The following is a 57,671-nucleotide window of genomic DNA, read 5'->3' as shown; positions in this document are numbered from 1 at the left end:
CCGATGTTTCCCCTGCCAGTTCGAACAGCGCGTTTGCGGTGTCGAGTGCCGTTTCCCCGGCAAGGATCGCGGCCGCCGAAGCGGAGAAATGTGCATCCGCCATCACCGCCTCTACGGGATTGACCTGGGCAATGTCGAGTTTGCGGCCAGCCCGCTCCAAGGCTGCCGCCGTCGCTTCGATGCGGATGGCGCGTTCGCCGATCCGGGCAAGGACCGTTGTGCCGCGATCGCCAATGACCGTCATCAGGTCGCTCCATGCGGCCCGGGCGATACCCAGGCTGACACTTGCCTTGAGCAGCAGGCCGAGCGAGGTGCCGGTCGACACGCCGGAGGAGGGGGCCGGCGCAATCGCATCGGCATTGACGTGAAGCATGCCGACGATCGCTGTCGCCGCGCCATTGGTGCGCTGGCCGAAGCCGTCCCAATCGTCGACCACCTGCAGGCCTCCGTCATTGCGTGCGAGGTAGAGCGTCACAAGACGGCTGGGTGGAGCGGTGGCGGCAGCGGCGATCCAGTCGGCAAATAGAATGCCGGGCGCTTGCCGCGTTCGCCCGCTCAGGCGGCAGCCCGGGCCCTCGGCCGCAAGCTGGGCCCCGTCGACGAAGGTAGCGCCGGCAAAGCGGTCACCGAGCAGCACACGGGCAAACAGCGATGCCTGCAGATCCTCAGTCGCCTGGCTGCGCAGCGTTTCAAGCACGCAAAAATGGTTTTCCAGCGCCTCGCCGATCGAGGCATCGCCCTCGGCAATGATTGCGACGATTTCAGCGAGCAGCGCGTTCGACACGTCGAGCCCTTGATGGTCGGGCGGAACAGCGATTGCCGTCAGTCCCGAAACCGACAGCGCGTCGAGTTCGGCAAAGGGCAGCACGCGATTGATATCGCGTTCGCTCGCCTGATGCCGGAAGGCGGCAGCGAGGCTGCGGGCGGTGGATATCGCCTCCTCTTCACTTTCGATGCGATGCGCAGGAGGCCTCACTTTATCCTGAAATTGCGATACCGTTCCCATCGGTCACTCTTTCCTACAGCGCTCTGCGTCTTTTCGGAGGGGTAAAGAGCGCTGCAACAGGTTGACTCGGCGCCTCGCGCTTTCCGAAAATCGCTCTGATTGTCGCGCCGATGGCAGGGATACAGGAGTGAGGGATCGGCCCTCGATTGATAAGGCCGGTTTTTCTACAAAACCCCGAGGCTTTGAATTTTCTTACCAGCTTGATTGCCTTGTTTTCGCCTCTACTTACCGTCAAGTGGGGCTTCCTTGATTGAGAAACATGATGAGCGATACTCTTGCTCGCAACAGCGAGGTTTCGAAAATGGCACGCCAGTCGAGACCACGTCTGACGCTGGATATTGCCGCGATCCCGACCTATGCGATCGGCGACATTCATGGACGCTACGATCTGCTTGCGAAAGCCGAGGCGGCGATCCTGCGCGACGCCGCGCGGCTGCCGGGACGTAAACTGATCGTGACGCTTGGCGACTATATCGACCGTGGGCCGGAATCGGCCCAGGTCATTACTCACCTCATGGCGCCGCCGCCGGATGATTTCGACCGTATCTGTCTTGCCGGCAATCATGAAATCGCCATGCTCGACTATATCGACGGCTGGATCTCCTATGACGAGTGGATGGGGATGGGTTCGGCAGAGTCGCTCAAATCCTATGGTCTCGATCCGGAGCACCTGCCGCTGGTCTTTCCCACCGGCGCAAAGCTCGATTCCTTCCTCCGCCAGTCGCTGCCGCGCACGCATATCGATTTCATGCGGGCGATGCCTGTCATGCTGGAGACGCCAAGCGTGATTTTCGTGCATGCCGGCATCAATCCGAAGCTGCCGCTTGGCGAGCAGACCGACGAGGATCTGGTCATGATCCGCCAGCGGTTTCTCGAAAGCCGGGTGCCGTTGCCGAAGCTCGTCGTTCATGGTCACACGCCGAACGACGAGCCCGACATACGGCCGAGACGGCTCAATCTCGATACGCGCGCCTATCGCAGCGGCAAGCTCACCGTCGCCCGCCTGTGGCAAGGTAAGGTGCATCTGTTTTCCACCTGACTTCCTGCCTTATTGGCCGCCTGCCGAAGCGGATCAGACCGTCTCGCTCTCAACCGCAACGGTCTCGACCGGTTTCTCCACCGGCCGGCGGCGGCGCCAGCCGCGCAGCACGACGTAGAAGACCGGCGTCAGGAACAGGCCGAAGATCGTCACGCCAAGCATGCCCGAAAACACGGCGGTGCCGAGCGACTGGCGCATCTCGGCGCCGGGGCCGGTGGCGATGGCAAGTGGCAGAACGCCGAAGATGAAGGCGAATGCCGTCATCAGGATCGGGCGCAGGCGAAGATGGCTGGCCTCGATGGCCGCTTCCACCGGCGATTTGCCCTCGTCTTCCGCCTGCCTGGCAAACTCGACGATCAGAATGGCGTTCTTGGCCGCAAGGCCGATCAACACGATCAGGCCGATCTGTGTCAGGACGTTGTTGTCCATTCCCCGCAGCGAGACCCCGATCAGCGCTGCGAGCACCGCAAGCGGCACGATGAGAATGATCGCCAGCGGCAGAACCCAGCTTTCATATTGTGCCGCCAGCGCCAGGAAGACGAAGACGACGGACAGGGCGAAGATGTAGACGGCGGTGTTGCCGGTGTGGGTCTCCTGATAGGCGAGTTCCGTCCATTCGAAGGTGGTCCCTTGCGGCAGGATCTTCGCCGCCAGCGCTTCCATCTTGGCGATGGCATCACCCGTCGATGTGCCTGGCGTCGGATTGCCCTGAAGCGGCACCGAGACGTACATGTTGTAGCGTTGGACAAGCGCCGGGCCGCTGGCATCCTGGATATCCATCAATGTTCCAAGCGGAACCAGAGCGCCGGTCGCCGAGCGAACCTTCAGGGCGAGGATATCTTCCCTGTCCATGCGATATTGCCGGTCGGCCTGCGCGCGCACCTGGTAGACACGGCCGAACGCATTGAAATCGTTGACGTAGGCTACGCCGAGATTGATGGAAAGCGCGTTGAAGATGTTGGGGATCGGCACATTCAGGAAGCGCGCCTTGTCGCGGTCGATCGACAGGAAATATTGCGGGCTTGCATCCGAGAATGTCGTAAAGACCCCCGTCAGCCCTTCCGTCGTGGCCGCCGCGCCCATCATCTGGCGGGCGAGGCCGAGCACGCGCGTCATGTCGGCGTTTTCAAGATCGGAAATCTGCATCTTGAAGCCGCCGGAATTGCCGACGCCGCGCACGGATGGCGGCGGGATGGCGATGATGAAGGCTTCCTGGATGCTCTGCAGTTTGCCGTAAAGCTCGCCGATGATCTTGTTGGCGTTTTCTCCGCCTTCTTCGCGTTCGGCAAAGGATTTGAACGGCACGAAGACGACGCCTGCATTCGAGGCATTGGTGAATGTCGCCCCGCTGAAGCCGGCAAATTGCACGGCGTTGCCGACGCCGGGCACGGTGCGGGCGATGTCGCCTACCTGTTTGACGACGGCGTCGGTGCGCGCGAGCGAGGCGCCGTCCGGAAGCTGTATGACGACGATCGCGTAACCCTGGTCCATGGTCGGGATGAAGCCCGCGGGAACGCGCGTGCTCATGTACCAGGTTGCTCCGAGCAGGCAGACGAAGGCGATCATCGCCGCTGTCAAACCGACCCAGCTGCGGACAAGATGCCGGACGATCCATGAATAGCCGGAACTCATCCTGTCGAAGCCGCGATTGAAACCGTCCGCGAGACCTCGGCCAAACCGTGTGGCGATATTCGCGCGCCTGGTTTCGTGGTCGTGGGGTCTCAGCAATATGCCCGCAAGGGCGGGCGACAGTGTCAGCGAATTCAAGGCCGATATCGCGGTGGTGACCGAGATCGTCACGGCGAATTGCCGGTAGAACTGGCCCGATATGCCCGGGATGAAGGCTGTCGGCACGAACACGGCGATCAGCACCAGCGAGATGGCGACGACGGCGGTTCCGACTTCGTCCATCGTCACGTGGGAAGCCTGTTTCGGCGTCATCCCGCGCGCCAGATTGCGCTCGACGTTTTCCACCACGACGATCGCGTCGTCGACGACAATGCCGATAGCGAGCACAAGCCCGAACAGGGTGAGCATGTTGAGCGAAAAGCCGAAGGCCAGCAGGACGGCGAAGGTGCCGATCAGCGAGACCGGGATGGCGACGATCGGTATGATCGCGGTTCGCCAGGACTGCAGGAAGACGAGAACGACGATCGCCACCAGGATGGCCGCCTCGGCGATGGTTCTATAGACCTCGCTGATCGAATCCGAGATGAATTCCGTGGTGTCGTAGACGATGCGATATTCCAGGCCCTCCGGGAAATTCTGGGAGATGTCCTTCATCAGAGTCTGAACCTGATGGGCCGTGTCCAGCGCATTGGTTCCCGGCCGGGCGAAAATGCCAAGGGCGACCGCCGGGTCGTTGTTGAGATAGCTGTTGGTGACGTAGTCCTGGGCGCCGAGTTCAATGCGGGCGACATCCTGCAACTGCACGAGCCGGCCGGCTCCCGTCGATTTGACGATGACGTAGCGGAATTCGCGCACATCGGAAAAACGTCCGTCCGTTCGCACCGTATATTCGAAGGCGTTCTTGCCGGTCACCGGCGGCGCGCCGATCTTGCCGCCGGAGACCTGGACGTTCTGGTCCCTCAGGGCGGAGACGACGTCGTCGGAGGTCATGCCGTAGGCGGAGAGCTTTTCCGGATCCAGCCAGATGCGCATCGAATACTGGCGTTCGCCGAAGATCTGCACGTCGCCGACGCCGTCGAGGCGGACGAGAACGTCGCGGATGCGGTTGCGGGCGTAGTTCGAAACGTAAAGCTGGTCATAGCGATGCGAGGGCGACAGCAGGTGCACCACCATCATCAGGTCGGGTGAACTCTTGTCGGTGGTGACACCGAGCCGCTGGACTTCCTCGGGAAGGCGAGGCAGCGCGATCGAAACGCGGTTCTGAACCAGCACCTGCACCTTGTCGAGATCGGTGCCGAGCTTGAAGGTGATCGTCAGCGACATGGCGCCGTCGGCGCTGGAATAGGACGACATGTAAAGCATGTCTTCGACGCCGTTGATCTGCTGTTCGAGCGGGGTCGAAACGGTATCGGCGATCGTCTGCGGGTCGGCGCCGGGATAGGAGGTGCGCACGACGATGGTCGGGGGCGCGATCTCCGGATATTGGGAGACCGGCAATTGTGTGTAGGCGATGCCGCCGACGACAAGAAAGAGAATTGAGATGACGGCCGCAAAGATCGGCCGGTCGACGAAGAAGTGCGCGAATCTCATTGTCCGCTCTCCGCATTGGCGGCTTCAGGCGGGGTGTCCTGCCGCTCCTGCGGCAGTTCGCTCATCTGAGGCGTGATCGTCGAACCCGGCCGGGCGCGCATCAGGCCGTTGACGATGATCGTCTCGGTGCCGTCGAGGCCTTCGCGGATCACCCGATAGCCGTAGAGCCGCGGGCCGGGTCTCACGGGTTTGGTCGAAACCTTTCCTTGCGGGTCAACCACATAGACGACGCGCTCGTTCTGATCCGAGCCGATTGCCTCGTCCGGGACGAGAATGGCCTTATAGGTATTGGAGGCTGCGACCTGGACGCGGCCGAAGAGGCCTGGCTGAAGGATAAGATCGGGATTGGGCAGGCGTGCACGGATGCGGATGGTGCCGCTTTCGTTGTCGACCCGGTTTTCGGCGAAATCGAGTTTTCCCTTGAAGGGTTTGGCCGTGGGATCCGAGATCGCAACGGACACGTCGACGCCGCCGCCACCCAATTGAAGATCCTTGCCCTGCTTGCGCGCGGTATCGGCAAAATTCAGCAGGCGGCGTTCGTCGACGTCGAAATAGAAATCGATCGGATCGAGCGAAACGATGGTGGTGAGCACCGTTTGGTCGGCCTGCACCAGATTGCCGGTCGAGATCAGGCGGCGGTCGATGCGGCCGCTGAGCGGCGCTTTGATCTCGGTATATTCCATGTCGAGAGCAGCGCGATCGGCTGCGGCCTGGGCGCCGCGGACATTGGCCTCGGCGGAATCGAATTCGCGGCGGCGATCGTCCAGCGTCTGCGCTGACTGGCTGCCGCTCGATGCGAGCGACTGGGCGCGTTTATACTGCGCGTCGGCAAAGACGAGCGCGGATTGCGAGGCTTCTAGCGCCGCCTTTGCCTGGTTGAGCGCTGTTATGAACGGCCGCTGGTCGATGACGAAGAGCAGGTCGCCCTGCTTCACCAAAGCGCCATCCTCGAAATGGACTTCCTGCAGATAGCCGCCGACGCGCGAGCGGATGGAGACTTCGTCGACCGGCTGGAAACGGCCGATGAACTCGTCATTGTCGATGACATCGCGCACCACCGGCTTTGCGACGGTGACGGGAGGAGGGGCGGACGGAGCGCCTTGCGCCATCGCAGCCAGCGGCATGAACGTGGCGATGCAGCCAAGCACCAACATCTGTCGAAGTGCGTAAGTCATACCGGTCCCTCCAATCTCGACAGCCGATCGACTGCCGCCGAAGCTAAGATGAAGTGATGCTATTCGTATCTTGCTGCTGTGAACGAAGGCCTCGGCCCCCGCGATTTCCTCCGGCGTCCAATCTTGGAAAGGAAGGCCGGCACGCAATGCACATGGGAAAAATCGTAACGCTATGGAACCGGATATAAACGGCAGCGGCGAAAAATAGCAAACGCCAATTGGCTGCGGTTGCAAAATCCATCAAACGTCAGGGATGGCGTCAGCTCTCGACGATCTCGTCGCGGCCAGGCGGCAGGACGGCGAGTTCGGCCCAATCGAGCTCCTGTTCCAGCGTGTGGAAGACATCGTCGTCGATTTCGTCGGCACGGCGCATCGCTGCCAGTTTGCGGCGTTTGGCGGCAATGACGCTGCGGCGCTGCTTGTCGAGCCTGCTGACCTCGCGCGGGTGTTTGCCATCGGCGGCGATCTCGCGCTCGGAGGTGTAGACGTCCCGCAGGATGCGGGTGGCGTTGTCCTCGCCGCCTGCAAGTTCGGCCAGTGCCGCATCGATCAACGCGACCCGGGCTCTGGTGAGGTCACGATCCAAAGAGGTGTCCGGCTCGAATTTCAGGAAGCGGATCAGCGGTCCGAGCGTCAGGCCCTGGACGATGAGCGTGCCGAGAACGACTGCAAGCGCGCTGAGTAGGATGATGTCGCGATCGGGGAAGTCGATCGGCAGAGCAAGCGCGGTCGCCAGCGTGACGAGGCCGCGCATGCCGCACCAGCCGGCGAGCAGACTGGTCGCGAACGTGGGAACGGCTTGTCTGGTATAACCGCGCTCGGCGAGGAAGGTGATCGCGCGGTTATAGCAGAGCACCCAGGCCAGACGGACGAAGATGACGGTGATGAAGACCGCGGCGGCCAGGATGAGCGCGAAATTCAGCCGGCCGGGATCGAGATCGAGGACGATCTGACGGACCTGCAAGCCCATCAGCAGGAAGGCCAGCACGTTGAGCAGGAAGACCGCTGCTTCCCAGACCGAATAGGAATGAATGCGGTGGCGGGCCGTCTGGCGCTCGGGCATGTAGCGGGCGATCACCATCGCATAGACGACGATGGCGAGGATCGCCGAAAGGTGCAGCCGCTCGGCGATGATCCAGGTGCCGAAGGTGGCGACGAATTCGAGCAGGGTGCCGCCGAGCGTGCCGGCGAGCTTCAACCCGACGATCATGTAGAGGCGACCGAGGAGATAACCGAGGATGAGGCCGCCCGGCACCGCCAGCGCAAGTTCCGCCAAGGCGCCGGTGAAGAAGGCGGGGCTTGCGGCGGCGGCCACCGCGGCGCTGAAGATCAGGAGCGCCACGGCATCGTTGAGAAGGCTTTCGCCCTTCAGGATCACGTAGGTCTGACGCGGCAGGTCGAAGCGGTCGAGCATGGCGGTCGCCGCCGCCGCATCCGGCGGCGCGACGATGGCGCCGAGTGCGATGGCGGCGGCAAGCGGCAGGCCGGCCATGGTCACGCCGACGGCGGCAACGGCTGCGGCCGTGACGATCACGGCGATGGCGGCGAGCGAGAAGAGCGGCAGCCAGTTGCGCCTCAACGTCCGCGGCGGCAGATCATAGGCGGCATCGAAAAGCACCGGTGCGATCAGCAGCGCCAGTGCCAGTTCGGGATCGATCGCAACCTCGGGCGCCCAGGGCACGGCCGCGACGATGATGCCGGCGATCGCCAGCATGGTGGGATAAGGGATGCGGAATTTCCTGGAGAATTGCAGGAAGACGATTGCTACCAGCAGCAGCGTCAGCATGCTTTCGAAGAATGCCATCGCGCTCCCCAATGCGTGCCTCCGACGGAGGCTGTTCCTGCCGCGGAAAATTAGGGCGGCGCTGCGCCATGGCTACTGTCTCATGCCTCGAAAGGACCGCAGGAGGGAAGCGCGGACGGGCTCGACCGGCCTGCGGCATTTTCGTCGAGGTGGCGATTCTGCCGTCCATGCCCTTGTGCATTGCACAAGCTCAATATATCTACCGATATTATAAGTATGCTTATAAATTAACGATCGCAGGTTTTCATGAGCGCCACGCCCACACTCGGCTTCCTTCTCCACGACGTCGCACGGCTGCTGCGCAAGCGGTTCGAGCAGCGCGCGAAGTGCCTTGGGCTGACCCGGTCGCAGTGGCAGACGCTGGCCTACCTCTCGAACAACGAAGGCATCCATCAGAGCGGCCTTGCCGAAATCCTCGAGGTCGAACCGATCACCCTGGTGCGCATTCTCGACAAGCTCGCCGAACGCGGGCTGATCGAGCGGCGCCAGCACCCGACCGACCGGCGGATCTGGCTGCTCTACATGCGCGACGAGGCGCATCCGCTGCTCGCCGAAATGCGCGAGCTTGGCGACACCACCCGCGCAGAAGCGTTGCAAAGCATTACGCCCGAGCAGCGCGAGCAGCTTTTCCACATCCTATCCGTAATGAAGACGAACCTGGTTCAGGCATGCCGGAGCCCGGTCGACGAGAATGAGACGAACGATGGCTGATCAATCCCCCCTCCGCGTCGTTGCCGACGCCAATGCCAAGACACCTTTCGAAGAAAATCAAGCCAAACAGCAGGAAACGGTAGCCGAAGCGCCTTCATCCAATTCAGCGCCGGCTGTCGCCGTGGCTGCGCCTGGCGGCAACAAGGTCCGCCGCCGGCGCAGTCTCACGCGGCCGATCCTGTTCGCCCTGCTGCCGGTGGCCCTCGTCGTCGGCGGTTATTATTACGTCAATGGCGGCCAGGTGATGTCGACCGACAATGCCTACCTCCAGGCCGATATGGTCGGGCTCACCACCGATGTCTCGGGTATCGTCGAGCAGATCGACGTGCATGAGAACGAGGCTGTTAAAGCTGGGCAGGTGCTCTTCAGCCTGAGAGCCGATTCCTTCAAGATCGCGCTCGATGGCGCCAAGGCGCAGCTCGGCGTGCAGCGCAACCAGATCATGAACCTCAAGGCCAGCTATCAGCAGTCGCTGGCCGAGATCACCCAGGCGCAAGCCGATCTGCCTTATTACCAGGATCAGTTCGACCGCCAGCAGAATCTCGTCAACAACGGCAGCGCCACACAATCGGCCTATGACGAGGCCAAGCACAATCTCGAAGCCGCCCGGCAGAAGGTGACTGTCGCCAAGGCCGAAGCCGCAACCACGCTTGCCCAGCTCGGTGGTTCTGCCGACCAGCCGATCGAGGAAAATCCGCTCTACCTGCAGGCCAAGTCGAATGTCGACAATGCCCAGCGCGAACTCGATCACAGCGTCGTCAAGGCGCCGTTCGACGGCATCGTCACCAATGTCAACGCGCTGCAGGTCGGCTCCTACCTGCAGGCCTCGCAGCAAGCATTCTCGCTCGTTGCCACCGATCACCTGTGGATCGCTGCCAGCCCGAAGGAAACCGAGCTCACCTATGTCAAACCCGGCCAGACAGCCGAGATCTATGTCGACACCTATCCCGGTGTGATGTGGAAGGGCAAGGTCGAGAGCATCAGCCCGGCCTCCGGCTCCAGCTTCTCGCTGCTGCCGGCGCAGAACACCACCGGCAACTGGGTAAAGGTCGTCCAGCGCATTCCGATGCGCGTCAGCATCGAAGACACCGAGGGCAAGCCGCCGCTTCGCGTCGGCATGAGCACGGTCGTCGATGTCGAGACCGGCCATGCCCGCGGCCTGCCCGATTTCGTCAACAAGCTTCTGGGCCGGACCCAGGGCGGGGATCATGAGTAACGTTTCCGCTTCCCCGGCGACCCCGGTTGCCAATCGCGGCGCGATCACGGCCTGCGTCATTCTCGCCGTCATCATGCAGGCGCTGGACACGACGATCGCCAATGTGGCGCTGCCCTATATTCAGGGCAGCGTGTCGGCTTCCGCCGACCAGATCAACTGGGTGCTGACCTCCTATATCGTCGCGGCGGCGATCATGACGCCGCCGTCCGGATTCCTTGCCGCCAAGTTCGGCCGGAAGCGCGTGCTGCTCGTCGCCATCGCCGGCTTCGTGGCTGCCTCGGTTCTTTGCGGCCTGGCGCAATCGCTGAACCAGATCGTCGCCTTCCGTCTGCTGCAGGGCCTGTTCGGCGCATCATTGGTGCCGCTTTCCCAGGGCATTCTCCTCGACATCTATACTGTGGAGGAACGCGGCTCGGCCATGGCCCTTTTCGGCGTCTCGGTCATGGTCGGACCGGTGCTCGGACCGGTCATCGGCGGCTGGCTGACCGACAATATCAGCTGGCGCTGGGTGTTCTACATCAACGTGCCGATCGGCGCGCTTGCCTTTGCCGGCATCGTCGTCTTCGTTTCGGAAACGAGGCGGGATGCGCTCGCCAAGCTGGACTGGTTCGGCTTCGGGATGATGAGCCTGTTCATCGCCTCGCTGCAGCTCTTCCTCGATCGGGGCGAGCAGCTCGACTGGTTCTCCTCCGGCGAGATCATGCTCGAAGCGATCATCTGCGCCGCCGCCTTCTATCTGCTTCTGGTGCATACGCTGACGGCGGAGAAATCCTTCGTCAATCCGAAGCTGTTCCTCGACCAGAATTTTTCGATCAGCATGATCTTCATCTTCGTGATCGGCATCACCTATCTCGCCTCACTGGCGCTGATGACGCCCTATCTGCAGACGCTGATGGGCTATCCCGTCATCACCGCCGGCATCGTCATGGGGCCGCGCGGGCTCGGCACCATGCTGTGCATGTTCATCGTCGGGCGGCTGGTCGGCAAAGTCGATACGCGCGCGTTGCTGGCGCTGGGCCTCGGGCTGACCGCATGGGCGATGTACGACATGACCGGCTGGACACCCGACGTCTCGCAATGGACGATCGTCTCGGTCGGCTTCATCCAGGGCGCCGGCCTCGGCTTCCTGTTCGTGCCGCTGACGACGATCGCGTTTTCCACGCTGCCCGCCCATATGCGTGGCGACGGCACCGGTCTCTACAACCTGTCGCGCAACATCGGCTCGGCGGTGGGCATCTCGATCGTCTCGGCGCTGATCGTCGAGAACACGCAGAGCAATCATGAGTCGATCGCATCCTATGTGACGCCGTTCAATCATGCCTTCAACGCGGTGGCGGCGCAGGGGCTCAGCCCGGTGACGGCGGCCGGGCGCGCCTCGCTCAACGAAATCATCACCCTGCAATCGACGATCATCGCCTATATGGACGATTTCAAGCTCCTGATGCTGATGTCACTCGCGGTCATTCCGCTGGTGCTCTTGCTGCGCAAGCCGAAGGCGGCGCCCGCCGTCGATCATAGCGCCGTCATGGAATAGGCTCTGGACTTTCACGCAATTTGGGACGCAAACCGCTGCACAGTTTTGCTGGAATTGCTTAACGGAACGGCTTGCTGAGATAACGCGACCCCTGAATGCCGAAGCGCCATGGTGCCTCGGCATTTTTGGTGATGCCGATACGTTTTCCCGAGACGACAGGCACCGCAGCGGAGGGCGTCAGCGCATAGGGTTGGCGGTCGAGCAGCCTGTCGTTGATCTCAATATCGATGCCGAGCGCCTGGCAGAGTTTGCCGGGGCCGCTGCAGAGCGCGGTCAGCCTGTCGGTGCCGCGCTGCTCCATCATTAGAGGGATTCCCGTTTCCGGCTCAAGGGCGCGGATGAGCACGGCCGAGCCCGGATGGCAGACGAAGTTCAGGCACCAATACATGCCGTAAATGCGGTAGATGTAGACATTGCCGGGCCGGCCATACATGGCGCCGTTGCGCTTGGTCGGGCCGCGGAAGCTGTGCGAGGCCTCATCATCGGGAAAATAGGCTTCCGTCTCGGTGATCCGGCCGCCGGCGCCATCGACCGTGAGATGGCAGCCGAGCAGATCACGGGCAACGGCGATCGCGTCGCGCTCGAAAAACGCCCTGAGGCTTTCGCCGGTGAGCGCGCCGGCGCCGATCGCGCCCGATATCATTCCACTCTCGGTCATGGCCGATGCAGATAACATCCGGCGTACTCGCCGTCATCCCGAAACCGCTTCATGCGTTGGGCCCACCCGCCTCAGCGGCCGGCATTCGGATCGCGCATCGGGATCGAGGATGATGTGACCGAGACCGGGTCGCTCGCCGGGAAGGAATCCTCCAGACCTTCCTCCAGCTCTTCTTCGAGCAAAGCGGGATCCTTGCCGCGCGCGCCGTCGCCATGGACAGGTTCGATGGCCGCCGCAAGCAGGGTTTTGGCCCGCGAGACCGCGTTATCCGAGTTCAGTTCAGGCGTGCTTCGCAGCGTCACGGCAATGCTGTCTTCGCCTTCGCCGCCGAATTCGACAACGAAGCCGTCTTCCGTCTGGTAGACGGTGATATCGTTGAGTGCCATGGCCGCTCCCCCAAACGCTCATATTAGCAAAGCGCGTTTTCCGCGTTTTGTCGAGCGAAGACCTTCACCAGCCAGTCGATGAAAACGCGTACGCGCGGCGAAAGCTGGCGGTTGCGGGGGTAGAGCAGGGAGACCGGTGTCGGGGTCGGCGGAAAATCCTTGAGCACATGGATCAGCGTTCCCTCGGCAATATCTTTTTCGGCGTGATAACGCGGGATCTGGATCAGGCCGAGGCCCATCCTCGCCGCCGAAACATAACTTTCGGCGGCGTTGACGGTGATGGTGGCGGGAACGGTGATTTCGTGCACGGCGCCGTCGACGGTGAATTCGAGCGGCAACTGGCTGCCGGTGGCGCTGGAGCGGAAGCCGACCATGCGGTGGCCGGTTAGCCGGTCGGGATGCTGCGGCAGGCCATGGGCGGCGATGTAATCAGGCGAGGCGAGGGTGATTTCGTCGAGCATGGCGACACGCCTGATGATCATGTCGCTATCGCCGGGCGTGCCGGCGCGCAGCACGCAGTCGATACCTTCGCGAACCAGATCGACCAGCCGGTCGCCCTCGCTCATGTAGAATTCGATCTCGGGGTAAGTGTCGAGAAAGGACGGCAGGCTCGGCAGCACGAAGTGGCGCGCGAGCGTGCCGTGCACATCGACGCGCAGCAGGCCCTTCGGCCTAGCGCCGGCAAAAGCCCCTTCGGCATCCTCGATGTCGGCGAGGATCGACAGGCAGCGCTGGTAATAGGCCTCGCCGTCCAGCGTCGGGCTGACATGGCGTGTCGTGCGCTGGAGCAGGCGCACGCCGAGACGCGCCTCGAGCTGCTTCACCGCATCGGTGACGGTCGAGCGCGGCAGGCCGGTGTCTTCGGCGGCAAGGGTGAAGCTGCGACGCTCCACGACGCGGCAAAACACCCGCATGGCATCGAATTTGTCCATCTATTTGTTCGTTGTTCCCGGATAGTGATGTCGAATAATGCCTGATTATCCGTGATAGGAAAAGGAGCATCTTTTCCTCATCGAAACGCGATGAAGGAGAAAGACAATGGCTTCCAACGAAAACGGCAAGGTCGCACTGGTCACCGGCGCTTCCCGCGGCATCGGCGCGGCGGTCGCCAAACGCCTCGCCAAGGACGGTTTCACCGTTGTCATCAATTACTCCGGCAATGCGGCTCCGGCAGAGGAACTCGCCCGGGAGATCGAGCAGGCCGGCGGCAAGGCGCTGACCGAGAAAGCCGATGTCAGCGATGCGCAAGCCGTCCGCCGCATGTTCGATGCCGGTGAAACCGCCTTCGGCGGTATCGACGTGCTCGTCAACAATGCCGGCATCATGATGCTCTCCTCGATCGCCGAGACTGACGATGCCAATTTCGACCGCCAGATCGCCGTCAATCTCAAGGGCACCTTCAATACACTGAGGGAAGCGGCCAAGCGTCTGCGCGACGGCGGCCGGGTCATCAACCTCTCGACCTCCGTTGTCGGGCTGAAGCTTGAAACCTACGGCGTCTATGCCGCCACCAAGGCTGCCGTGGAAATGTTGACGGCGATCATGGCCAAGGAGATGCGCGGCCGCAACATCACCGTCAACGCCATCGCGCCCGGTCCTGTCGCCACCGATCTTTTCCTCAACGGCAAATCGGAGGAACTCGTTGCCCGCATGGCGAAGATGAACCCGCTGGAGCGCCTGGGCACAGCTGAAGACATCGCCGCCGCGGTGGCCTTCCTCGCCGGCCCGGACGGCGGCTGGATCAATGGTCAGACGCTGCGCGCTAATGGCGGCATGATCTAACGGGCTCCGTGCTCGCAATTATGTGAACGGGCTTGCGGAATTTTCCCTTACAATCCTGCGGGGAGTGCGTATATCTATTTTATCGCGAAAGAGTGGAATTCCCTGCCGCTCTTTTCCGAACCTCCACAGCCTGCCGCGCCCTTCCTGCGGTGCGACAGGCTTGATGTTCAAAGTTGCACATTGCGGTCCGTTGAAGGTTTCCCCGCCTTCCGGGCCGTATTCTTTTGGCGCTCAGAAGTCGTTCAGTCTCGCCTCCACCAGAAGCTTTACCAGCCAGTCGACAAAGACACGGACCTTGTTGCTGAGGTGGCGGTTCGGAGGGTAGACGACGTAGAGCGGCAGCGGATCGCGGCGCCAGTCCGGGAGCACGCGGACGAGGTCACCCTTTGCAATTGGCTCGCGCGCCATGAAGATCGGCACCTGCGCGATGCCGAGACCGGTCAGTGCAGCCGTCAGATAGGTGCGGCTATCGTTGACCGAGGCGATGTAACGCGGATTGGTCTCGATCACCTCGTTGTGCCGTCGAAATTCGAAGGGCAGCGTTCGGTTGTTTTGGGCGCGGAAATAGTTGACGGAATAATGATCGGCCTCCAGATCCTCCGGCCGCTCGGGCATGCCGAATTTCTCGATATAACCAGGCGAAGCACAGGTGATCATCTCGACTTCGGAAACACGTCGCGCGATTAGCGACTGATCGGCCGGGGTGCCGCCCCGCAACGCGCAGTCGACATTTTCCGCAAGGTAATCGACCGTGCGGTCGCCGACACCGAGGTCGATGCGGATATCGGGATACCGCTGATAAAAATCGCAGAGCGCGGGAACGACGATCCAGTCGGCGAAAGCGCCGGCCATTTCGACGCGCAGCCGCCCGCTCGGCAGGCTCTGCGAATTGGAGAGGCTGCCGTCGAGTTCCTCCAATTCAGAAATGATCTGGGCGGCCCGCTCGTAATAGAGAGCGCCGTCCGTGGTCACCATAACCCGGCGCGTCGTACGATTCAAAAGCTTGGTGCGCAGATGCGCCTCAAGGCCCTGGATGAGATTGGTTACCGTCGCCTTGGGCATGGCGAGCATGTCGGCGGCGCGGGTGAAATTGCCCGTCTCCACCACGCGGATGAAGACGCGCATTGCCGAGAGCTGATCCATCGGTTTGAAGTCCGCAGTTTGCGTTGCACCATTATTCGAGATATGGAACAGTGTAATCGCGATATCGCTTCTTATTCCCTGGATGGAATAACAATATCTTTTTTGTGCAAAATGCAAGCGGCAGGCGTTGTCTGCTTGTCGCTGACGCAAAAGAGACCGAAGCATGACGGTGGAATGGAAAGATATGATGCTGGATAAGGTGGCCGTCGGCCCCGTTTCCGCACGCATCTACCAGGGCGCCGATTACGGCAAGGGTCCGCCGATCGTGCTTTACCTGCATGGCGGCGCGTTTCTTGACAGCGAGACGAATGTCGACAGGCCGGTGGCGATGAGCCTCGCCAAATCAGGCGCCATCGTCGCCGCCGTCGATTACAGCACCCTGTCCGGCAACCTGTTTCCGCAGGCGCTGGAAGTTTCCTTCTCCGTTTTCACATATCTCGCCAACAAGCGCGCTGCCGGTCTTGGTGACCGCAAGTCGCTGCTCTTCGTCGCCGGCGAAGAGGCGGGCGGCAATGTCGCCGCCGGCGTGGCTCTGAAGGCCCGCGATCAGATGCCGGATGCCCTCGATGGCCAGGTCTTGATTTCGCCGCTGCTCGATCCCTTCATGGGCACGTCCTCGATCCGCAAGGCCGAAGCGATCGGCATGCGTCAGCGCTGGACGGAGGGCTGGAGCCATTACTTAAGCGGCGGCGGCTGCCACCCTTATGCGGCGCCTTGTCTCTGTTCGCGTCTTTCCGGCGTCGCGCCGGCGCTGATCTTCACCGCCGAGGACGATCCTCTGCACGACGAAACACTCGGTTACGGTGCCCGCCTGAAAAAGGCCGGCGTCGGTGTGCGCCAGCATGTTCTTCCCGCCGGGACGGGCTGGCCCTCGATTTATGGTGGGAAATCCGCAGGAGTGCCCGACTGGCAGGAGCATGTCAGCCGCCATTTCGGAAGCTTCCTTCGGGATGTAAGCGTCCAACCGCAATTGCATTGAAGATGATCTGATATTTCGGCGGCTTGGGGCCGCAAGGAGAGTACTGATGACGTCCAGAAGTAAGCGCTGGGCCCTTGTGGGCGCCGGCATGGGCCTTATTGCGTCGGTTTCAGGCGCCGCATTGTTTTTCGAACTGCCGATGAGCACGACCGCCACGGCCGCGTCCGCCCCGGCGCAGCCGCCTGCCGTGCCGGTGACGGTTGCCGTCGTCGCGGCGCGTGACGTGACAGCCTGGGAGAGTTTCTCCGGCCGGCTCGAAGCTGTCGACCGTGTGCAGGTTCGCTCCCGCGTCGCCGGCGCCATCCTGTCGGTGGCCTTCCGCGAGGGGGCGCTGGTCAAGCAGGGCGACCTGCTCTTCACCATCGACCCGGCTCCCTACCAGGCGAGCGTGGCGCAGGCGCAGGGCCAGGTCGCTTCGGCCGAAGCCAAGGTCAGCCTGGCGCAGACCGAGCTCGATCGCGGCCGCAGGCTTTCCGACAACCGCACCATCTCCCAGAGCGATCTCGATCAGCGCCAGAGCGCGCTGGCCGAGGCGCAGGCAGGGCTGCGTTCGGCGCAGGCCGCACTGCAGTCGGCCCAGCTCGATCTCGATTACACCCAGGTGCGTGCGCCGGTTTCCGGCCGCATCGGCAAGATCGAGGTGACCGCCGGCAACCTGGTTGCGGCCGGCTCGGCTTCGCCTGAACTGACGACGCTCGTTTCGGTCGATCCGATCTATGCGAGCTTCAACGCCAGCGAAGAGATGGTGACGCGCGCGCTTGCCGAGCTTCCGCAGACCGACAGCGCCCTGCCGCCGGTCGAGCAGATCCCGGTCGAGGTCGGTACGCTTGCCGACAGCGGCACGCCGATCAAGGGCAAGCTGCAGTTGATCGACAACGAGGTTGATGCCTCCAGCGGCACCATCGGCGTGCGCGCTGTCTTCGACAATCCGGGTGGTCGTCTCATCCCCGGCCAGTTCGTACGGGTGCGCATGGGCCAGCCGAAGGCCGAGAACAAGATCGTCATCAGCGACCGCGCCGTCGGCACAGACCAGGACAAGAAGTTCGTCTTCGTCGTCGATGCCGAAAACAAGGTCGCCTATCGGCAGATCCAGCTCGGCACGCTGTCCGACGGTCAGCGTGTGGTCGAAAGCGGTCTGGACGCCGGCGAAAAGATCGTCGTCAACGGTCTGCAGCGCATCCGTCCGGGTGCCGTCGTCGTACCGCAGATGGAAGAGAAGGTCGCGACCGCGCAGTAAGACTTCGCCTTTCCCTCCCGGGCGAAGGCGATGCCTTCGCCCCAGGGGAATGCCAATACCCGAATTGATATGACCCGCCGGCGGCTCCCAAACCGCCGGAGAGGGACGTTGCATCCATGTTCACCCCGGAGAGGGCTTTGAAATGAACATCTCCAGATTCTTTGTCGACCGCCCGGTCTTTGCCGGCGTTCTCTCAGTCCTCATCGTGGTTGCCGGCTTGATCGGCCTGCGCGCGCTGCCGATTTCCGAATATCCCGAGGTCGTGCCGCCGTCGATCGTCGTGCGCGCCACCTATCCCGGCGCCAACCCGTCGGTCATCGCCGAAACGGTGGCCACACCGCTCGAAGAGCAGATCAACGGTGTCGAGGGCATGCTATACATGTCCAGCCAGGCGACGTCGGACGGCGTGCTCAACGTGACCGTCACCTTCAAACTCGGCACCGACCCCGACAAGGCGCAGCAGCTGGTGCAGAACCGCGTTTCGCAGGCCGAACCACGGCTGCCGGCGGAAGTCCGCTCGCTGGGGATCACGACGGTCAAGAGTTCGCCCAACTTCATCATGGTCGTCAACCTTGTCTCCGATGGCGACAATCACGACATTACCTATCTCCGCAACTATGCGACGCTGAATATCAAGGATCGACTTGCCCGCATCGCAGGCGTCGGTCAGGTGCAGGTCTTTGGCGCCGGCGATTATTCGATGCGTGTCTGGATCGATCCGCAGAAGGCTGCCGAGCATGATCTCGCCGCCAGCGATATCAGCAACGCCATCAGCTCCCAGAACGTCCAGGCCGCGGCCGGCATCATCGGTGCATCGCCGAGCCAGCCGGGTGTGGACCTGCAGCTCAATGTCAATGCCCAGGGCCGCCTGCGCACACCCGAGGAGTTCGGCAATATCATCGTCAAGACGGGCGCCAGTGGCGAGATCACCCGCCTTCGCGACGTTGCCCGCATCGAGCTCGGCGCCGCAGACTATACGTTGCGCTCGCTGCTCGACGGCAAGCCGGCCGTCGCCGTTGCCGTGCTTCAGGCGCCCGGTTCGAATGCGATCGAAATCGCCGATAATGTGCACGCCACCATGGATCAGCTGCAGCTCGCCATGCCGGAGGGGGTTAAATACGAGATTGTCTACGATACGACGAAATTCGTGCGCGCCTCGATCGAGAAGGTCATCGACACGCTGCTCGAAGCCATCGCGCTTGTTGTTCTCGTCGTCATCCTGTTCCTGCAGACATGGCGCGCCTCGATCATTCCGCTGATCGCGGTTCCGGTATCGATCATCGGCACCTTCGCGGTCATGTATGTCTTCGGCTTCTCGATCAACGCGCTCAGCCTGTTCGGGCTGGTGCTGGCGATCGGTATCGTCGTCGACGACGCGATCGTGGTGGTCGAAAACGTCGAGCGCAATATCGAACAGGGGCTGTCGCCGCGGGCCGCCACCTACAAGGCGATGAAGGAAGTCTCCGGTCCGATCATCGCGATCGCGCTGGTCCTCGTCGCGGTCTTCGTGCCGCTCGCCTTCATCTCCGGCCTGTCCGGTCAGTTCTATCGCCAGTTCGCGCTGACGATCGCGATCTCGACCGTCATCTCGGCATTCAACTCGCTCACCCTCTCTCCGGCGCTTGCAGCCCTTCTCTTGAAGGGGCATCACGCGCCGAAGGACTGGCTGACACGATTCATGGATGCCATCTTCGGCTGGTTTTTCCGCGGCTTCAACCGGGTCTTTGGCGCCGGCTCGAATGCCTACGGCAAGGGTGTGGGCGGATTGCTGTCGCGCAAGAGCATAGTCATGGTGGTCTACCTGGCGCTGGTCGGTGCGACCTACAGTCTGTTCAGCACGGTCCCCGGCGGCTTCGTGCCGTCGCAGGACAAGCAGTATCTGATCGGTTTTGCCCAGCTGCCGGATGCCGCAAGCCTTGACCGCACGGAAGACGTAATCAAGCGCATGACCGATATCGCGCTGGCGCAGCCGGGCGTTGCCAATGCGATCGCCTTCCCGGGCCTTTCGATCAACGGCTTCACCAACTCCTCGAATGCCGGCATCGTCTTCGTGACGCTGAAGGATTTCGAGGAGCGCAAGACACCGGATCTTTCGGGTGGTGCCATCGCCATGGCGCTGAACCAGAAATTCGGCGCCATCCAGGATGCCTTCATCGCCATGTTCCCGCCGCCGCCGGTCAACGGTCTCGGCACGACGGGCGGTTTCAAGCTGCAGATCGAGGATCGTGCCGGCCTCGGTAACCAGGCGCTCGACGAAGCGACCAAGGCCGTGCTTGCCAAGGCCTATCAGACGCCTGAGCTTGCCGGGCTGTTCTCCAGCTTCCAGATCAACGTGCCGCAGCTCTATGCCGATCTCGACCGCGCCAAGGCCGAGCAGCTCGGGGTTTCCGTCACCGACGTCTTCCAGACGCTGCAGATCTATCTCGGTTCGCTCTATGTGAACGACTTCAACGCCTTCGGCCGCACCTACAGCGTCCGGGTGCAGGCCGATGCGAAATTCCGCGCCCAGCCGGAAGATATCGGCCAGTTGAAGGTCCGTTCCGCATCGGGTGAGATGATCCCGCTTTCGGCCCTGCTGAAGGTGCAGCCGAGCACCGGTCCGGAGCGCGCGAACCGCTACAACGGCTTCCTCGCCGCCGATATCAACGGCGGTCCGGCGCCGGGCTTTTCGTCCGGCCAGGCGCAGGCGGCTATCGAGAAGATCCTGCATGAGACCCTGCCGGCAGGCATCGACTTCGAATGGACGGATCTGACCTATCAGCAGATCCTTGCCGGCAATTCGAGCGTCGTCGTTTTCCCGCTGGCGCTGCTGCTCGTCTTCCTGGTGCTTGCCGCCCAGTATGAAAGCCTGACGCTGCCGCTTGCGATCATCATGATCGTGCCGATGGGTGTGTTGGCCGCGCTGACAGGCGTCTGGCTCACCGGTGGAGACAACAACATCTTCACCCAGATCGGTCTGGTGGTGCTGGTCGGACTATCGGCGAAGAACGCGATCCTTATCGTCGAATTCGCCCGCGAACTGGAGTTCGAAGGCCGGACGCCACGGGAGGCCGCGGTGGAAGCCAGCCGTCTCCGTCTTCGCCCGATCCTGATGACCTCGCTGGCCTTCATCATGGGTGTCGTGCCGCTCGTCGTCTCCACCGGCGCCGGCGCGGAGATGCGCGCGGCCATGGGTGTCGCGGTCTTCTCGGGCATGATTGGCGTGACCTTCTTCGGCATCTTCATGACGCCTGTCTTCTACGTGCTGCTGCGGCGGCTGGCGGGCAACCGCCCGCTCGTCCAGCACAAGCCGGACGAACACAAGGAAGAAGAGGCTGAGGTCATCCGGCTCGCGGCGGAATAAACGGAATTCAACCTTCCTTTGTCGAGTAAATCGGGCGGGAACTTCGGTTCTCGCCCGTATCGTTTTGGGGCCGATGCGGCATCAAAACGGTTGCAACGATGGGTGAGGGGGTTATCAAAGACGAACAACAGTTGGGAGGACTGAATGACAGGTTCGAGCAGAGGTCATGGTGGCAGGCGGATCGCCTTTCTCGGTACCGGGCTGATGGGCGCGCCTATGGCTCGCCGGCTGCTCGGAGCGGGCTTTGCCGTCACCGTCTGGAATCGCGATCCCGGCAAGGCTAAGGCGCTGGCAGCGGACGGTGCGGTCCTTGCGGAAACGCCCGGGGATGCCGTTTCGGGGGCTGATGTCGTCATCACCATGCTGACCAACGCCGAAGCCGTCGGAAACGTTTTGTTCGACCGCGGCGCGGCCGATGCGGTGGCGTCCGGCGCTATCGTTATCGACATGAGTTCAATCGCCCCACATTTTGCCCGTGATCATGCGGCGCGGCTTGCTGAGCGCGGCATCGCTCATGTCGATGCGCCGGTTTCCGGCGGCGTCGTCGGAGCGGAGGCCGGTACGCTGGCGATCATGGCGGGCGGCGACGAGGCGGTGATCGAAAAGCTTCAGGACGTCTTTGCGCCGATGGGGCGTGTCACCCGCGTCGGCCCAAGCGGATCGGGTCAGCTTGCCAAGCTTGCCAACCAGCAGATTGTCGCAGTGACGATCGGCGCCGTTGCCGAAGCGATGATGCTGATTGAGGCCGGCGGCGGTTCGCCGGCCGCCTTCAGGGACGCCATTCGCGGCGGCTTCGCCGAGAGCCGTATACTTGAACTCCATGGCAAGCGCATGGTCGAGCGGCAGTTTACTCCAGGCGGTTCGTCCAGCAATCAGCTGAAGGACCTGAACGCGGCCATGGAGACCGCCGCCGCGCTGTCGCTGACGCTGCCCCTGACTGCGGCGGTCCATGCCGAATTCAGCGAATTCGTCGCAAACGGCAATGGTGAGAAAGATCATAGCGGCCTGCTCCTGCATCTCGAAGAGAAGAACGACCTGCCGGGAGGCAAGAGGTGACCGACAGCCATTCTCCGAAGCGGCGCCTGCGTTCGCAGGATTGGTTCGACAATCCCGACCATATCGACATGGCAGCGCTCTATCTCGAGCGTTTCATGAATTACGGCATCACGCCGGAAGAGCTGCGTTCCGGCAAGCCGATCATCGGGATTGCCCAGAGCGGCAGCGATCTCACACCTTGCAACAGGGTGCATATCGAGCTTGCCAGGCGCGTGCGCGACGGCATTCGCGATGCCGGCGGCATTCCGATCGAATTTCCCACGCATCCGATCTTCGAGAACTGCAAGCGCCCGACGGCGGCACTCGACCGCAATCTCGCCTATCTCGGCCTCGTTGAAATCCTCTACGGCTATCCGCTCGACGGCGTCGTGCTGACGACCGGCTGCGACAAAACCACGCCTTCGGCGATCATGGCGGCGTCGACGGTCGATATTCCGGCGATCGTGCTGTCCGGCGGGCCGATGCTCGACGGCTGGCACGAGGGGGAACTGGCAGGCTCCGGCACGGTGATCTGGCGGATGCGGCGAAAATATGCGGCAGGCGAGATCGATCGGGAAGAATTCCTGCAGGCTGCGCTCGATTCGGCTCCATCCGTCGGCCATTGCAATACGATGGGCACGGCTTCGACGATGAACGCCCTTGCCGAGGCACTCGGCCTGTCGCTGACCGGTTGCGGCGCCATTCCGGCCGCCTACCGCGAACGGGGCCAGATGGCCTACCGTACCGGGCGGCGCGCTGTCGAGATCGTCTTCGAGGACCTGAAGCCGTCGGATATTCTGACCCGCGAGGCTTTCCTCAACGCCATCCGCACCAATTCGGCGATCGGCGGTTCCACCAACGCACAGCCGCATCTGGCCGCGATGGCCAAGCACGCCGGCGTCGAGCTTCATCCCGACGACTGGCAGGTGCACGGCTTCGATATCCCGCTGCTGGCCAATGTCCAGCCGGCGGGGGCCTATCTCGGCGAGCGTTTTCATCGCGCCGGCGGCACGCCGGCGATCATGTGGGAATTGCTGCAGGCCGGAAAGCTCGATGGCGGCTGTCGTACGGTGACGGGCGGGACGATGGCCGAGAACCTGCAGGGCAGGGAAGCCCGGGACCGCGAGGTTATCCGGCCATTCGGCGAGCCGCTGAAGGAGCGGGCCGGCTTCCTCGTTCTGAAGGGCAATCTCTTCGATTTCGCGATCATGAAGATGAGCGTCGTCTCGGAGGATTTTCGTCGGCGCTACCTTCAGGAGCCGGGCCGCGAAGGCGTCTTCGAGGGCAGGGCGGTGGTTTTCGACGGGTCCGAAGACTATCACCGGCGCATCAACGATCCTGACCTCGGCATCGACGAAAATACCATCCTCGTCATCCGCGGCGCCGGGCCGCTCGGCTGGCCGGGTTCGGCTGAGGTTGTCAACATGCAGCCGCCGGATCACTTGCTGAAACGCGGCATCAGCAGCCTGCCGACGATCGGCGATGGCCGCCAATCGGGCACGGCGGACAGCCCCTCGATCCTCAACGCCTCGCCCGAAAGCGCTGCCGGCGGCGGTCTCGCCTGGCTTCGTACCGGCGACATCATCCGCATCGACTTCAACCACGGGCGCTGCGACATGCTGGTCGACGATACCGAGATCGAACGGCGCAAGGGCGACGGAATTCCGCCGGTGCCGGCGGATGCGACGCCATGGCAGCAGATCTATCGTCGCTCGGTGACGCAATTATCGGACGGCGCGGTTCTCGAGGGGGCGGCCGAATTCCGCCGGATTGCGAAAAATCCGCCGCGGCACAACCACTGATCCTGGAGGGCGCCGCGGACTGCAAGTTCTTTGATCCAAAAGGGGAAAATCGTAACGGACGGTTCACCTAATGACTAGTTCGATCATCGGGACAAGGCTTCATTAATGCCAGCTTGAGACCATATTGCAGTTATGGAAGCTTCTAAGGCTGAGACCGCGTTGCCAGAAAATCGACCCACACGATCCGAACAAGAGTTTCAGGATCTTCTGCGCCGGCTCGAACTCGCTCTCGATGCATCCCGGATCGGTGTCTGGGAGCACAGCATCGCAAAGAACGAGATCTTATGGGATGCGCAGATGCACCGTCTCTATGAGACCGGCGAGACATGCCGGGAGGTGCCTGCATGGTTGTGGTCGAATGCGATCCATCCCGACGATCGCGAGCAGGCCGAACGCGACTTCGACCTGGCGATCGCCACGCGGGGCGCCTATAATTCGCAATTCCGGATCGTGCTGCCGAACGGCGAAATCCGCCATCTGCGCTCACGCGCGCATTTCTACGTGGATGCCGAGGGGCTGCCCTCGTTCATCGGCGCCGAATGGGATGTCACCGCCGACGTCCTGCTCAATGCTGAACTCGCGGGCCAGAAGATGGTGGCCGAGGCGAGAGCGCTGGCGCTCGAGGCAAGCAATGCCCGCATCGAGCATGTCGCCGATCACGATTATCTCACCGGCCTGCCGAACCGGCGCCTTCTCGACAAGCGGCTCGCCGAGCTGCCGGCCGACAGGAGCATCACGACGCTTGGCGTGCTGCATCTCGACCTCGACCAGTTCAAGCAGATCAACGACAGCCACGGTCATGCGGCAGGCGACGCCGTGCTCAGGGCCGCAGCCCTTCGCATCACCGCGGCCATTCCCGCAAATGGCATGGTCGCCCGTGTCGGCGGCGACGAATTCGTCATCGTGCTGGTCAATTTCAGCGATCTCACCGAGCTGAAGCTGATTACCGACGACCTTCAGCGCCGGCTGCGCAAGAAGATCCGCTTCGGTCAGGAGATGCTGCAATCCGGGGCCTCGATCGGCGTTTCCTGGAGCGGCGATCGGCGGGCGCGCAACCTGCTTGCCGAATCCGATCTGGCGCTCTACCAGGCCAAGAAGCTCGGGCGCAACCGCGTCGAACTCTTCACGCGGCAACTGCAGGAGGATCTGCGCGCCAAGCGTCGCCTTGCCGAGGAGCTGAAGCTCGGGCTGGAGCGCGGCGAGATCGTTCCCTATTATCAGGTGCAGCTCGATGCCCGGACGCGTGAGGTCATCGGCTTCGAGGCCCTGGCGCGCTGGAAACATCCGGAGAAGGGCGTGCTCGCTCCGGGGGTATTCCTGAAGATCGCCGACGAGCACGGGCTTGCGGCCGAGATCGATGCGGCGATCCTCAAAAACGTTCTCGAAGACCGGTTGTTCTGGCGGTTGCAGGGCCTTGCGGTTCCGCGCATCGCCGTCAACATCTCGGCGTCGCGCCTTGCCGATCCGGCGTTGCTCGGCAAACTGAGGAAACTCGACATTCCGTCCGGCGTGATCGTCTTCGAACTGGTCGAGACGATTTTTCTCGACGACAGCGACGAAAAACGGCTCGATCATATCGGCGATATCAAACAGATGGGCATCGACATCGAGATCGATGATTTCGGATCCGGCCATGCCTCGCTCATCGGTCTCGTCAAGCTGCGGCCGAAGCGGCTGAAGATCGACCGGCAGCTGATCGCCGAGGTCGTCACGTCAGCCGAGCAGCGGCGCTTGGTGGGTTCGATCGTGGAAATTGCCAAGGCGCTCGATGTCGAGGTGATCGCCGAGGGCATCGAGACCGAGGCGCATGCCGTCGTGCTGGCGCAGCTCGGCTGCGATGGCCTGCAGGGTTACGCGTTTGGTTATCCCGCACCGGCGGCCGAGACGGCTCGCCTTTTCTCACCGATGGCGAGCGGGATCGAAAAGCAGAAGACCGCGATGGGCGGAACGATCCGATGATCCGTTAGCGGCCGGCGGCGTCGACAGCGTTTACTCGCGCTCGCAGGAAGGTAATTGGCGCGCAAGTAATTTTCTTGAGCTTGCATCGGCATTGTTTCATGGTAATGCGGAAACCAAGCTTTCTGCATTGCACCGAAAAATGATTATACGCGTCGTCAAGACCATGAGCGCGGCTCTCCATCATTCGCAGCTGCAATCGGGGAGCCGGGAACCTGACAATTGCTTTGCCGTTGCCGGGATGGACTTGCGGGACATTCAATCTGGGAAAGTCGCATGAATTCGGAATTTGCCGTTCGTTCAATGCGGCCCGGCGAACTGGAACTCGTGCTCGAATGGGCGCGTCAGGAGGGTTGGAACCCGGGCCTTGACGATTCGCTCGCATTCCTGGAGGCCGATCCGTCGGGTTTTTTCGTCGGCGCCATTGGTGAAGTTCCCGTCGGTTCGATCTCCGTCGTCAAATACGGCGAGAGTTTCGCCTTCCTCGGCCTCTACATCGTCCATCCCGATTTCCGCGGCAAGGGTTACGGCAAGGCGATCTGGGAGGCGGGCATATCAAGCGTGGGGGACCGCACGATTGGCCTCGACGGCGTCGCCGCACAGCAAGACAACTACCGCAAAGCCGGCTTTGAACCCGCCTATTCCACCACTCGCTACGGCGGCGTTGCCACCACCTTGCCGGTCTCGGCGCTTGTCGCGCACCCGGTCATGGATTCGCGTCTCGAAGGTCTGCAGCGTTATGATTCGGCGATCTTTCCGCAGCCGCGTGACGGCTTCCTTGCCGCCTGGTGCACCGCTCGCAAGGGCCGTCGCTCGGCGGTGGTGCGCAAGAGCGGCAAGATCCGCGGTTACGGCACGATCCGCCGCTGCTACGAGGGTTATAAGATCGGGCCGCTCTTTGCCAACGATGCCGACAGCGCCGCAGCACTGCTTGCCGAATTGATCCCCGAGGCGAAGGGGGCTGCTCTCTTCATCGATATCCCCGCGGAGAACTATGAGGCGGTGGCGCTTGCCGAAGGCCTCGGACTTCGACCGGTGTTCGAGACGACGCGCATGTATCGCGGGCCGGCGCCGGCCACTCCGCTCAAGCATGTCTTCGGCGTGACAACGCTGGAGCTTGGCTAGTCTACAGGTGAGGCGGGCGCCGTCGGAGCCGAGGCTTTCGGACGGCCTTTTTCGGCGATGGCAATGCCGCCCAAGGTCAGTGCCAGCGCGATCATGTGGAAGGACTGCAGCCTCTCGCCGATCAGGGCGACGGAGAGCAGGGTTCCAAACACCGGCACGAGATTGATGAACAGGCCGGCGCGATTGGCGCCGATCGCCTCGACACCCTTGATATAGAGGATCTGCGCCAGCAGCGACGGGAAGGTCGCCGTGTAGAAGGTGATGACCCAGCCGGCCTGATCCGGCCATTGCGCGGCACCCCGGCCGGCTTCCCAAAGGAGCAGCGGCACCGAGGTCAGCATGGCGCCGAGTGCGGGGAACGCCATCAGCGTGCGCCAGTCGACGGGCGGCTTCCAGCGCAGGAAGATCGTGTAGACCGAATAGGCGGCAATGGCGATGAGCATCAGCCCGTCGCCGCGGTTGAGGCTCAATTGCAGCAGCGTTGTCAGGTCGCCGTGAGCGGCGGTCAGAGCGACGCCGATCAGCGTCATACCGAAGCCGAGACATTGCGCCAGCGAGATGCCGGTGCGGAAGAACATGAAATTCAACAGGAAGATCAGCATCGGGATGCCGGCCTGCTCGATGGCGACATTGATCGCCGTCGTGTATTGCACGGCCGAATAGAGCATGGCGTTGAAAAGTGTGTAGCCGATGACGCCGTAGAAGAAGAGCAGCGGCAGGTTCTTCCTGGCCACCGGCCAGTCCCTCTTGAGCTGCGGCACCGAGATCAGCGCGATCAGCATCACAGCGATGAACCAGCGCAGGAAGGTCAGCATCATCGGACTGATATGGCCGACTGCGAGCTTGCCGGCGACGGAGTTGCCGCCCCAGCAGAGGGTGGCGACAACGAGGCAGATGTAGGCCGTGGCTTGCAAGAGCGCTTTTCCCGTCTTTCCGCGACCGCCGAGCGGCGTTTTGTGACGGGCAATAGCCTGCCAGCTGCTGATTTGTCACGTAAAAAGCCCAATCACCTGTGACAACAGGGTCGCTTTCCCAAAAACAAAGCTTTATAGATGCGCGGGTTTGAGCAGGTGCGCGGTTTTCCGCCGGTAACAGGAAGAGTTGGATGACGAACGTAGTCGTGGTCGGTTCGCAATGGGGTGACGAAGGCAAGGGCAAGATTGTCGACTGGCTTTCGGAGCGCGCGGATATCGTTGTGCGCTATCAGGGCGGACATAATGCCGGCCATACGCTCGTCATCGACGGCACCAGCTACAAGCTGTCGCTGCTGCCGTCCGGCGTCGTACGTCCGGGCAAAATGGCGGTGATCGGCAACGGCGTCGTCGTCGATCCGCATGCGCTGATCGCCGAGATCGGTCGGCTGGAAGCACAGGGCGTGACGGTGACGCCGGAGAATCTGCGTATCGCCGACAATGCGACGCTCATTCTGTCGCTGCACCGCGAGCTCGACGCGATGCGCGAGGATGCGGCGTCGAACAGCGGCACCAAGATCGGCACGACACGCCGCGGCATCGGCCCCGCCTATGAAGACAAGGTCGGCCGCCGCGCCATCCGGGTGATGGATCTTGCCGATCTCGACAGCCTTGCCGGCAAGGTCGATCGTATTCTGACGCATCACAACGCACTTCGCCGCGGCCTCGGCGTCGCCGAGGTCAGCCACCAGACGATCATGGACGAACTGACCTCGATCGCCGATCGGGTGCTGCCGTTCCGTGACACCGTCTGGCTCTTCCTCGACAAGGAGCGCCGCAAGGGCTCCCGCATCCTGTTCGAAGGTGCGCAGGGCAGCCTGCTCGACATCGACCACGGCACTTATCCTTTCGTGACCTCGTCGAATACGGTGGCCGGTCAGGCCGCGGCCGGTTCCGGCATGGGGCCGGGCTCGCTCGGCTATATCCTTGGCATCACCAAGGCCTATACGACACGCGTCGGCGAAGGCCCGTTCCCGACAGAGTTGAAGGACGCGATCGGCGAGTTCCTCGGCGAAAAAGGCCATGAATTCGGCGTGGTGACCGGGCGCAAGCGGCGCTGCGGCTGGTTCGACGCGGCCCTCGTGCGCCAGTCGATCGCCACCAACGGCATCACGGGCATCGCGCTCACCAAACTCGACGTGCTCGATGGCCTCGAAGAACTAAAGATCTGCGTCGGCTATATGCTTGACGGCGAACAGATTGATCATCTTCCCGCAAGCCAGGGAGCGCAAGCTAGGGTCGAACCGGTCTATATCACGCTGGAAGGCTGGAAGGAATCGACCGTCGGCGCCCGCAGCTGGGCGGACCTGCCGGCACAGGCGATCAAATATGTTCGCCAGGTCGAGGAACTGATCGGGGCGCCTGTCGCGCTCCTTTCCACCAGCCCGGAGCGGGATGACACGATACTTGTGACCGATCCGTTTGAGGATTAAGCTCACGGGTCACTGTGGAGGATAGTTCGGTCGGGTGCCGGACTTCTTGAGAAAGTACTGATGGCGGATTTTATTGCAGTTATTCGGCGAGCCGTTGACGGCCTGGCTGAAAATACCCCCGAGATGCGGGTGAAAGTCTACGAACGTGCCCGCGGCGCAGTGCAGCGGCAGCTCGAGAACATGAAGCCGCGTCCGCCGGAAACCATGCTGCAACGCCAGCTCGACAAGCTCGAGGCCGCCATCCGCGAAGTGGAAGGCGAACATTCCGAGGCGCTGCCGCTCGATGAGCCGGTTGCTGCTGTCACCGCGCCGGAATTCGTCGAAGAACAAACGGTTCACGACGAAGGCGAACCGGCGCCAGCATCGGAGACGGCCGTCGAGGAGCCTGTCGACGAAGCCGATGCGGAACCGCAGGCGGCCGAGGCCGCCGTCGAGCGCGGTCATGTGGAAGCCGCCGCGCCCGAGGACGCCGAGGAAGAGGTCGCCGCCGAGGAGCCCGTTTCCGAGGAGATAGCTGTTTCCCCGGAAACGGCTGTTTCAGCCGAGGCGCAGGTTTTGCCGGAGGTACCCACTCCGGTCGAGTCATACTGGCATCCCTCGCATGAGGAGGAAGCGCCGGCCGAGGAATGGCATGCCAGCGAGGCGCGCGACGTTGCTGTCGAAGAGGCGCCGACCGAGCATGACGTCTGGGAGCCGCCTGCCGGGCATCGCAGCCAAGAAGCCGACGAATATCATGCTGACGAGCAGCATCCCGCAGAAGAGACCGCGGCCGAGCCGGCGGCGGTGGAAAGCGAAGAGCCGGAGGCCGGGGAGGCTTACGAACCCGCCGCGCCGCTCCAGCCAATCACGCGCGGCATAGAACATGCTTCCAACCGGCTGGTGGAGCCGGTCGCAGATTTCGATCGTCCGCAGGAGTTCGTCGAGCACAGCCGCGAGGAGCCGCTGCAGGCTGACGCGGCTGCCCATTTCGATCCCGTCTGGTCCGAGCCTGCCGCCGAAACGCCGGCTCCGGCGCCGAAGGACGCGGAAACCGAATGGGCGGAAGAGGAACTGCGGCAATATTCGCAGACGGCGCCGGCCACCCCGGATACTTCGGCGCGTGCCTTCGAGGAGGTGATATCGAGCCTCGAAAAAGCGGCACCTGCGGCCGTCATGCCGGCGGCCAAGGAAAGTTTCTCCTGGGAGACCGCAGCCTTCGACGATCTGCCGCCGATCGAGGCCGGCAACAACAAGAAGGCGCCGGTCGCTTCGCATTTCGATGATGTCGATATTTTCGCGGAAGTGCACAACGGCAAGCCGGCGGCTGCCGGCGTCGCGCCGAGCGAGGACTGGCGCGAGGCGAAGGCGCTGCGCGGCTACGACCGCCGCGGCCCGGTCGCGGCTGACGACGACGACGCCAATCCGGCGATGGATATCGATCAGATGGTCGCATCCAAGCTGCAGGGCAAGAATTTCCGGATGGAGCCGAAGCGTCGCCGCTTCGGTATCGGCACGGTGATCACCCTTATCTTCGCGCTCATCCTGATCGGTGGCGGCGCCTATGCCGGCTGGATGAACAGAGAAGCGCTGGTGGCGATGGTCGACGGTCTCGTCAGTTCGGCACCGTCGCAGGCGACCAGGAACGAGGCGGCGACGCCGCCTGCCGGCTCCGCCACACCTGCCGAGCCGGGCGCGGCAACGCCGGCCCAGCCGACCACGCCGGAAGCGCAGAATACGCCAGTGGCGCCGGCCCAGCCGAACCCGAATCCGCAGGTGGCGTCAATGAACAATGACGGCGCCGCGGCCAATTCGAAATTCACCCAGCGGCTGCTGACGGATGGGACCGAGGTCGACAGCGGACCGGCGACGGCGCCGGGTACACTGACTGCGGAAGGAAAATCGGTCGCCGAACAGAATGTCGCGGCAGCGGACACGCCGCCTGCGGCCGCGCAGGGCGATGTCGCGCCGGCCGAAACGCCGACGCCGAACGGCCCGGTGGCTTCGCCCCAGCAGACCGCCCCCGTCGGCTCGTCGCAGAAGATGTTCCTCTATGAGGAGCGTATCGGCCAAAGCTCGCCGACGGCGATTGAGGGATCGGTCATCTGGAGCGTGCAGCACGAGGCCGGCCAGGGCGGCCGGCAGGAGGCGACGGTGCAGGGCAACGTCACTGTGCCGGAGCGCAATCTCTCGGCTCTCGTCACCTTCAAGCGCAATTCCGATCCGTCGCTGCCGGCAAGCCATCTCGTCGAGATCGTTTTCTCGCTGCCGCCGAATTTCGAAGGTGGCAGCATCGACAGCGTCCAGCGCATCTCGATGAAACGCACCGAGCAGGACCGCGGCGACGCGCTAATCGCGGTTCCGGCCAAGATCACCGACGATTTCCACATGATCGCGCTTAATGACTATCCCGATGCGCGCAAGGCCAATCTCGACCTGATGTCGACCCGCAGCTGGATCGATATCCCCGTCACCTATCGCAACGGCCGCCGCGCGCTGCTGACGATGGAAAAGGGCAATACGGGAACGGATGCCTTCAATACCGCGATCAAGGAATGGACCGCGCTCGGGGATGTGTCGACGAGCCAGTGAGGTGGTCAAGGAGTTCCTTGCGCTCAGCGCATTCGCGGCTCTGCCGCTCAGGCCCCTCCATCCACCTGCCGGCACCGACCGGGGTCGAGCCACGGGTCTCGACCCGTCCTTCGGACCCCCGTAGACGGGCGAAGGGGGGTCGCCGCAGCCTCTCCGTCCCTCGCTCAGCTCTCGCATGGCACGTCCCCTCGCCCCGTTTTTACGGGGAGAGGGTTAGGGTGAGGGGCAGCTTTTCAAACAAAAACGCCACCTCCCGCGTAAGGAGATGGCGTTCCAATTCTTAAAGTTCAGCCTTATCAGGCCGTGGCTTCGACGACGCGGACGGCCTTGGCGCGTTCCTGGGCTTCCTTGCGGACAGCGTCCTGCACCTTTTCGAAGGCGCGGACCTCGATCTGGCGGACGCGTTCGCGGCTGATGTCGAATTCCGTCGACAGGTCTTCCAGGGTCACCGGATCCTCGGCGAGGCGGCGAGCTTCGAAGATACGGCGTTCGCGCTCGTTCAGCACGCTCATCGCTTTCGCCAGCATACGCCGGCGGGTGTCGAGCTCGTCCTGTTCGATCAGTACGTCTTCCTGGCTGTCATGGTCGTCCACCAGCCAATCCTGCCATTGGCCGCTGTCGCCTTCCGCCGCCTTGATCGGCGCATTCAGCGAGGCGTCGCCGGACAGGCGGCGGTTCATCGAGATGACCTCCTCCTCCGAGACGTTCAGCTTGGTGGCGATTTCGGAGACGTGCTCCGGCTTCAGGTCGCCGTCATCGATCGCCTGGATGCGGCCTTTCAGCCGGCGCAGGTTGAAGAACAGGCGCTTCTGATTGGCGGTCGTGCCCATTTTCACGAGCGACCACGAACGCAGAATATATTCCTGGATCGATGCCTTGATCCACCACATGGCATAGGTGGCAAGGCGGAAGCCGCGCTCGGCATCGAACTTCTTGACGGCCTGCATCAGGCCGACATTGCCCTCGGAGACGACTTCGCCGATCGGCAGGCCGTAGCCGCGATAGCCCATCGCGATCTTTGCAACCAGGCGAAGATGGCTGGTGACGAGCTTATGGGCGGCATCGCGATCGCCATGCTCGGCATAACGCTTGGCCAGCATGTATTCCTGCTGCGGCTCGAGCATCGGGAACTTGCGGATTTCGTCGAGGTAACGATTGAGACCGGCTTCGCCGGCGGTAATGGACGGCAAGGTATTTCGGGCCATAGTGCACCCTCCTAAGTGAATTCCGGTTCCCGTTGGAAACGCGTCCTCGCGTTAAAAATGGCAAACCGGGACATGCGGCTCTACTGCGAGCCCGCACTAAGTCAATATACAGATAAGTGTGGCGAAACGGCGGTTCAAGGTGCCGCTCACGTAGCTGTGAGAGGGGTCGGAGAGGACGCCTCTATCCCCGCAATGCCTCGACCAGTTCCACCATATCATCGGGTAGCGGCACTTCGAAATGCATGATTTCGCCGGTGCGGGGATGCTCGAACTGCAGCATGAAGGCGTGCAGCGCCTGGCGGTTGAACCCGTTGACGACCTTGCGGATTTCCTCGGGCAGGCGGTTGGCCTTGGTCTTGAAGCCGGCGCCGTAGACCGTGTCGCCGAGCAGCGGATGGCCGATATGGGCCATATGCACACGGATCTGGTGGGTGCGGCCGGTTTCGAGATGACACTCGACCAGCGAGGCAAGCGCCGTCGCGTCCGGGTTCTCTTGGAAGCGTTCGATCACCTCGTAATGGGTAATCGCCTCGTCGGCGTCATGGCTGTCGGGGCGCTTGACGGCGCGGCGCGTGCGATCGCCGGTGGCGCGGCCGAGCGGCGCGTCGACCGTGCCGGTCAGCGAGCGGGGCCGGCCCCAGACGACCGCCTGATAGGCGCGCTCCAGCGGCATGGTGCGGCCATGATCGGCAAACTGGAGCGAGAGGTGGCGATGGGCAATGTCGTTCTTGGCGACGACCATGACCCCTGTGGTGTCCTTGTCGAGGCGGTGGACGATGCCGGGGCGGCGCACGCCGCCGATGCCGGAGAGTGTCGCGCCGCAGTGATGGATCAGCGCGTTGACCAGCGTCCCCGTCCAGTTGCCGGAGCCGGGATGGACGACGAGACCGGAAGGCTTGGAGATGACGATGAGGTCTTCGTCCTCATGGAGGATGTCGAGCGGAATGTCCTCGCCCAGCGGCGTCGGGTCTTCCGGCTCGGGCAGGGTGATCTCGAAACTATCGCCGTTGCGCACCTTGCGCTGCGGATCGGTGACGGGTTCGCCGCGCAGAAAAACCTGGCCGTCCTTGATCAGCGCCTTGATGCGGCTGCGCGAAAATTCCTCGCCGACCTGTGCCGTCAGCCAGGCGTCGAGCCGGCCTTCGGCGGTTTCATCGGCAGTCAGGACTTTTCTATTGCCGGCTGCTTGTTTAAAGGGGTCGCTCAAGACGCTTCTTCTCCGACGTATTTTTTTAGAACGGGACGCACAGATGACAGCAATCGAGCCAGACGACCAGGAAGAGAAGCCCCTTGATCCGGCGATGGAAAGTGTCCGGCGCAAGATGGTCCGCCTGCAGATCGTTTCCGGCGCCATCATGTTCGTGAGCCTTATGGCGGTCTTCGGCGCGGTTGTCTACAAGACGATGCGCGAGCCGAAGCAGACGGCGGCAGCCGTTTCCGCCGCCGGCGTGCCCTCGGATGCGCCGCTTGCGGCGACAGTTTCGTTGCCGCTCGGCTTCAAGGTGCAGTCCACCTCGTTTGCGGCAGGGCAGATCCTGTTTTACGGCGAAACGGCCGAGGGCAAGAGCAAGGCGCTGGTCTTCGACATCGCGACCGGCCGCACCGTCGCCGACGTCAGCGTCGCGGGCAATTGAGGCCGGCATGGCCGCCGTCCCGATCGCCATCGACAGCGCCGACGATCCGCGCATCGCCGAATTCCGCAATATCCGCGAGCGCGATCTAACGGGCCGGGAAAACCGCTTCATCGCCGAAGGCACCGTCGTGCTGCGCATGCTCGCAGAAGCGCATGCGCAAGACCGCGGCTTTTTCGCCGAAAAGATCCTGCTGCTGCGCAACCGCGTCGACGGCGTGCTGCCGATCCTGGAGCGGCTGCCGGCCGACGTGCCGGTCTATGTCGCCGAGGCCGATGTGCTGGACGGCGTCGTCGGTTTCCATCTGCATCGCGGCGTTCTGGCGCTCGGCCGGCGGGAGGATAGCGGCGAGGCGGCACTTCTCGACGCGCTGCCGGAACGGGCGCTGGTGCTCGTTGGCTGCGGCATTTCCAATCATGACAATGCCGGCTCGATGTTTCGCAATGCGGCGGCCTTCCGGGCGGATGCGGTGCTGCTCGACGAAACCAGCTGTGACCCGCTCTATCGCAAGGCCCTGCGTGTCTCGGTCGGTTCGGTGCTAAGCGTTCCACACCGGCGCAGCGGCAAGGCGCTGGATGTGCTCCTTTCGCTTGCCGAACGGGGCTTCGCCATCTGGACGCTTTCGCCGCACGGCAAGACCGATATCCGCGCCATTCCCGCCTCGCCACGCATGGCGCTCGTCGTCGGCACGGAGGGGGAGGGGTTGCCGGAGGCGCTGCTGGCGCGCTTCCAGAGCGCGCGCATCCCGCAGTCGGAGGAGCTCGACAGCCTCAACGCCGCGACGGCGACGGGGATCGCGCTGTTTTCCATGGCGTCGGCGATGGGTCGGATCTAAAGCATGTCGCGCAAAAGTGCGCCGCGGTTTTGCGGCAACGACATTCGTAAAAACAACGAGCTAAAGCGCAAGGAGCGAATCTGAAAGATCGCGACGCGCTTTAGGGCGCAAGCTCCAGGTGTTTAGTCCCGGCATTCGCCAATGATGGCGAGCCGAGCGCCTTTTCAGACACGCCGCGGATCGGCGATGATCGCTGCTGCCCTGTCGGCAAGGCTGAGGCGATCGTTTGGGTTCTTTTCCGTACCGTCGGCGAGAAGCGTGCGGATCGGCGAGGACGGGCCCTCGTTGAGTGCGGTCAGCGCCACCATATTGGCGGCGATCGAGGCGATTTCCTCGCGGATCGCGTCGTCGCGCCCGGTTACCGCCTTTGCCTTCTGCAGCCGCTCGGCAAGGGCGGCGCTGCGCTTGCGGACATCCTCGCCGATCTCAGACGTGACAACGGCGGTGTCCGGCATGGTTGTTGTCGTATCTTCGGCCGTCAGTTCCGCCGGCGGCTCCGCAACCATCCCGGCAAGGCCGGCCTCGCGCAGCACGCGGTTGACCTTGCGGATCTCGGCATTGGCGGCCTTCAACTGCTCCTTCAACTTGGCGATCTCCTGCTGGCGGCGAGCGACCAGGGTTTCCTTTTCGGCTGCGGAAGCGCTGTCGCGCGCGGCATTGTCCTCCAGGCGGATCACCATGTGCTGCTGCTGCGTCAGTTTCTGTTCGGCATCCTTGGCCCGCTTTTGCAGCAGGTTGACGTCCTGGCGCAACGTGTCGCGTTCGTCGCGTAGCGCGTTGGCGCGGAACTTCAGGCTCTCCGCCTCGGTTTCGCGTGCGGCCAGATCGATCCTCAGCCCGTCGGTCTGTTCACCGAGCTTGCTCAGCCGTGTGCGCATCGTCGCCAGTTCGCTCTCCTTGTTGGCCACGGACTGTTCGGCGATATGGAGATTGGTCTTCAACTGGCTGATATAATTTTCGTCCTTGCGCAGACGCGAGCGCTGCTCGGCGGCCTCGACATGCATCTCGCCGATCTGAGCCTGCAATTCGCCGATCTCGGCGGCAAGCCTACCGGCATCGACGGCGAGCGCGTCGTGGCGAAGCTGGAGCGACAGGGATTTCTCGCGCTCGCGCAGCAGGTCCTGGGTGGTGCGGGCATTCTCGGCGGCATAGAGGGCGCGCACCATATCCTTCTGGGCGCGAACCTCCTGCGGGCTGAGCGGCATGGTCGCCTTCAGGCGGTTCTCGGTATACCAGACGATACGGCGGTGAACGGCGGGCGAGACAAGAAAGACGAGAAAGGCCGCGGTCAGGAAGCCCAATCCGAACAAAAGAGCATATTCGATCACGGCGCGGCCATCGATTCGAAGGTTGATAAGAGGTCAGCCGCGATGATTAAGCACGCATGACGCATATGGGCAAGGCCGCCGATGCGGACGGCGGCGCTTTCCGGTGGCTTTGCGGCCTCAGAAGGGGTTCCAGGTCGGAGCCTGGGTGATCTTGAGGTAGCCGACATTGACGCCCAGGCGGGCGCCGACGCCGGTGCGGATCGGCACGACCAGCACGTCGTTGTTCTTGAGCAGCGTCATGCCGAAACCGGCGATCACATAGGCCGAGCCGCTGACGCCGCCGAAGCGGGCATAGATGCCGTTGACGGAGGGCAGGTCGTAGACCAGCATCATCACGCGGGAGCCCTGGCCGCCGTAGTCGAGGCCGAGCGAGGGACCCTGCCAGTAGAGGTTATGTTCGCCGGCGTTCTTGGTGTTCAGCTGGCCTTCGCCGTAGGTAAGACCGGCGATGAAGGCGCCGCCGCCTTCCTGTCCGAGAATGTAGCCATTCGGCAGGCCGTATTTCTGGAAGGCACTCTCGACGACTTTGGCAAGTCCGCCGCTGGCGGAGCCGAAGAAGGAGTGGCCGGCATCGACGATTTCCTGCATCGTGTACTGGCCGTTGTCCTGGGCGGAGGCAGGTCCGGCGACCATCAGCGAGGAAAAGACGAGGGCCGAAAGCAACCTGCAGAAGCCGATGGCTCGGTGCGGAAATTGAGGGCGCATGGTGTCATCCGTTCGTCGTTTGGCTGGGAGCGGGCAACCGCTCGCGGCGATTGGTGCATTTTGCGCCGATGATCTTAACAATCGGTTTACCAAATATGGTGTCATTATGGCACCGAGTACGATCGCAAACTTCGCGCAATTTTGATGAAGCATATTCCCGGGCGCGATGAACTTGCCGCCCCTCAGGAGACGATGATGTCCAAGAACCCCAATCTCACCTTGTCCGGCCCGGATCTGGCCGCGCTTCTTTGCAGCCGCGTTTGCCACGACGTCATTTCACCGGTCGGTGCGATCAACAACGGGCTGGAACTCCTGGATGAGGGTGGCGCCGACGCCGATGCGATGGACCTGATCCGCACCAGCGCGCTCAACGCTTCGGTCCGCCTGAAATTCGCACGCCTCGCTTTCGGCGCTTCGGGCTCTGTCGGCGCTTCGATCGATACCGGCGAGGCCGAGCGCGCAGCCAAGGATTTCGCCATCGCCGAGAAGAAGACCGAAGTGATCTGGAACGGGCCTCGCGCCATCGTCGCCAAGAATCGCGTCAAGCTGCTGCTCAACCTCTTCCTCGTTGCCTATTCCGCAATTCCGCGCGGCGGCGTGCTCGAGGTAACGCTTGAGCATCCCGAGTTCGATGCCAGGTTCAAGCTGACGGCCAAAGGCAAACTGATGCGCCTGCCGCCGAAATTCGTCGAGATATCGACCGGCACGATCGAGGAAGCGATCGACGCGCATTCGATCCAGCCCTATTACGCCGTGCTTCTGGCGCAGGAGTGCGGAATGACGCTTGATCACAGTGCCAGCGCCGAAGAGCTGGTGTTCACGGCGGTGGCCGCGGCGGCCTGATTTCGCACGGGAACGGGTGTCGGTGACCGTCCGGTAACGATTCCTTAGCCTGATGGACCTATCCTCCAGGGTTGTAAGAGGCCTCTTGCTGCGACGAATGCGGGGGGCAAAGGAGCGCCCATGCAAAGGTTCATGATCACCGATAATTCGGATATCGTCCGCAAGGTCGGCAAGCGCATTCTCTCCGAACTCGATTTTCTCGTCAGCGAGGCCTCCAATGCCGGCGAGGCGCTGCAGCGCTGCCAGACGGAGCTGCCGGAATATCTGATCGTCGATTCCGGCATGGAAGGCGCCCTCGACCTCATCGCCGCCATCCGCGCCATGGATGGTGGCAAAGAAGTCAAGATCTACTACTGCGTCGTCGAGGCGGATCTGAAGAAGCTGATGGCTGGCAAACGGGCCGGCGCCACCGACTTCCTGCTGAAGCCGTTCGACCGCAAGATCCTGACCGCCGTCTTCGGAAACCGCGCGATCGCTGCCTGACGGCAGGCCTCTTCCCCTACAGCGTGATGGCGAACGTGCAAGCACGTTCGGCCGCCGGCACTCCGTTTCCTTGATCGAGACGGAGAAGGTTTTACCGCTCATCCAGCCCCAGATCTCTCTTTATCGGGCGGCTTCTCATTGGCCAGGCAGAAACGAAAAATCCCGCCGGAAGGGCGGGATCTTCGTTATCCGATAAGGGGGATCGGAAAAATCAGGCGGTTTCGGCGTATTCGGCACCATCCGGCTCGCGCAGAACGTAGCCGCGGCCCCAGACGGTCTCGATGTAGTTGGCGCCGCCGGCAGCGTTGGCAAGCTTCTTGCGGAGCTTGCAGATGAAGACGTCGATGATCTTCAGTTCCGGCTCGTCCATGCCGCCGTAAAGGTGGTTCAGGAACATTTCCTTGGTAAGCGTGGTGCCCTTGCGGAGCGAAAGCAGCTCCAGCATCTGGTATTCCTTGCCCGTTAGGTGGACACGCTGGCCGCCGACTTCGACAGTCTTGGCATCGAGGTTGACGATCAGTTCGCCGGTCATGATGACCGACTGAGCGTGGCCCTTGGAGCGGCGGACGATGGCGTGGATGCGGGCGACGAGCTCGTCCTTGTGGAAGGGCTTGGTCATGTAGTCGTCGGCGCCGAAGCCGAGGCCGCGAACCTTGTCTTCGATGCCGGCCATGCCCGACAGAATGAGGATCGGTGTCTTGACCTTGGACAGCCGGAGCGTGCGAAGCACTTCATATCCGGACATGTCGGGCAGGTTCAGATCGAGAAGGATGATATCATAATCATACAGCTTGCCCAGATCGACGCCTTCTTCACCCAGATCGGTGGTATAAACATTAAAACTTTCTGATTTGAGCATCAGCTCGATGCTCTGCGCCGTCGCGCTATCATCCTCGATGAGAAGTACCCGCATAATTATCCCCTTTACCGCCGCCGAAAGGTGGTCTGGCCCCCTACACGATACCGAACACGCTACGTGATTTGGAAGCTGCCACGAAATGGTTAACAAATTCTAATTCACTCTGGCAAGGAGTATCGAATTTATTAAATATTTTTTCCATTTCTCTGTTTTCCAATAGGAATCTCAAATGGCGCTCCTAATCTTTAACATTAGGAAATGGCGCTAAGTGATTCATCCGACTCGCCAATGAAAAGGTTCGAACTTAATGCCGCGGCATTTACCGACCCTTAAATCATCGGGCCTATCATTAACGATGCCCGTAAACGAAAGGTTACCAGCGGTAGGTATTTGTTAATATCGCAGGAAATTTTTTAGCAAACCGTGTCAAAGCGGCGCGCAGGGCGGTTTCAAGTTGAGCCGGGGTCTCGCATCACGGGAGTAATGCGTATGAAGTCGCGAGAGAGTCTCGTTCGCCTGAAAGAGTTCCAGGTGAACGAAAAACGACGTCAATTGCAGCAATTGCAGATGATGATGTCCGAATTCGAACGGATGACGAAGGATCTGGAGAGCCAGATCGTCGTCGAGGAAAAGAAGTCCGGTATCTCAGATCCGAATCACTTTGCGTATCCGACCTTCGCCAAGGCCGCGCGTCAGCGGGCCGACAACCTGCAGGTTTCGATCAAGGAACTGAAGATGCAGGAAGAGTCGCTGGAAATGGCGCTCGAGGAGATGCAGGCGGAATATGCAAGGGCGACGGCGCTGGAAGAACGTGACACCAGCGCCCGCGCAAGGGCGTAAGAGAAACAGCGGGCGCCGGCTTCGGCGCCCTGGCGATCGCCACTGAGAAGCCATGTATGACGGGCGCGCTGTCCGTCATACATGGCTTTTGGTGTTTCCACCTTTTAACGTTTGCATGCCGTCCGCCTGCGGATCAGTTCACGACGTCCTGCCATTCCGGATGGCGCTGCGCCTGCGCCTTGAAGAAGGGGCAGAGCGGGATGATCTTCCAGCCGCCGGCGCGGGCAGCTTCTACCGCATAGAGCGCCAATGCCTGGCCGACGCCCTTGCCGCGCAGCGCATCGGGAACGGCCGTGTGGTCGATGATGATGAGTATCGGCGATGCGCGCGAATAGGTCATCTCGGCTTCGTGCCCATCGACCTCGGCCGCATAACGGCCGCCGGAGGCGCTTTCCTCGTTTCGAATGTCCATTGTCTTTCCTCGCGGAGGGATGGGGATATTGTCGCAGGCGACGGTGACACGGCGACGCGATCGTGCCAAGCCGGCGAGGCAATGACTGGAGGAGACGGAGTGTTCAAGAAATATGTCGGGTCGGCGCGAGGTTCGGGCCTATGAGCGCGCTTTCGATGATCCGCCCCATTCTGCTCGTTGCCGCGCCATTCCTGCTGGCACTCGGCCTCATCCTGCCGCTGGTCCGTTTCGAAACGCTGTATCTCTTCGATCAGACCCCGTCGCTCATAGAAATCGTCGTTTCGCTCTGGCAGGGCGGGGATGGGCTGCTGGCGGCGATCGTCGCATTGGTCTCGATCGTGCTTCCGCTTCTGAAGATGGTCGGGATCTCCGCGGAAGCGGCAGGTGCCAGCGGTGGGGCCGGCAACCTGTTTTATCGTCGCGTCGTGCCGCATCTGTCCAAGTGGTCAATGATGGACGTGCTGCTGGTCGCGATCGTCATTGCGGCGGCGAAGACAACGGGGCTGGCGGATGCCTTCACGCAGCCGGGCCTCTGGTGCTACGCGGCGTCGTCAATGATTTCGGGCCTTCTTCATTCCCTTACGGGAGATGCGTCCGGCCCGAAATAAATCTCGATAATGGCGTGCGATCAGTGACGATATTGCTGGATGCGCGTGGTGCGCAGGCCGGCGAGACCGTGGCTGTTGATCGACGATTGCCAGGAGAGGAACTCTTCGACCGTGAGCGTATAACGCTCGCAGGCCTCTTCCAAGCTTAACAGGCCACCGCGAACAGCCGCGACAACCTCTGCCTTCCGCCGGATCACCCAGCGCCGCGTATTGGGCGGCGGAAGATCCGCGATCGTCAGGGGGCTGCCATCGGGGCCGATGACATATTTCACTCGGGGACGTATCATTTCGGTCATTGGACTCTCTACACAACGCAAGACCACGGAGGCCACTCTAGCCTGCCACATTTAAAAATTGCCTAAGCCCTTCGTAAGACTTTGATAACAAATTTAGACGCCCCAGCGAGCCGGCGACCTGGGACGGCCACCTGCCGCGCTGTGATTTTGTCGCGACCTGCAATAGGGGGCTTGCCGAACAAATATAACTGATGTCCCGAGACGAGCTTTGTCGTGGCTGACATAGGGATGAGCGCCAGGCATCTCTCTCTGTTCTTCCCGCTCTATCCGGCCGGCTCGCGCTTTTGACGCTTGGTGCCCTCGATATGCGGAGCAAAACCCGTATTAGCCGATACTCCGGCACGCAACCTCTCGCTGCCGGCGGCGACGTCTGGCGAAGCAGGCGACACGTCGTATGAAGATGAAAAAAGGCGAGCATGCGCGCGGCGATTGCATTGAGGATGCTGGATTTTTCGCCTTCGCGGACCGGTCGCGCCGGCATCTCGTCGAGTGCGGCAAGAAACGGCTTGGCGAGATCGCAAAGTTTGCGGGTTTCGATTTTTTTCGGCTCCCGGCTTTCTCCCGAAAATCGGTTCATCGGCAGCCGGCAGGAAAGCCTTGAGCTTTTACCGGGCCGCCGATTTTCTTCATCGTAGCCGACTGGTGGCCGCGATGAAGCGGATGATCGGGCCGATCTTCAGTGGGGGGCGTTGGCGGGCGGCGGCGCCGACAAACACCGCCGCTTTAACCCGCTTTTTAGATGCATGCGTTGAAGAATTTTTCGTCTGTACGCTCGCACGACGCTGATCTGAAACAATACATCTTCGCCGTCAGACGGGTATTCATGTCCACGCCGGCGCAGGTAATGGCGCGCGGCGCGAAATCGCATGCGGCTCGCAAAGCAGCGACGAGATTGCGATCATTCTCGGTCTCGTCGCATATGGTGGGGATTGTCCAAAAAGCGCGATGCGCAAGCTCGATGCGGTCAGCCGCAGGAGGCGGCCTGTAGAGCATTCAGGGACCGGTTGCCGTGAGGCAGCCGGTCCCTTCTCACAAATCTTAGAAGCCTTTTCCGCGGGTCAGCTCGGATACGACAGTTCCGGCAATGATGCGGATATCCATCACGATCGAGAAGTTGGCGACGTAATAGAGATCGCTGACGATGCGGGCACGCGCCTTGGCCGGACGATCGGTCGGGCCGCGCAGGCCGCGCATCTGAGCAAGGCCCGTCATGCCGGGGCGCATGGCGTGGCGCTGATGGTATTCCGGGACGAGTTCTTCGTAGAGCATGCCGCCGGCGCGCATGCCGATTGCATGGCAGCGCGGGCCGACGACGGACATGTGACCCATCAGCACGTTCAGCAGCTGCGGCAGCTCATCGACGTTCGTGCGGCGCAGGATGGCGCCGACCCGGGTGATGCGCGGATCGTTCTTCACCGTCTGGGCAATACCCGAGACATCGCAGAGATCGGTGCGCATCGAGCGGAACTTGTAGACCTTGATGGTCTTGCAGTTCTTGCCCCAGCGGGTCTGCTTGAAGAGCACCGGTCCCGGGCTGTCGAGCTTGATCAGCAAAGCGACGAACAGAAGGAAAGGGGCAAGGACGAGGAGGGCGCTCAACGACGAAACGATGTCGAACGCCCGCTTCAGGACAAGATCCATCCACGGCGCCTGCGGCGCATCGCTATGGATAACAGGGGTCTGGATCTTCAGACCCGGCAGCTCGCGGCGGCTCGGCCTGAAGGACTCATTCGAAATGGTGTTGTTTAGTTCCGTGATGCTCAAGGATCGTACTCTGTTGTCTTCGAGGGGCGCGGCGGCAAAAGGCGATCAATGGTTAACCCTGTCACCAGGGCTGCACTCAGGTCTTGGTAACCCTACTAAAACGGAAAAATGCGACAATTGTGTAATGGTGTCCAGAGAAATATCGCATTGCAATAAATCTTTCGCATCTGCGTTAAGTTGAGGCAAGCTCATGATATTTCGTTAATAATTGGAATTTCGTCAAGGTTTCTAGGCCTTTGGCGAGGGCTTCCGGGGGTAGTCGAACGTGTTGGATCGGCACGCGACCGACGGTCGTTATGGGGTGTTTTTAACCAATTCCGACGCGAATTTTTTCTAGCCGGGATGCTCGGTCGTTCCCAAACTGTGTCGGAATATGACAAAATCAAGGCGGGATCGGTGACAATCCGGCGCGGGAAAAGTGGAAAAACAGGGTTCAGGCCGAGAATCAGCCAGTCCGGCCGGCTGTTTGCGAATCACTCTCTGACCGCCTGCCGGGGCTCCGGTCGCGTGGATAGCTGATAGTTCCGGGATTGGTGCGGGTTGTTACGCCGGTTCGAGGACGCGTTTCGTGCCGCCCCAGGAGATGAAGTTCGGGTTGGCGAAGTCGAAATCGGCTGCTGCGCCCGTCTTGCCGTAGGTCAGCGGCGCTCCGTCGAGCGTCACCGTCGAACCGCCGGCGGCGCGCAGCACCGCATCGCCGGCCGCCGTGTCCCATTCCATCGTGCGGGTAAAGCGCGGATAGACGTCGGCCTTGCCTTCGGCCAGCAGACAGAATTTCAGCGAGGAGCCGATATTGGTGCATTTGGAGATGGAGTGGTGGGCGAGGAAGCTTCCGGTCTCGGGGCTGTTGTGGCGTAGGCTGGCGAGCGCCAGCCTATCGTCCGGCTGTTCACGCACGGTGATCGCACTGCGCGCACCGACGGTGAATTCGTTGGTGACGACGAGCCTTTCGGCGTGGCCGCGTTCGCCCGAGAAGGCAAGACCGAGTGCCGGGGCGTAGACGATGCCGGCCACCGGGGCGCCATTCTCTATATAGGCGATATTCACGGTGAATTCCTGCCGCCCATCGACGAATTCTCGCGTGCCGTCGAGAGGATCGACCAGGAAGAAGCCGCGGCCGGCGATGTCGGGCACTTTTCCGGCGGCGACCGATTCTTCGGCGACGACGGGTATTTCGGGATAATCTCTGGCGAGATGAGCGAGGATGATGCGTTCGGCCTCCTCGTCGGCGACCGTGACCGGACTTGCATCCGCTTTCATGGCGACCGGGAAACCTTGGCGCAGGACCGTGATGATGGCCTTGCCGGCTTCGAGTGCCGCCCGTTCAAATGTCCTCAGCATTGTCCTTTTGCCGTTCGCCACGCGGGCCGAGCACCCCACTGTCGCCCGTCCGCAAACCATCCCTGTCACCAGATACTCGATGTCACCAGATACTCGATATGGTGTTTCCCGACGCGCCTTGCATCCTCGTCACGCAGTTCCACGAAGCTACCATAAGTTTTCAGCCTTGTCAGACGAAGAAGGGCATTTGCTCGTGAAATGGTATTCGCAAAAGCGCCTGGCTTCGGGTCTGAATTTGCGCCATCTTCCAATTCTATGGAATAGCTTGCGCAACAAGCGGCATCGAGAAATCGTCGGCGATATCTCCGAACCGTTAACTCAGTGGCAGTTTCTGATCAAAAACAGGCCTTTCTTTGCCGATTTTCTGTGGATTTTGGTTCAAAATGCGCCACTTAGGCCTGTTCTGACAAGAATTTGTCGGAGTAAATCCTTTTTGTCTTCACATTTCCACTGAAACCGGTATGCATTCGGCCTATGAGGTTCTCCGAAACGGGGAACCGAAGAACCAAAAAGAGATGCAGCCTGTTCGGCTCGCATCCAGGGGAAAACGACATATGGAGTATTTCGTCCAGCAGCTCTTCAATGGGCTGACGCTTGGATCCATCTATGGCCTTGTGGCTATCGGCTATACGATGGTTTACGGCATTATTGGCATGATCAATTTCGCCCATGGCGATATCTTCATGCTCGGTGGCTTCGCCGCTCTTATCGTCTTTCTCGTCCTTACATCCATCTTCGCAGGTCTCCCGGTGGCAATTCTGCTGCTGGCGATGCTTGTCGTCGCGATGCTGATGACGAGTTTGTGGAATTGGACGATTGAGCGCATCGCGTACCGCCCGCTGCGCGGTTCCTTCCGCCTGGCGCCGCTGATTACGGCGATCGGCATGTCGATCGTGCTGTCCAATTTCATCCAGGTGACGCAGGGTCCGCGCAACAAGCCGATCCCGCCGATGATCAGCTCGGTCTATCAGTTCGGCAACATCTCGGTGTCGCTGAAACAGATCGTCATCATCGTGATCACGGTCGTGCTGCTCGCCGTCTTTTGGTACATCGTCAATCGTACCGCACTCGGCCGTGCCCAGCGCGCCACCGAACAGGACCGCAAGATGGCGGCACTGCTCGGTGTCAATGTCGACCAGACGATTTCCATCACCTTCGTCATGGGTGCGGCGCTGGCTGCCGTCGCCGGCACGATGTATCTGATGTATTATGGCGTCGCGTCGTTCGCCGACGGTTTCACGCCGGGTGTGAAGGCCTTTACCGCAGCCGTTCTCGGCGGCATCGGCTCATTGCCGGGCGCCGTTCTCGGCGGGTTGATGATCGGCCTGATCGAATCGCTGTGGTCGGCCTATTTCACCATCGCGTACAAGGATGTCGCGACCTTCGCCATCCTCGCTTTCGTGCTGATCTTCAAGCCGACGGGTATCCTCGGACGGCCGGAAGTCGAGAAGGTATAACGTCATGGCAAACATTGAAAATTCTGCAGGCAAGCCCGATGCCGGACTTGTCCGCAAAGGCCTTACCGAAGCCCTCTTCGCCGCCATCCTGTCGTTCGGTATGTTCGTTCTCTATGTCGGCCTCAAGACCGACCAGAACATCAACAACGAGCTGATCATCGTCCAGCGCTGGGGGCTGCTTGCGATCTTCGTCGCTGTCGCCGCGATCGGCCGCTTCGCCACGGTGGTTTTCCTGCGGCCGCATCTCGACAGCCGCAAGCTGGCAAAGGCGAGACAGGGCGAACTCCCTATCTCCACCGAGAAGAGCTTCTTCCACCGGCATTTCCTAAAGATCGCGCTGATCGCCCTGCTGCTTTATCCCATGGTGGTGGTGGCGATCAAAGGCCCGCAGGGTTCGCTGACATATGTCGACAATTTCGGCATCCAGATCCTGATCTATGTGATGCTTGCCTGGGGGCTGAACATCGTCGTCGGCCTCGCCGGTCTGCTCGATCTCGGCTATGTCGCCTTCTATGCAGTCGGCGCCTATTCCTACGCGCTGCTGTCGAGCTATTTCGGCCTGTCCTTCTGGGTTCTCCTGCCGCTTTCCGGCATTTTCGCCGCACTCTGGGGCGTCATCCTCGGCTTCCCGGTGCTGCGCCTGCGCGGCGACTACCTCGCCATCGTCACGCTTGCCTTCGGTGAAATCATCCGCCTCGTCCTTATCAACTGGACGGATGTCACCAAGGGGACTTTCGGTATCTCGAGCATTCCCAAGGTGACGCTCTTCGGCATTCCCTTCGACGCGACGGCCGGCGGCTTTGCCAAGGTTTTTCACCTTTCGATGTCCTCGGCTTACTACAAGATCTTCCTTTTTTACCTCATCCTGGCGCTCTGCATGCTGACCGCCTACGTGACCATCCGGCTGCGCCGCATGCCGATCGGTCGCGCCTGGGAAGCGTTGCGCGAAGACGAGATCGCCTGCCGCTCGCTCGGCATCAATACGGTGACGACCAAACTCACGGCCTTTGCGACGGGAGCGATGTTTGCCGGTTTCGCCGGCTCCTTCTTTGCTGCCCGTCAAGGCTTCGTTTCGCCGGAATCCTTCGTCTTCCTGGAATCTGCCGTCATCCTCGCCATTGTCGTCCTCGGGGGCATGGGTTCTCTGACCGGCATTGCGATCGCCGCAATCGTCATGGTCGGCGGCACCGAGGCGCTGCGCGAAATGGACTTCCTGAAAGTGATTTTCGGGCCGACTTTCACGCCAGAATTGTATCGCATGCTGATCTTCGGCCTCGCCATGGTCGTGGTCATGCTGTTCAAGCCGCGCGGTTTCGTCGGTTCGCGTGAACCGACCGCCTTCCTCAAGGCGCGCAAGGCAATATCCGGAAGCTTCATCAAGGAGGGCCACGGTTGATGAGCCCCGTTACCAACACGATGTCCAGCGATACGCTGCTCAAGGTCGAGCACCTGTCGATGAAGTTCGGCGGCCTGATGGCCATCAACGACTTCTCCTTCGAAGCCAAGCGCGGTGACATCACCGCGCTGATCGGGCCGAACGGTGCCGGCAAGACCACCGTCTTCAACTGCATCACCGGCTTCTACAAGCCGACGATGGGGATGATCACGCTTAACCAGAAGAGCGGCAAGCAGTATCTGCTGGAGCGGCTGCCGGATTTTCGCATCACCAAAGAAGCCAAGGTGGCGCGCACCTTCCAGAACATCCGGCTGTTCTCCGGCCTGACGGTTCTTGAAAACCTGCTCGTCGCCCAGCACAACAAGCTGATGAAGGCGTCGGGTTATACGATCCTCGGCCTCGTCGGCATCGGTCCCTACAAACGGGAGGCGGCTGCATCGATCGAGCTAGCCCGCCATTGGCTCGAGAAGGCCGATCTGATCGATCGCGCCGACGATCCGGCAGGCGATCTGCCCTATGGCGCCCAGCGGCGTCTCGAGATCGCTCGCGCCATGTGCACCGGTCCCGAGCTGCTTTGCCTGGACGAACCGGCCGCCGGCCTGAACCCGCGGGAATCGGCAACGCTCAATGCGCTGCTGCAGAACATCCGCGCCGAAACCGGAACATCTATCCTGCTCATCGAGCATGACATGTCGGTAGTGATGGAAATCTCCGACCACGTCGTCGTGCTCGAATACGGCCAGAAGATTTCCGATGGCACGCCGGATCACGTCAAAAACGATCCGAAGGTCATCGCGGCCTATCTCGGTGTCGAGGATGAAGAAGTGGAAGAGGTGATCGCAACCGTCGAGCAGCTCGAAGGAGGAGCAAACTGATGGGCGATGAAGTAATGACGGGTCAACCGCTCCTTCAGGTGAATGGCGTCGAAACCTATTATGGCAATATTCGTGCGCTGGCCGGCATCGATGTCCACGTCAATAAGGGTGAGATCGTCAGCCTGATCGGCGCCAACGGCGCCGGCAAGTCGACGCTGATGATGACGATCTGCGGCAGCCCGCAGGCCCGTACTGGCTCGGTCGTCTTCGAGGGCCGCGACATCACCCACATGCCGACCCACGAAATCGCTCGCTTGCGCATCGCGCAGTCGCCTGAGGGACGCCGCATCTTCCCGCGCATGACGGTTCTGGAAAATCTCCAGATGGGCGCCGGCCTCGACAATCTCAAATATTTCGCCGAGGACGTCGAGAAGATCTTTGCGCTCTTCCCGCGCCTGAAAGAACGCCACGCCCAGCGCGGCGGCACGCTTTCGGGCGGCGAACAGCAGATGCTGTCGATCGGCCGCGCGCTGATGGCACGCCCGAAGCTGCTGTTGCTCGACGAACCCTCGCTCGGCCTTGCGCCGCTGATCGTCAAGGGCATCTTCGAGGCGATCCGCAAGCTCAACGAACAGGAAGGTCTCACCGTGTTCCTCGTCGAGCAGAACGCATTTGCTGCGCTGAGGCTTTCGCACCGCGCTTACGTGATGGTGAACGGCAAGGTGACGATGAGCGGCTCCGGCAAGGAACTGCTCGCCAATCCTGAAGTCCGCGCCGCCTATCTCGAAGGCGGAAGACACTAGCTCGAAGGGGAGTTTGACATGCAGGGACTTTTCTTCGAAAGCGATACCGGTGCCCGCTTGATCATCCGCGCGATCGTCGTGCTGATCGGCTTCTGGACGGCCTGGCGCGCCGGCAAAGCGGTGGCCGAAGGCTGGAACAACTATCCGCTGGCCATCGTCTATACTTTTCTCCTCGCCTGGGCCATGCAGTTCCTGCATCACGCCTTGTTCGATGGGCCGATGCTCAGCGCGCTCTACTACGGCATTGATTTCGTAACGCTGCTGGTCTTCTCGACCGCCGGCTTCCGCTTTCGCCGCACCAATCAGATGGTCAACAACTATTACTGGCTGTACGAAAAAACTTCCGCGTTTTCGTGGAAGGACAAACATTGACAGTCCGTTGAAACTAGGCATGAATTGCCTTCAGAGTGGAACAGCTTTCCTAGCGCAGTCAATGGTGGGTAGTGCGTTGGGCCTTGGACCGGAACCCGCCCAAAAATTGGGAGTAATAATATGAAGAAGTCTCTTCTGTCGGCAGTGGCTCTGACGGCGATGGTCGCCTTCAGCGGCAACGCCTGGGCCGACGTTCTCATCGCTGTCGCTGGTCCGCTGACCGGCCCGAACGCTGCGTTCGGCGCTCAGCTCCAGAAGGGCGCCGAGCAGGCGGCCGCCGACATCAACGCTGCTGGCGGCATTAACGGCGAGCAGATCAAGATCGAGCTCGGCGACGACGTCTCCGACCCGAAGCAGGGCATCTCGGTCGCTAACAAATTCGTTGCCGACGGCGTCAAGTTCGTTATCGGCCACTTCAACTCGGGCGTTTCGATCCCGGCTTCGGAAGTCTATGCCGAAAACGGCATTCTCGAAATCACCCCGGCTGCTACGAACCCGAAGTTCACGGAACGGGGCCTCTGGAACACGTTCCGCACCTGCGGCCGTGACGACCAACAGGGCGCCATCGCCGGCAAGTATCTTGCCGACCACTTCAAGGACGCCAAGATCGCCGTTGTTCACGACAAGACTCCCTACGGTCAGGGTCTTGCCGACGAAACCAAGAAGGCGATGAATGCCGCGGGTGTGACGGAAGTCATGTACGAAGGCATCAACGTCGGCGACAAGGACTTCTCGGCTCTCATCGCCAAGATGAAGGAAGCCGGCGTCTCGATCATCTATTGGGGCGGTCTGCACACCGAAGCCGGTCTCATCATCCGCCAGGCGGCTGACCAGGGCCTGAAGGCAACGCTGGTTTCGGGCGACGGTATCGTCTCGAACGAACTGGCCTCGATCGCTGGCGACGCCGTTGCCGGTACCCTGAACACCTTCGGTCCCGATCCGACGCTGAACCCGGCCAACAAGGAACTCGTCGAAAAGTTCAAGGCCGCCGGTTTCAACCCGGAAGCCTACACGCTCTACTCCTATGCTGCGATGCAGGCGATCGTTGGTGCCGCCAAGGCTGCCGGTTCGGTGGATCCTGAAGCTGTCGCCACGGCCATGAAGGAAAAGGGTCCGTTCACCACGGTTCTCGGCGACATTTCGTTCGACGAAAAGGGCGACCCGAAGATTCCTGGTTACATCATGTACGAATGGAAGAAGGGCGCGGACGGCAAGTACACCTACGTTCCGCAGGGCTCGTAAGCTTAGCTTCCCTTTTTGACAGATGAGATTGAAGCCCGGTTCCGACCGGGCTTCTTTGCTTTGCCGAGGTTTCAAATTCCGTCCTCCGCGGCGCCGCCTATCTGCTGCCGACGGTTTCCGCTCAATATTACATCTCGTGCAGCACGTGCGTCGCTTTCACGGCCGCCGAGGCCCGGTTCTCGACGCCGAGCTTCACGTAGATCTGTTCGAGGTGCTTGTTCACGGTGCGCGCCGACAGTCCCAATATTTCACCGATGTCGCGGTTGGCCTTGCCCTTGGCGATCCAGAGCAGCACTTCGGATTCGCGCTGGGTCAGCGAAAAGCGCTGGCGCAGCATCTCGTCGTCGCTGCGCTGATTGGCGGCGGTGAGACGGAAGAGATATTCGTCGGGGCCGATCGCGCCGAGGAAGGCGAGCTGCAGCGCCGCCTGACCGGCATGGGCGATCGAGATGATGCCGTCGCGTACTGCGGCTGCGCGGTCGCCCATCCAGGTAGCGATATGGCGGACGACGATTTCCATGCCGTCATCGCTGCCCATGGCGGCATTGACCAGCCGTGTCGCCTGCGGCGTCGACCAGTGGACCGCGCCGTCGCCTCTGACTGCCAGCAGATGGCGCCCGGCGGCGTCGAGCGCCACGCGGGCGCTCTGCGCCGAGCGGGCGTTGCGCAAATGGACACGGATGCGGGCCCGCAATTCGTCGATGTTGATCGGCTTGGCGAGATAGTCGACACCGCCGGATTCCAGCGCGTGGACGACATGCTCGGTCTCGGTCAGGCCGGTCATGAAGATGACAGGCACCTGCGCCACCGCTGCATTCGCCTTCAACCTGCGGCAGGTCTCGAAGCCATCCATGGCGGGCATGACGGCGTCGAGCAGGATCAGATCCGGCGTGATTCGCTCGACGATGCCAAGGGCTGCGCTGCCTGAGGTGGCGATCAGCACGGAAAAGCCGGATTGCTCGAGTGCGTCGGTCAGGAAGCCCAGCGCTTCGGGCGAGTCATCGACAAGCAGAACGATGTCGCGGGGGAGGGCCGGCTCAGCCAATGGATTCCACCTTTTCGTCGAAGTCGTGCAGGAAAGTCATGAAGCCGGAGAGATCGAAGGCGGCGACATAGGCGCGAAGTTCTTCGGTGAATGGCTGATTTGCCTCCACCTTGGCAAGGTCCGAAAGCTTGGCTTCGATGCCTCTGATATAGCCGATTTCGCCGAGCCGCAGCAATTCCTGTACATGGGCAGCACCCGGGCTCAGCATCGGCGCTTCGGTCGTCACGGGAATAGCGGGCGCGGCGTCGGCATAGACCCATTTCAGGCCAAGATGCAAAGCGAGCTTGTCGCGCAGCTGGCGAATGTCGACCGGCTTGCCGATCGCATCATTATGACTGTCGTCGCTGTCGCCGAGAACGGCCGCATCGCCGATATTGGCCGAAAGCATCAGCATCGGCGCCGTCTGGCCGGCCTCGCGCAGGCGCGAGACCAGCTGCCAGCCGCTCATGCCGGGCATGAGGATATCGACGAGGAAAAGATCAGGCATGATGCCCTCGATCAGCGTCAGGCATTCGGCTCCGCCTGCTGCCGTCAAAACGATGAAATCGAGAGGCGCCAGGATTTCGCGCATCATTTCGCGATGGTCTTCGTTATCGTCGACGACGACCACCGTGCGGCGCGGGCCGTCATAACCGGCGATGCGCTTTTCCTGCGGTGCGGCGGCCACGGCGCGCATGACGGCGGACAGCATGAGGCGCACGCGGAACGTCGAGCCCTCGTCCTTGACGCTCGAAACAGCAATCTCGCCGCCGAGCGTGTTGGTCAGAAGCCGGGTGATGGTAAGGCCGAGGCCAAGACCCGGCATTGGCCTGACGCTTTCGGCCTCGCCGCGCTGGAAGGGTTCGTAGATACGCGTCAGATCCTTTTCAGCAATGCCGCGGCCAGTATCGGCAACGGTGAAGGTCGCGACCTGGTTGCGATAGGCGACGTCGAAGGTGACGCTTCCCTCGTCAGTGAACTTGATGGCGTTGGAGAGCAGGTTGACGAGGATCTGGCGCAGCCGCTTTTCATCGGTGCGGACAAATTGCGGCAAGGCCGGCGAGCGCTGGTGCAGGAAAGCGAGCCCCTTCACCTGCGCCTGCGGGCGAAACATGTCGACGATCTGATCGAGGAAATCCTGGATGTTGATCTCATTGGAATAGACCTGCAGGCGGCCGGCCTCGATCTTGGAAATATCGAGCAGGCCGTCGATCAGGCCGGAGAGGTGTTCGGCGCTGCGGCGGATGACCTTGATCGAGGATTGGCGCGGCGCCGGGATGGTGTCGTCGCGCTCGAGGATCTGGGCGTAGCCGAGCACGGCGTTCAGCGGTGTGCGCAGCTCGTGGCTGAGGCCGACGACGTAGCGGCTCTTGGCGCGGTTGGCTGCCTCGGCCGTTTCCTTGGCATTCTGCAAGGCGGTGTCGGTCTTCTTGTGGGCGGCGATCTCCTTGAGCAGCAGGGTGTTCTGGCGCGAGGATTCTTCCTCGGCGACGACGCGGCTGTCATGGGCGAGCACATAGAACCAGCAGACGACGCCCGAGATCACCGAGAAGACGAAGAAGACGATGAGGATGGTGCGATTGACGACCTCGGCCGTCTCGGGCGAGGCGGCGGCGACCTGGTGGGCGATCATCGCCAGGATCGCGCCGATAGCAGTCAATGCCAGCGCGACGGCGATGCCGTAGCGGCCGAGGCGCGTCGTCAGCTTGCTTAGAACGGTTTCCGGCAGCAGCACCTTGGCGACAGTGCCGACCTGCGCGTTGAAACGGGCGGCCGGTTTGCACATGTCGTGGCATCGGCTGTCGAGCGAGCAGCAGAGCGAGCAGATCGGTGCGGCATAGGCCGGGCACCAGGCCATATCCTCCGGCTCGAAGGGATGCTCGCAGATCGAGCAGGTGATGCTCGTCAGGTTCTTCCAGCTGTGGCGCGGCTTGCGGGCGAGGTAGAACTTGCCCTTCGTCGCCCAGGCAAGTGCCGGCGAGGCGATAAGCGCGATGACGAGGGTGATATAGGGCGCCAGCGAGGCGGCGGTCGCGCCAAAGGCGCCGAAATGGGCAATCAGCGACACCGTCGCCGACAGCGTCATGGCGCCGAGGCCGACCGGATTGATGTCGTAGAGATGGGCGCGCTTGAACTCGATGCCGGGCGGAGCGAGGCCAAGCGGCTTGTTGATGAAGAGATCGGCGGAGATCGTGCAGAGCCAGGCCATGGCGATGATCGAGAAGATGCCGAGCGTCTCCTCCAGCAGCCGATAGATGCCGAGTTCCATCAAAAGCAGGGCGATTGCGACGTTGAAAACCAGCCAGATGACGCGGCCGGGATGGCTGTGGGTCAGCCGCGAGAAAAAGTTCGACCAGGCGAGTGAGCCGGCATAGGCATTCATCACGTTGATCTTCAGCTGCGAGACGACGACGAAGGCGGCCATCAATAGCAGCGCGGCATTCTGCCAGGGCACCATATAGCCGAAAGCGGTCAGATACATCTGCGCCGGATCGGCGGCACGATCGACCGGTACGCCCGAGGCCAAGGTCAGCACGACGAGGAAGGAGCCGGCCAGCAGCTTTGGCGCGCCGATGACGACCCAGCCGGGTCCGGCAAGGAAGACGGCTAGGCGATGGCGCCACTTGCGCCGCGGCTCCGGCGGCAGGAAGCGCAGGAAGTCGGCCTGCTCGCCGATCTGCGACATCAGCGCCAGAATGACGGCCGAGGCGGCGCCGAACTGCACCAGATCGAATTCGGCGATGGTGCCGGGCGGGCCCGAGGCATGGCGAATGCCGGCAAAGGCGCGCCAGAGATCGAACTTTTCCCAATCCATGAAGGCGATGAAAATGAAGGGCAGGATGTTCAGCACGATCCAGAAGGGCTGGGTCACCAACTGGAATTTGCTGATCAGCCGCACGCCGTGCGTCACCAGCGGGATCACCATGACGGCGCTGAGGATGTAGCCGATCCAGAGCGGAATGCCGAGGGTAAGCTCCAGCGCCCCGGACATGATCGAGGCCTCGATCGCAAACAGCATGAAGGTGAAGCTCGCATAGATCAGCGAGGTGATGGTCGAGCCGATATAGCCGAAGCCGGCGCCGCGGGTCAGAAGGTCGATGTCGACACCGTGGCGGATGGCGTAGCGGCTGATCGGCAGGCCGATTGCCAGCATGGCGATCGAAGCGACGAGAATGGCATAAAAGGCGTTGGTGGTGCCGTAGGAGAGAGTGATGGCGCCGCCGATCGCCTCGAGCGCCAGGAAGGAGATCGCGCCGATCGCCGTCTGCGCGATGCGCTGCGAGGAGAAATGGCGGGCGCTCTTTGCGGTGAAGCGCAGCGCATAATCTTCCAGCGTCTGGTTGGCGACCCAGCGATTGTATTCGCGTCTCACCGGAATGATGCGTTGGCGCGCTGCCATGTCTTCCTTCCGGCATTCCGGTTGGGCTTCTCGTCTCGAAACAGTTTTGGCGGGATGGGTGAGAAAGGCAAGGGCGGAGCACTGGCAGATTCACGGAACCGCCATATTTTTGAAGCCGGTCTGTCACACCAGCCCTCTAACTCTCCCGCCGCTCCTTCCAATCATTACAGGTATCACCCATGTCTGCTTCGAGCCTTTTCCGCCTGAGCACCGCCCTCGTCTGCCTCGTTTCGATCGTGCCGTCGCTTGCCGGCGCCGAGCAGGCCGCGGCGGCGAAAGCGCCTTATGTCGAGACCGGAAACACCAACAAGCGCGGTGACGCCTGCTTCTCGACGGTGGACACCAATGCCGCCGTTCATCTCCTCTCCGGTTTCCTCGAAATCTGGACCCCGCGCACGCCCTTCGTCGATGCGGGTGTGGAAGCCCCGGCCAAGGACAATTGCCCTGCGGTCGCCAAGACGGATTGGGATGGCATTCCCCTCAGCACGACCGATGGTCAGGTCGTCAACAAGCTCGTCCATGATGCGAACATCGCCTATGTGGTCAAGGCGACGCGGGCGCGGACGGCCGATCAGGCGGTCGCCGCCTATCTCGACGACCGGCGCGGCAAGAATGCCAGCATCGTCGATGGCCTCGGCCCGCTGACGGCTGCCTGGAAGGCCGGCTCGAAGCAGACCACCACGATCACCGAGGTGGCTGCCGATGCGACGACGGTCAAATATGACGACAAGGGCAACAATCGCGGCGCCGGCAGCAAGCCGGACACGGAAAACAAGACCGATGCCAATCCGGACATGGGTCTTGCGATCGACTTCATCAATGCCGCCAGCGGTGACGGTTCGACGGAACCCGCCAAGCGCTATTTCAAATATGGCCGTCCCTATCGCTGGAGCCAGGACGTGTCGGTTGTCCCGACCTTGGTGCCCGCCAAGAGCGGCAAACCGGTCGAGGACGGCGGGTTCCCGAGCGGCCATACGGCGGAAGCCTGGCGGGATGCACTTGCCATGGCCTATCTCGTGCCGCAGCGTTTCCAGGAAATGGTCACACGCGCCAGCGAGCTGGGTGAAGACCGGATCCTTTCCGGCATGCATTCTCCGCTCGACGTGATGGGCGGCCGGATGCTTGGCACGGCGACTGTCGTCTACAATCTGAACAAGGCCGATAATACAGCGCTGAAGAGCGATGCCTACGCCCAGGCGCAATCATGGCTCATCGCCAAATCCGGCGTTGCCGATGCGGGCGCGCTCGAAGTCGCAGCGCATGCGGCGCCGATCGCCGCAGACCGTTTTGCCGATCATGACGCCAATCGCGCTTACGTGCTGCAGCGCCTGAGCTACGGAATGCCGACGATCCATGCGACCGATCAGCCGGCTCGCGTGCCGCAAGGCGCCGAGGCGCTTCTCGAAACGCGTCTGCCCTATCTCGACGGCGAGCAGCGTCGCGACGTGCTGAAGACGACGGAGATCGCCTCGGGTTATCCGCTCATCGACGATGCGGAAGGTTACGGTCGTCTCAACCTGTTTGCCGCCGCCGATGGCTACGGTGCCTTCGAGCAGGATGTCACCGTGACGATGGACGCGGCAAAGGGCGGCTTCAATGCGATCGACAGCTGGCGCAACGATATCGGCGGCAAGGGCAGGCTAGTGAAGCGCGGCAGCGGTATTCTCGGCCTTTCCGGCGCCAACAGCTATGCCGGCGGCACCGTGCTCGAAGAGGGCGCGCTGGCGGCCGGGTCATCTTCGGCTTTCGGCACCGGCGGGCTGACGGTCAATGGCGGTTCGCTCGTGGTGGCGGCCGACAAGCCGTTGACCGTGAGCGGCGACTATCAGCAGCTCGCCCACGCGACGGCAAAGCTGGCGCTCGGCGCGAACGGTGCCGGCACACTTGTTG

At 62.0% G+C, this 57,671-nt stretch carries 47 protein-coding genes (2 of these 47 only partly in view); 27 read left to right on the top strand and 20 right to left on the bottom strand.

Going from position 1 to position 57,671, the window contains the following annotated elements; genetic code table 11:
- On the bottom strand, positions 1–1,006 hold the 5' portion of the coding sequence (locus AF337_RS08085) for a monooxygenase (protein WP_049731705.1). 122 nt of this gene lie to the left of the window's left edge; only the first 1,006 of its 1,128 coding nucleotides appear in the window; the start codon lies at positions 1,004–1,006; the stop codon falls past the left edge of the window.
- A gap of 262 nt (positions 1,007–1,268) precedes the next feature.
- Between AF337_RS08085 and AF337_RS08080 the strand changes: the two genes are divergently transcribed.
- Positions 1,269–2,045, top strand: coding sequence for a metallophosphoesterase family protein (locus tag AF337_RS08080; protein WP_184344952.1), 777 nt, complete (start codon positions 1,269–1,271; stop codon positions 2,043–2,045).
- 33 nt (positions 2,046–2,078) lie between these two features.
- Here AF337_RS08080 and AF337_RS08075 read toward each other — a convergent pair whose 3' ends face one another.
- The 3 genes from AF337_RS08075 to AF337_RS08065 form a co-directional block, all read right to left on the bottom strand.
- Positions 2,079–5,264, bottom strand: a complete 3,186-nt coding sequence (locus AF337_RS08075; RefSeq protein ID WP_049731704.1) for an efflux RND transporter permease subunit — start codon at positions 5,262–5,264, stop codon at positions 2,079–2,081.
- The gene (locus AF337_RS08070; protein ID WP_049731703.1) at positions 5,261–6,439 is read right to left on the bottom strand and encodes an efflux RND transporter periplasmic adaptor subunit; all 1,179 of its coding nucleotides are present in this window, start codon (positions 6,437–6,439) and stop codon (positions 5,261–5,263) included. Before AF337_RS08070 ends, AF337_RS08075 begins: the two co-directional genes overlap by 4 nt.
- A 259-nt stretch (positions 6,440–6,698) precedes the next feature.
- A complete protein-coding gene (locus tag AF337_RS08065; RefSeq protein ID WP_049731702.1) occupies positions 6,699–8,243 on the bottom strand; it encodes a cation:proton antiporter in 1,545 nt (514 codons plus the stop codon).
- Between the two features lie 246 nt (positions 8,244–8,489).
- Here AF337_RS08065 and AF337_RS08060 point away from each other — a divergent pair, with 246 nt between their 5' ends.
- The 3 genes from AF337_RS08060 to AF337_RS08050 are packed head-to-tail and all read left to right on the top strand — an operon-like array spanning position 8,490 to position 11,704.
- Positions 8,490–8,954: a MarR family winged helix-turn-helix transcriptional regulator gene (locus AF337_RS08060; protein ID WP_049731701.1), complete on the top strand. Its 465-nt coding sequence runs from the start codon at positions 8,490–8,492 to the stop codon at positions 8,952–8,954.
- The gene (locus AF337_RS08055; protein WP_049731700.1) at positions 8,947–10,170 is read left to right on the top strand and encodes an HlyD family secretion protein; all 1,224 of its coding nucleotides are present in this window, start codon (positions 8,947–8,949) and stop codon (positions 10,168–10,170) included. Before AF337_RS08060 ends, AF337_RS08055 begins: the two co-directional genes overlap by 8 nt.
- The gene (locus AF337_RS08050; protein WP_049731699.1) at positions 10,163–11,704 is read left to right on the top strand and encodes a DHA2 family efflux MFS transporter permease subunit; all 1,542 of its coding nucleotides are present in this window, start codon (positions 10,163–10,165) and stop codon (positions 11,702–11,704) included. The genes AF337_RS08055 and AF337_RS08050 overlap by 8 nt, the downstream gene beginning before the upstream one ends.
- A gap of 58 nt (positions 11,705–11,762) precedes the next feature.
- On the opposite strand, the gene AF337_RS08045 is transcribed toward AF337_RS08050, so the two are convergent.
- Genes AF337_RS08045 through AF337_RS08035 form a run of 3 tightly spaced genes read right to left on the bottom strand, consistent with a single transcriptional unit; the run spans position 11,763 to position 13,680 of the window.
- A complete protein-coding gene (locus tag AF337_RS08045; protein WP_049731698.1) occupies positions 11,763–12,380 on the bottom strand; it encodes a DNA-3-methyladenine glycosylase in 618 nt (205 codons plus the stop codon).
- Between the two features lie 53 nt (positions 12,381–12,433).
- A complete protein-coding gene (locus AF337_RS08040; RefSeq protein WP_049731697.1) occupies positions 12,434–12,748 on the bottom strand; it encodes a hypothetical protein in 315 nt (104 codons plus the stop codon).
- Positions 12,749–12,771: 23 nt separating this feature from the next.
- Entirely contained in the window at positions 12,772–13,680 is a 909-nt protein-coding gene (locus AF337_RS08035) for a LysR family transcriptional regulator (protein WP_049731696.1), read from the bottom strand.
- 106 nt (positions 13,681–13,786) lie between these two features.
- Between AF337_RS08035 and AF337_RS08030 the strand changes: the two genes are divergently transcribed.
- Positions 13,787–14,530, top strand: coding sequence for an SDR family oxidoreductase (locus AF337_RS08030; protein WP_049731695.1), 744 nt, complete (start codon positions 13,787–13,789; stop codon positions 14,528–14,530).
- Positions 14,531–14,761: 231 nt separating this feature from the next.
- Here the strand turns inward: AF337_RS08030 and AF337_RS08025 are convergent, their stop codons facing one another.
- The gene (locus tag AF337_RS08025; RefSeq protein WP_049731694.1) at positions 14,762–15,673 is read right to left on the bottom strand and encodes a LysR family transcriptional regulator; all 912 of its coding nucleotides are present in this window, start codon (positions 15,671–15,673) and stop codon (positions 14,762–14,764) included.
- Between the two features lie 163 nt (positions 15,674–15,836).
- Here AF337_RS08025 and AF337_RS08020 point away from each other — a divergent pair, with 163 nt between their 5' ends.
- The 7 genes from AF337_RS08020 (at position 15,837) to AF337_RS07990 (ending at position 27,150) form a co-directional block, all read left to right on the top strand.
- On the top strand, positions 15,837–16,652 hold the full coding sequence (locus AF337_RS08020; protein WP_049731693.1) for an alpha/beta hydrolase fold domain-containing protein: 816 nt from the start codon (positions 15,837–15,839) through the stop codon (positions 16,650–16,652).
- Between the two features lie 46 nt (positions 16,653–16,698).
- Positions 16,699–17,889 carry an efflux RND transporter periplasmic adaptor subunit gene (locus AF337_RS08015; protein WP_049731692.1) on the top strand — a complete coding sequence of 397 codons (1,191 nt, stop codon included), beginning with the start codon at positions 16,699–16,701 and terminating at the stop codon, positions 17,887–17,889.
- Positions 17,890–18,031: 142 nt separating this feature from the next.
- Entirely contained in the window at positions 18,032–21,232 is a 3,201-nt protein-coding gene (locus AF337_RS08010) for an efflux RND transporter permease subunit (protein ID WP_049731691.1), read from the top strand.
- 144 nt (positions 21,233–21,376) lie between these two features.
- Positions 21,377–22,288: an NAD(P)-dependent oxidoreductase gene (locus AF337_RS08005; protein WP_049731690.1), complete on the top strand. Its 912-nt coding sequence runs from the start codon at positions 21,377–21,379 to the stop codon at positions 22,286–22,288.
- Positions 22,285–24,069 (top strand): IlvD/Edd family dehydratase, encoded by a 1,785-nt coding sequence (locus tag AF337_RS08000; protein ID WP_049731689.1) that lies wholly within the window; start codon positions 22,285–22,287, stop codon positions 24,067–24,069. The genes AF337_RS08005 and AF337_RS08000 overlap by 4 nt, the downstream gene beginning before the upstream one ends.
- Before the next feature lie 132 nt (positions 24,070–24,201).
- A complete protein-coding gene (locus AF337_RS07995; RefSeq protein WP_049731688.1) occupies positions 24,202–26,028 on the top strand; it encodes a putative bifunctional diguanylate cyclase/phosphodiesterase in 1,827 nt (608 codons plus the stop codon).
- A 273-nt stretch (positions 26,029–26,301) separates the two neighbouring features.
- On the top strand, positions 26,302–27,150 hold the full coding sequence (locus AF337_RS07990; protein WP_049731687.1) for a GNAT family N-acetyltransferase: 849 nt from the start codon (positions 26,302–26,304) through the stop codon (positions 27,148–27,150).
- Here the strand turns inward: AF337_RS07990 and AF337_RS07985 are convergent.
- Positions 27,147–28,064, bottom strand: coding sequence for a DMT family transporter (locus AF337_RS07985; RefSeq protein WP_049731686.1), 918 nt, complete (start codon positions 28,062–28,064; stop codon positions 27,147–27,149). The two genes, AF337_RS07990 and AF337_RS07985, sit on opposite strands and share 4 nt — an antisense overlap.
- A gap of 191 nt (positions 28,065–28,255) precedes the next feature.
- On the opposite strand from AF337_RS07985, the gene AF337_RS07980 reads away from it, so the two are divergent.
- Positions 28,256–29,554: an adenylosuccinate synthase gene (locus AF337_RS07980; protein ID WP_003566044.1), complete on the top strand. Its 1,299-nt coding sequence runs from the start codon at positions 28,256–28,258 to the stop codon at positions 29,552–29,554.
- Between the two features lie 60 nt (positions 29,555–29,614).
- On the top strand, positions 29,615–32,122 hold the full coding sequence (locus tag AF337_RS07975) for a RodZ family helix-turn-helix domain-containing protein (protein ID WP_049731685.1): 2,508 nt from the start codon (positions 29,615–29,617) through the stop codon (positions 32,120–32,122).
- Positions 32,123–32,418: 296 nt separating this feature from the next.
- Here the strand turns inward: AF337_RS07975 and rpoH are convergent, their stop codons facing one another.
- Complete coding sequence (rpoH, locus tag AF337_RS07970; RefSeq protein WP_049731684.1) at positions 32,419–33,327, bottom strand: RNA polymerase sigma factor RpoH; 909 nt, start codon at positions 33,325–33,327, stop codon at positions 32,419–32,421.
- A gap of 181 nt (positions 33,328–33,508) precedes the next feature.
- Complete coding sequence (locus AF337_RS07965; protein WP_049731683.1) at positions 33,509–34,534, bottom strand: RluA family pseudouridine synthase; 1,026 nt, start codon at positions 34,532–34,534, stop codon at positions 33,509–33,511.
- A gap of 43 nt (positions 34,535–34,577) precedes the next feature.
- On the opposite strand from AF337_RS07965, the gene AF337_RS07960 reads away from it, so the two are divergent.
- Positions 34,578–34,961: a hypothetical protein gene (locus AF337_RS07960; protein ID WP_049731682.1), complete on the top strand. Its 384-nt coding sequence runs from the start codon at positions 34,578–34,580 to the stop codon at positions 34,959–34,961.
- 7 nt (positions 34,962–34,968) lie between these two features.
- Complete coding sequence (locus AF337_RS07955; protein WP_049731681.1) at positions 34,969–35,793, top strand: TrmH family RNA methyltransferase; 825 nt, start codon at positions 34,969–34,971, stop codon at positions 35,791–35,793.
- Positions 35,794–35,957: 164 nt separating this feature from the next.
- Here AF337_RS07955 and AF337_RS07950 read toward each other — a convergent pair whose 3' ends face one another.
- Entirely contained in the window at positions 35,958–37,121 is a 1,164-nt protein-coding gene (locus AF337_RS07950) for a coiled-coil domain-containing protein (RefSeq protein WP_049731680.1), read from the bottom strand.
- A gap of 117 nt (positions 37,122–37,238) precedes the next feature.
- The gene (locus AF337_RS07945; RefSeq protein WP_049731679.1) at positions 37,239–37,826 is read right to left on the bottom strand and encodes a DUF1134 domain-containing protein; all 588 of its coding nucleotides are present in this window, start codon (positions 37,824–37,826) and stop codon (positions 37,239–37,241) included.
- Positions 37,827–38,021: 195 nt separating this feature from the next.
- On the opposite strand from AF337_RS07945, the gene chpT reads away from it, so the two are divergent.
- Positions 38,022–38,669, top strand: a complete 648-nt coding sequence (chpT, locus tag AF337_RS07940; RefSeq protein WP_049731718.1) for a histidine phosphotransferase ChpT — start codon at positions 38,022–38,024, stop codon at positions 38,667–38,669.
- Between the two features lie 120 nt (positions 38,670–38,789).
- On the top strand, positions 38,790–39,152 hold the full coding sequence (locus AF337_RS07935; protein ID WP_003566026.1) for a response regulator: 363 nt from the start codon (positions 38,790–38,792) through the stop codon (positions 39,150–39,152).
- 211 nt (positions 39,153–39,363) lie between these two features.
- On the opposite strand, the gene ctrA is transcribed toward AF337_RS07935, so the two are convergent.
- Positions 39,364–40,065: a response regulator transcription factor CtrA gene (ctrA, locus tag AF337_RS07930; protein ID WP_003542362.1), complete on the bottom strand. Its 702-nt coding sequence runs from the start codon at positions 40,063–40,065 to the stop codon at positions 39,364–39,366.
- Between the two features lie 435 nt (positions 40,066–40,500).
- On the opposite strand from ctrA, the gene AF337_RS07925 reads away from it, so the two are divergent.
- Positions 40,501–40,851: a hypothetical protein gene (locus tag AF337_RS07925; protein WP_003566024.1), complete on the top strand. Its 351-nt coding sequence runs from the start codon at positions 40,501–40,503 to the stop codon at positions 40,849–40,851.
- A 133-nt stretch (positions 40,852–40,984) separates the two neighbouring features.
- On the opposite strand, the gene AF337_RS07920 is transcribed toward AF337_RS07925, so the two are convergent.
- Complete coding sequence (locus AF337_RS07920; protein WP_049731678.1) at positions 40,985–41,263, bottom strand: GNAT family N-acetyltransferase; 279 nt, start codon at positions 41,261–41,263, stop codon at positions 40,985–40,987.
- Between the two features lie 140 nt (positions 41,264–41,403).
- Here AF337_RS07920 and AF337_RS07915 point away from each other — a divergent pair, with 140 nt between their 5' ends.
- Positions 41,404–41,871 carry a paraquat-inducible protein A gene (locus AF337_RS07915; protein ID WP_049731677.1) on the top strand — a complete coding sequence of 156 codons (468 nt, stop codon included), beginning with the start codon at positions 41,404–41,406 and terminating at the stop codon, positions 41,869–41,871.
- 20 nt (positions 41,872–41,891) lie between these two features.
- Here AF337_RS07915 and sciP read toward each other — a convergent pair whose 3' ends face one another.
- The 3 genes from sciP to cysQ all read right to left on the bottom strand — a co-directional run bounded on the left by sciP (position 41,892) and on the right by cysQ (position 45,272).
- Positions 41,892–42,167, bottom strand: coding sequence for a CtrA inhibitor SciP (gene sciP / locus AF337_RS07910; RefSeq protein ID WP_007533628.1), 276 nt, complete (start codon positions 42,165–42,167; stop codon positions 41,892–41,894).
- Between the two features lie 1,038 nt (positions 42,168–43,205).
- On the bottom strand, positions 43,206–43,931 hold the full coding sequence (locus tag AF337_RS07895; RefSeq protein WP_049731674.1) for a sugar transferase: 726 nt from the start codon (positions 43,929–43,931) through the stop codon (positions 43,206–43,208).
- A gap of 543 nt (positions 43,932–44,474) precedes the next feature.
- A complete protein-coding gene (gene cysQ / locus AF337_RS07890; protein ID WP_049731673.1) occupies positions 44,475–45,272 on the bottom strand; it encodes a 3'(2'),5'-bisphosphate nucleotidase CysQ in 798 nt (265 codons plus the stop codon).
- A 554-nt stretch (positions 45,273–45,826) separates the two neighbouring features.
- On the opposite strand from cysQ, the gene AF337_RS07885 reads away from it, so the two are divergent.
- From AF337_RS07885 to AF337_RS07860, 6 genes are all read left to right on the top strand, one after another.
- The gene (locus AF337_RS07885; protein WP_049731672.1) at positions 45,827–46,729 is read left to right on the top strand and encodes a branched-chain amino acid ABC transporter permease; all 903 of its coding nucleotides are present in this window, start codon (positions 45,827–45,829) and stop codon (positions 46,727–46,729) included.
- A gap of 4 nt (positions 46,730–46,733) precedes the next feature.
- The gene (gene livM / locus AF337_RS07880) at positions 46,734–48,125 is read left to right on the top strand and encodes a high-affinity branched-chain amino acid ABC transporter permease LivM (protein WP_049731671.1); all 1,392 of its coding nucleotides are present in this window, start codon (positions 46,734–46,736) and stop codon (positions 48,123–48,125) included.
- Complete coding sequence (locus tag AF337_RS07875; RefSeq protein ID WP_049731670.1) at positions 48,125–49,000, top strand: ABC transporter ATP-binding protein; 876 nt, start codon at positions 48,125–48,127, stop codon at positions 48,998–49,000. Before livM ends, AF337_RS07875 begins: the two co-directional genes overlap by 1 nt.
- Positions 49,000–49,743 carry an ABC transporter ATP-binding protein gene (locus AF337_RS07870; protein ID WP_184344971.1) on the top strand — a complete coding sequence of 248 codons (744 nt, stop codon included), beginning with the start codon at positions 49,000–49,002 and terminating at the stop codon, positions 49,741–49,743. The genes AF337_RS07875 and AF337_RS07870 overlap by 1 nt, the downstream gene beginning before the upstream one ends.
- 18 nt (positions 49,744–49,761) lie before the next feature.
- Positions 49,762–50,115 carry a DUF6867 family protein gene (locus AF337_RS07865; RefSeq protein WP_049731669.1) on the top strand — a complete coding sequence of 118 codons (354 nt, stop codon included), beginning with the start codon at positions 49,762–49,764 and terminating at the stop codon, positions 50,113–50,115.
- 120 nt (positions 50,116–50,235) lie between these two features.
- A complete protein-coding gene (locus AF337_RS07860) occupies positions 50,236–51,357 on the top strand; it encodes a branched-chain amino acid ABC transporter substrate-binding protein (RefSeq protein WP_049731668.1) in 1,122 nt (373 codons plus the stop codon).
- Positions 51,358–51,484: 127 nt separating this feature from the next.
- Here AF337_RS07860 and AF337_RS07855 read toward each other — a convergent pair whose 3' ends face one another.
- Together AF337_RS07855 and AF337_RS07850 are read right to left on the bottom strand one after the other, a co-directional pair.
- Positions 51,485–52,402: a response regulator transcription factor gene (locus AF337_RS07855; protein WP_049731667.1), complete on the bottom strand. Its 918-nt coding sequence runs from the start codon at positions 52,400–52,402 to the stop codon at positions 51,485–51,487.
- On the bottom strand, positions 52,395–55,781 hold the full coding sequence (locus AF337_RS07850) for a hybrid sensor histidine kinase/response regulator (RefSeq protein ID WP_049731666.1): 3,387 nt from the start codon (positions 55,779–55,781) through the stop codon (positions 52,395–52,397). The genes AF337_RS07855 and AF337_RS07850 overlap by 8 nt, the downstream gene beginning before the upstream one ends.
- Positions 55,782–55,960: 179 nt before the next feature.
- Between AF337_RS07850 and AF337_RS07845 the strand changes: the two genes are divergently transcribed.
- Positions 55,961–57,671 carry the 5' portion of an acid phosphatase gene (locus AF337_RS07845; RefSeq protein ID WP_049731665.1) on the top strand. The gene runs 194 nt beyond the window's last position, so the window shows 1,711 of its 1,905 coding nt (coding positions 1–1,711); the start codon lies at positions 55,961–55,963; its stop codon lies off the right edge, out of view.

Source organism: Rhizobium ecuadorense, assembly GCF_001187535.1.
Classification (GTDB): domain Bacteria; phylum Pseudomonadota; class Alphaproteobacteria; order Rhizobiales; family Rhizobiaceae; genus Rhizobium; species Rhizobium ecuadorense.
The sequence above is the reverse complement of the archived record's forward strand: the minus strand, read 5'-3'. Positions and strand labels throughout refer to the sequence as shown.

Excerpts from the sequence above, each read along its gene's own strand:
- AF337_RS08080 (WP_184344952.1), top strand. The coding sequence starts at position 1,269 with ATGAGCGATACTCTTGCTCGCAACAGCGAGGTTTCGAAAATGGCACGC.
- AF337_RS08075 (WP_049731704.1), bottom strand. The coding sequence starts at position 5,264 with ATGAGATTCGCGCACTTCTTCGTCGACCGGCCGATCTTTGCGGCCGTC.
- AF337_RS08070 (WP_049731703.1), bottom strand. The coding sequence starts at position 6,439 with ATGACTTACGCACTTCGACAGATGTTGGTGCTTGGCTGCATCGCCACG.
- AF337_RS08065 (WP_049731702.1), bottom strand. The coding sequence starts at position 8,243 with ATGGCATTCTTCGAAAGCATGCTGACGCTGCTGCTGGTAGCAATCGTC.
- AF337_RS08060 (WP_049731701.1), top strand. The coding sequence starts at position 8,490 with ATGAGCGCCACGCCCACACTCGGCTTCCTTCTCCACGACGTCGCACGG.
- AF337_RS08055 (WP_049731700.1), top strand. The coding sequence starts at position 8,947 with ATGGCTGATCAATCCCCCCTCCGCGTCGTTGCCGACGCCAATGCCAAG.
- AF337_RS08050 (WP_049731699.1), top strand. The coding sequence starts at position 10,163 with ATGAGTAACGTTTCCGCTTCCCCGGCGACCCCGGTTGCCAATCGCGGC.
- AF337_RS08045 (WP_049731698.1), bottom strand. The coding sequence starts at position 12,380 with ATGTTATCTGCATCGGCCATGACCGAGAGTGGAATGATATCGGGCGCG.
- AF337_RS08040 (WP_049731697.1), bottom strand. The coding sequence starts at position 12,748 with ATGGCACTCAACGATATCACCGTCTACCAGACGGAAGACGGCTTCGTT.
- AF337_RS08035 (WP_049731696.1), bottom strand. The coding sequence starts at position 13,680 with ATGGACAAATTCGATGCCATGCGGGTGTTTTGCCGCGTCGTGGAGCGT.
- AF337_RS08030 (WP_049731695.1), top strand. The coding sequence starts at position 13,787 with ATGGCTTCCAACGAAAACGGCAAGGTCGCACTGGTCACCGGCGCTTCC.
- AF337_RS08025 (WP_049731694.1), bottom strand. The coding sequence starts at position 15,673 with ATGGATCAGCTCTCGGCAATGCGCGTCTTCATCCGCGTGGTGGAGACG.
- AF337_RS08020 (WP_049731693.1), top strand. The coding sequence starts at position 15,837 with ATGACGGTGGAATGGAAAGATATGATGCTGGATAAGGTGGCCGTCGGC.
- AF337_RS08015 (WP_049731692.1), top strand. The coding sequence starts at position 16,699 with ATGACGTCCAGAAGTAAGCGCTGGGCCCTTGTGGGCGCCGGCATGGGC.
- AF337_RS08010 (WP_049731691.1), top strand. The coding sequence starts at position 18,032 with ATGAACATCTCCAGATTCTTTGTCGACCGCCCGGTCTTTGCCGGCGTT.
- AF337_RS08005 (WP_049731690.1), top strand. The coding sequence starts at position 21,377 with ATGACAGGTTCGAGCAGAGGTCATGGTGGCAGGCGGATCGCCTTTCTC.
- AF337_RS07995 (WP_049731688.1), top strand. The coding sequence starts at position 24,202 with ATGGAAGCTTCTAAGGCTGAGACCGCGTTGCCAGAAAATCGACCCACA.
- AF337_RS07990 (WP_049731687.1), top strand. The coding sequence starts at position 26,302 with ATGAATTCGGAATTTGCCGTTCGTTCAATGCGGCCCGGCGAACTGGAA.
- AF337_RS07980 (WP_003566044.1), top strand. The coding sequence starts at position 28,256 with ATGACGAACGTAGTCGTGGTCGGTTCGCAATGGGGTGACGAAGGCAAG.
- AF337_RS07975 (WP_049731685.1), top strand. The coding sequence starts at position 29,615 with ATGGCGGATTTTATTGCAGTTATTCGGCGAGCCGTTGACGGCCTGGCT.
- rpoH (WP_049731684.1), bottom strand. The coding sequence starts at position 33,327 with ATGGCCCGAAATACCTTGCCGTCCATTACCGCCGGCGAAGCCGGTCTC.
- AF337_RS07960 (WP_049731682.1), top strand. The coding sequence starts at position 34,578 with ATGACAGCAATCGAGCCAGACGACCAGGAAGAGAAGCCCCTTGATCCG.
- AF337_RS07955 (WP_049731681.1), top strand. The coding sequence starts at position 34,969 with ATGGCCGCCGTCCCGATCGCCATCGACAGCGCCGACGATCCGCGCATC.
- AF337_RS07945 (WP_049731679.1), bottom strand. The coding sequence starts at position 37,826 with ATGCGCCCTCAATTTCCGCACCGAGCCATCGGCTTCTGCAGGTTGCTT.
- chpT (WP_049731718.1), top strand. The coding sequence starts at position 38,022 with ATGTCCAAGAACCCCAATCTCACCTTGTCCGGCCCGGATCTGGCCGCG.
- AF337_RS07935 (WP_003566026.1), top strand. The coding sequence starts at position 38,790 with ATGCAAAGGTTCATGATCACCGATAATTCGGATATCGTCCGCAAGGTC.
- ctrA (WP_003542362.1), bottom strand. The coding sequence starts at position 40,065 with ATGCGGGTACTTCTCATCGAGGATGATAGCGCGACGGCGCAGAGCATC.
- AF337_RS07925 (WP_003566024.1), top strand. The coding sequence starts at position 40,501 with ATGAAGTCGCGAGAGAGTCTCGTTCGCCTGAAAGAGTTCCAGGTGAAC.
- AF337_RS07920 (WP_049731678.1), bottom strand. The coding sequence starts at position 41,263 with ATGGACATTCGAAACGAGGAAAGCGCCTCCGGCGGCCGTTATGCGGCC.
- AF337_RS07915 (WP_049731677.1), top strand. The coding sequence starts at position 41,404 with ATGAGCGCGCTTTCGATGATCCGCCCCATTCTGCTCGTTGCCGCGCCA.
- sciP (WP_007533628.1), bottom strand. The coding sequence starts at position 42,167 with ATGACCGAAATGATACGTCCCCGAGTGAAATATGTCATCGGCCCCGAT.
- cysQ (WP_049731673.1), bottom strand. The coding sequence starts at position 45,272 with ATGCTGAGGACATTTGAACGGGCGGCACTCGAAGCCGGCAAGGCCATC.
- AF337_RS07885 (WP_049731672.1), top strand. The coding sequence starts at position 45,827 with ATGGAGTATTTCGTCCAGCAGCTCTTCAATGGGCTGACGCTTGGATCC.
- livM (WP_049731671.1), top strand. The coding sequence starts at position 46,734 with ATGGCAAACATTGAAAATTCTGCAGGCAAGCCCGATGCCGGACTTGTC.
- AF337_RS07875 (WP_049731670.1), top strand. The coding sequence starts at position 48,125 with ATGAGCCCCGTTACCAACACGATGTCCAGCGATACGCTGCTCAAGGTC.
- AF337_RS07870 (WP_184344971.1), top strand. The coding sequence starts at position 49,000 with ATGGGCGATGAAGTAATGACGGGTCAACCGCTCCTTCAGGTGAATGGC.
- AF337_RS07865 (WP_049731669.1), top strand. The coding sequence starts at position 49,762 with ATGCAGGGACTTTTCTTCGAAAGCGATACCGGTGCCCGCTTGATCATC.
- AF337_RS07860 (WP_049731668.1), top strand. The coding sequence starts at position 50,236 with ATGAAGAAGTCTCTTCTGTCGGCAGTGGCTCTGACGGCGATGGTCGCC.
- AF337_RS07850 (WP_049731666.1), bottom strand. The coding sequence starts at position 55,781 with ATGGCAGCGCGCCAACGCATCATTCCGGTGAGACGCGAATACAATCGC.